Source organism: Methanosphaera sp. WGK6, from assembly GCF_001729965.1.
Classification (GTDB): domain Archaea; phylum Methanobacteriota; class Methanobacteria; order Methanobacteriales; family Methanobacteriaceae; genus Methanosphaera.
Map to the genome: position 1 here is coordinate 1 of NZ_JRWK01000008.1, position 57,671 is coordinate 57,671.

The 57,671-nt window shown below is 28.1% G+C and carries 66 protein-coding genes (1 of these 66 running past the window's edge); 23 read left to right on the forward strand and 43 right to left on the reverse strand.

What is annotated here, in order from left to right; genetic code table 11:
- The first annotated feature begins 581 nt into the window (after positions 1 to 581).
- On the forward strand, positions 582 to 1,307 hold the full coding sequence (locus NL43_RS05135) for a hypothetical protein (protein WP_069592972.1): 726 nt from the start codon (positions 582 to 584) through the stop codon (positions 1,305 to 1,307).
- Positions 1,308 to 1,316: 9 nt separating this feature from the next.
- On the opposite strand, the gene NL43_RS05140 is transcribed toward NL43_RS05135, so the two are convergent.
- From NL43_RS05140 to pssA, 3 genes are all read right to left on the reverse strand, one after another.
- Complete coding sequence (locus NL43_RS05140) at positions 1,317 to 1,676, reverse strand: dihydroneopterin aldolase family protein (RefSeq protein WP_069592973.1); 360 nt, start codon at positions 1,674 to 1,676, stop codon at positions 1,317 to 1,319.
- 42 nt (positions 1,677 to 1,718) lie between these two features.
- The gene (locus NL43_RS05145) at positions 1,719 to 2,855 is read right to left on the reverse strand and encodes a DUF515 domain-containing protein (protein WP_069592974.1); all 1,137 of its coding nucleotides are present in this window, start codon (positions 2,853 to 2,855) and stop codon (positions 1,719 to 1,721) included.
- A gap of 75 nt (positions 2,856 to 2,930) precedes the next feature.
- Positions 2,931 to 3,692 (reverse strand): CDP-diacylglycerol--serine O-phosphatidyltransferase, encoded by a 762-nt coding sequence (gene pssA, locus NL43_RS05150; protein ID WP_069592975.1) that lies wholly within the window; start codon positions 3,690 to 3,692, stop codon positions 2,931 to 2,933.
- A 282-nt stretch (positions 3,693 to 3,974) separates the two neighbouring features.
- Here pssA and rnhB point away from each other — a divergent pair, with 282 nt between their 5' ends.
- From rnhB to hjc, 18 genes are all read left to right on the forward strand, one after another.
- Positions 3,975 to 4,607 carry a ribonuclease HII gene (rnhB, locus tag NL43_RS05155; RefSeq protein WP_069593046.1) on the forward strand — a complete coding sequence of 211 codons (633 nt, stop codon included), beginning with the start codon at positions 3,975 to 3,977 and terminating at the stop codon, positions 4,605 to 4,607.
- Positions 4,608 to 4,748: 141 nt separating this feature from the next.
- On the forward strand, positions 4,749 to 5,591 hold the full coding sequence (locus tag NL43_RS05160) for a MotA/TolQ/ExbB proton channel family protein (protein ID WP_069592976.1): 843 nt from the start codon (positions 4,749 to 4,751) through the stop codon (positions 5,589 to 5,591).
- Between the two features lie 12 nt (positions 5,592 to 5,603).
- A complete protein-coding gene (locus NL43_RS05165; protein ID WP_069592977.1) occupies positions 5,604 to 6,029 on the forward strand; it encodes a biopolymer transporter ExbD in 426 nt (141 codons plus the stop codon).
- 36 nt (positions 6,030 to 6,065) lie between these two features.
- Entirely contained in the window at positions 6,066 to 6,674 is a 609-nt protein-coding gene (locus NL43_RS05170) for an IMP cyclohydrolase (RefSeq protein ID WP_069592978.1), read from the forward strand.
- Between the two features lie 143 nt (positions 6,675 to 6,817).
- Entirely contained in the window at positions 6,818 to 7,582 is a 765-nt protein-coding gene (locus NL43_RS05175; RefSeq protein WP_084790420.1) for a coenzyme F420-0:L-glutamate ligase, read from the forward strand.
- Positions 7,583 to 7,590: 8 nt separating this feature from the next.
- A complete protein-coding gene (gene cofD / locus NL43_RS05180; RefSeq protein WP_069592980.1) occupies positions 7,591 to 8,493 on the forward strand; it encodes a 2-phospho-L-lactate transferase in 903 nt (300 codons plus the stop codon).
- A gap of 51 nt (positions 8,494 to 8,544) precedes the next feature.
- Entirely contained in the window at positions 8,545 to 9,303 is a 759-nt protein-coding gene (locus NL43_RS05185) for a GTP cyclohydrolase III (RefSeq protein ID WP_069592981.1), read from the forward strand.
- Positions 9,304 to 9,412: 109 nt separating this feature from the next.
- Positions 9,413 to 10,150 (forward strand): tRNA-dihydrouridine synthase, encoded by a 738-nt coding sequence (locus NL43_RS05190; protein ID WP_084790421.1) that lies wholly within the window; start codon positions 9,413 to 9,415, stop codon positions 10,148 to 10,150.
- Between the two features lie 137 nt (positions 10,151 to 10,287).
- The gene (locus NL43_RS05195) at positions 10,288 to 10,770 is read left to right on the forward strand and encodes a methanogenesis marker 9 domain-containing protein (RefSeq protein WP_069592982.1); all 483 of its coding nucleotides are present in this window, start codon (positions 10,288 to 10,290) and stop codon (positions 10,768 to 10,770) included.
- A gap of 49 nt (positions 10,771 to 10,819) precedes the next feature.
- Positions 10,820 to 11,446 carry a bifunctional precorrin-2 dehydrogenase/sirohydrochlorin ferrochelatase gene (locus NL43_RS05200; RefSeq protein WP_069592983.1) on the forward strand — a complete coding sequence of 209 codons (627 nt, stop codon included), beginning with the start codon at positions 10,820 to 10,822 and terminating at the stop codon, positions 11,444 to 11,446.
- A 41-nt stretch (positions 11,447 to 11,487) separates the two neighbouring features.
- Entirely contained in the window at positions 11,488 to 12,678 is a 1,191-nt protein-coding gene (gene hemA, locus NL43_RS05205; RefSeq protein ID WP_069592984.1) for a glutamyl-tRNA reductase, read from the forward strand.
- A 194-nt stretch (positions 12,679 to 12,872) separates the two neighbouring features.
- Positions 12,873 to 13,331, forward strand: a complete 459-nt coding sequence (locus tag NL43_RS05210; RefSeq protein WP_069592985.1) for a universal stress protein — start codon at positions 12,873 to 12,875, stop codon at positions 13,329 to 13,331.
- A gap of 391 nt (positions 13,332 to 13,722) precedes the next feature.
- A complete protein-coding gene (gene gatD / locus NL43_RS05215; protein WP_069592986.1) occupies positions 13,723 to 15,039 on the forward strand; it encodes a Glu-tRNA(Gln) amidotransferase subunit GatD in 1,317 nt (438 codons plus the stop codon).
- Positions 15,040 to 15,054: 15 nt separating this feature from the next.
- The gene (gene gatE, locus NL43_RS05220) at positions 15,055 to 16,953 is read left to right on the forward strand and encodes a Glu-tRNA(Gln) amidotransferase subunit GatE (protein ID WP_084790422.1); all 1,899 of its coding nucleotides are present in this window, start codon (positions 15,055 to 15,057) and stop codon (positions 16,951 to 16,953) included.
- A 142-nt stretch (positions 16,954 to 17,095) separates the two neighbouring features.
- Positions 17,096 to 17,998, forward strand: a complete 903-nt coding sequence (locus tag NL43_RS05225; RefSeq protein ID WP_069592987.1) for an NAD(P)/FAD-dependent oxidoreductase — start codon at positions 17,096 to 17,098, stop codon at positions 17,996 to 17,998.
- Between the two features lie 79 nt (positions 17,999 to 18,077).
- On the forward strand, positions 18,078 to 19,193 hold the full coding sequence (locus tag NL43_RS05230) for an AAA family ATPase (protein WP_069592988.1): 1,116 nt from the start codon (positions 18,078 to 18,080) through the stop codon (positions 19,191 to 19,193).
- Positions 19,194 to 19,774: 581 nt separating this feature from the next.
- Entirely contained in the window at positions 19,775 to 21,109 is a 1,335-nt protein-coding gene (gene gdhA / locus NL43_RS05235; protein ID WP_069592989.1) for an NADP-specific glutamate dehydrogenase, read from the forward strand.
- 145 nt (positions 21,110 to 21,254) lie between these two features.
- A complete protein-coding gene (hjc, locus tag NL43_RS05240; RefSeq protein WP_069592990.1) occupies positions 21,255 to 21,665 on the forward strand; it encodes a Holliday junction resolvase Hjc in 411 nt (136 codons plus the stop codon).
- A 301-nt stretch (positions 21,666 to 21,966) separates the two neighbouring features.
- Here hjc and NL43_RS05245 read toward each other — a convergent pair whose 3' ends face one another.
- A complete protein-coding gene (locus tag NL43_RS05245) occupies positions 21,967 to 22,776 on the reverse strand; it encodes a dihydroorotate dehydrogenase electron transfer subunit (protein WP_069592991.1) in 810 nt (269 codons plus the stop codon).
- 9 nt (positions 22,777 to 22,785) lie between these two features.
- On the reverse strand, positions 22,786 to 23,703 hold the full coding sequence (locus tag NL43_RS05250) for a dihydroorotate dehydrogenase (RefSeq protein WP_069592992.1): 918 nt from the start codon (positions 23,701 to 23,703) through the stop codon (positions 22,786 to 22,788).
- A 185-nt stretch (positions 23,704 to 23,888) separates the two neighbouring features.
- On the opposite strand from NL43_RS05250, the gene NL43_RS05255 reads away from it, so the two are divergent.
- Together NL43_RS05255 and NL43_RS05260 are read left to right on the forward strand one after the other, a co-directional pair.
- The gene (locus NL43_RS05255) at positions 23,889 to 25,133 is read left to right on the forward strand and encodes an NOP5/NOP56 family protein (RefSeq protein ID WP_069592993.1); all 1,245 of its coding nucleotides are present in this window, start codon (positions 23,889 to 23,891) and stop codon (positions 25,131 to 25,133) included.
- Between the two features lie 12 nt (positions 25,134 to 25,145).
- Complete coding sequence (locus tag NL43_RS05260) at positions 25,146 to 25,811, forward strand: fibrillarin-like rRNA/tRNA 2'-O-methyltransferase (protein WP_069592994.1); 666 nt, start codon at positions 25,146 to 25,148, stop codon at positions 25,809 to 25,811.
- A 97-nt stretch (positions 25,812 to 25,908) separates the two neighbouring features.
- Here the strand turns inward: NL43_RS05260 and coaBC are convergent, their stop codons facing one another.
- From coaBC to NL43_RS05315, 11 genes are all read right to left on the reverse strand, one after another.
- Complete coding sequence (gene coaBC, locus NL43_RS05265; RefSeq protein ID WP_069593049.1) at positions 25,909 to 27,063, reverse strand: bifunctional phosphopantothenoylcysteine decarboxylase/phosphopantothenate--cysteine ligase CoaBC; 1,155 nt, start codon at positions 27,061 to 27,063, stop codon at positions 25,909 to 25,911.
- A gap of 17 nt (positions 27,064 to 27,080) precedes the next feature.
- Entirely contained in the window at positions 27,081 to 27,644 is a 564-nt protein-coding gene (locus NL43_RS05270) for a PsbP-related protein (protein ID WP_069592995.1), read from the reverse strand.
- 12 nt (positions 27,645 to 27,656) lie between these two features.
- Positions 27,657 to 28,172, reverse strand: a complete 516-nt coding sequence (locus tag NL43_RS05275) for a hypothetical protein (RefSeq protein WP_069592996.1) — start codon at positions 28,170 to 28,172, stop codon at positions 27,657 to 27,659.
- A gap of 119 nt (positions 28,173 to 28,291) precedes the next feature.
- Positions 28,292 to 29,134: a prephenate dehydratase gene (gene pheA, locus NL43_RS05280; protein ID WP_069592997.1), complete on the reverse strand. Its 843-nt coding sequence runs from the start codon at positions 29,132 to 29,134 to the stop codon at positions 28,292 to 28,294.
- 137 nt (positions 29,135 to 29,271) lie between these two features.
- Positions 29,272 to 30,099: an HPP family protein gene (locus tag NL43_RS05285; RefSeq protein WP_069592998.1), complete on the reverse strand. Its 828-nt coding sequence runs from the start codon at positions 30,097 to 30,099 to the stop codon at positions 29,272 to 29,274.
- Between the two features lie 113 nt (positions 30,100 to 30,212).
- Complete coding sequence (locus NL43_RS05290) at positions 30,213 to 31,148, reverse strand: CBS domain-containing protein (RefSeq protein ID WP_158005557.1); 936 nt, start codon at positions 31,146 to 31,148, stop codon at positions 30,213 to 30,215.
- Positions 31,149 to 31,211: 63 nt separating this feature from the next.
- Complete coding sequence (locus NL43_RS05295; RefSeq protein ID WP_069592999.1) at positions 31,212 to 31,787, reverse strand: CBS domain-containing protein; 576 nt, start codon at positions 31,785 to 31,787, stop codon at positions 31,212 to 31,214.
- A gap of 361 nt (positions 31,788 to 32,148) precedes the next feature.
- Positions 32,149 to 32,850: a 7-carboxy-7-deazaguanine synthase QueE gene (locus NL43_RS05300; RefSeq protein WP_084790425.1), complete on the reverse strand. Its 702-nt coding sequence runs from the start codon at positions 32,848 to 32,850 to the stop codon at positions 32,149 to 32,151.
- Positions 32,851 to 32,862: 12 nt separating this feature from the next.
- Entirely contained in the window at positions 32,863 to 33,348 is a 486-nt protein-coding gene (locus NL43_RS05305) for a 6-pyruvoyl tetrahydropterin synthase family protein (protein ID WP_069593001.1), read from the reverse strand.
- A 12-nt stretch (positions 33,349 to 33,360) separates the two neighbouring features.
- Positions 33,361 to 33,927: a DUF366 family protein gene (locus NL43_RS05310; RefSeq protein ID WP_069593002.1), complete on the reverse strand. Its 567-nt coding sequence runs from the start codon at positions 33,925 to 33,927 to the stop codon at positions 33,361 to 33,363.
- A 19-nt stretch (positions 33,928 to 33,946) separates the two neighbouring features.
- Positions 33,947 to 35,197, reverse strand: a complete 1,251-nt coding sequence (locus NL43_RS05315; protein ID WP_069593003.1) for a nucleotide sugar dehydrogenase — start codon at positions 35,195 to 35,197, stop codon at positions 33,947 to 33,949.
- Positions 35,198 to 35,507: 310 nt separating this feature from the next.
- On the opposite strand from NL43_RS05315, the gene NL43_RS05320 reads away from it, so the two are divergent.
- Positions 35,508 to 36,638: a hypothetical protein gene (locus NL43_RS05320; RefSeq protein WP_069593004.1), complete on the forward strand. Its 1,131-nt coding sequence runs from the start codon at positions 35,508 to 35,510 to the stop codon at positions 36,636 to 36,638.
- On the opposite strand, the gene NL43_RS05325 is transcribed toward NL43_RS05320, so the two are convergent.
- From NL43_RS05325 to NL43_RS05445, 25 genes are all read right to left on the reverse strand, one after another.
- Positions 36,560 to 37,207, reverse strand: a complete 648-nt coding sequence (locus NL43_RS05325) for a DUF5612 domain-containing protein (protein ID WP_069593005.1) — start codon at positions 37,205 to 37,207, stop codon at positions 36,560 to 36,562. The genes NL43_RS05320 and NL43_RS05325 overlap by 79 nt on opposite strands.
- Positions 37,208 to 37,843: 636 nt before the next feature.
- A complete protein-coding gene (locus NL43_RS05330; protein WP_069593006.1) occupies positions 37,844 to 38,056 on the reverse strand; it encodes a hypothetical protein in 213 nt (70 codons plus the stop codon).
- A 137-nt stretch (positions 38,057 to 38,193) separates the two neighbouring features.
- Positions 38,194 to 38,412: a hypothetical protein gene (locus NL43_RS05335; RefSeq protein ID WP_143741326.1), complete on the reverse strand. Its 219-nt coding sequence runs from the start codon at positions 38,410 to 38,412 to the stop codon at positions 38,194 to 38,196.
- 170 nt (positions 38,413 to 38,582) lie between these two features.
- Entirely contained in the window at positions 38,583 to 40,586 is a 2,004-nt protein-coding gene (gene feoB, locus NL43_RS05340; RefSeq protein WP_069593008.1) for a ferrous iron transport protein B, read from the reverse strand.
- Between the two features lie 160 nt (positions 40,587 to 40,746).
- Positions 40,747 to 40,971: a FeoA family protein gene (locus NL43_RS05345; protein WP_069593009.1), complete on the reverse strand. Its 225-nt coding sequence runs from the start codon at positions 40,969 to 40,971 to the stop codon at positions 40,747 to 40,749.
- A 551-nt stretch (positions 40,972 to 41,522) separates the two neighbouring features.
- A complete protein-coding gene (locus NL43_RS05350; protein ID WP_069593010.1) occupies positions 41,523 to 42,149 on the reverse strand; it encodes a hypothetical protein in 627 nt (208 codons plus the stop codon).
- Between the two features lie 12 nt (positions 42,150 to 42,161).
- The gene (locus NL43_RS05355) at positions 42,162 to 42,386 is read right to left on the reverse strand and encodes a hypothetical protein (RefSeq protein ID WP_069593011.1); all 225 of its coding nucleotides are present in this window, start codon (positions 42,384 to 42,386) and stop codon (positions 42,162 to 42,164) included.
- 890 nt (positions 42,387 to 43,276) lie between these two features.
- Complete coding sequence (locus NL43_RS05360) at positions 43,277 to 43,546, reverse strand: energy-converting hydrogenase B subunit P (protein ID WP_069593012.1); 270 nt, start codon at positions 43,544 to 43,546, stop codon at positions 43,277 to 43,279.
- A 34-nt stretch (positions 43,547 to 43,580) separates the two neighbouring features.
- Positions 43,581 to 44,567: a respiratory chain complex I subunit 1 family protein gene (locus tag NL43_RS05365; protein ID WP_069593013.1), complete on the reverse strand. Its 987-nt coding sequence runs from the start codon at positions 44,565 to 44,567 to the stop codon at positions 43,581 to 43,583.
- Positions 44,568 to 44,578: 11 nt separating this feature from the next.
- Complete coding sequence (locus NL43_RS05370) at positions 44,579 to 45,730, reverse strand: nickel-dependent hydrogenase large subunit (protein ID WP_069593014.1); 1,152 nt, start codon at positions 45,728 to 45,730, stop codon at positions 44,579 to 44,581.
- A gap of 17 nt (positions 45,731 to 45,747) precedes the next feature.
- On the reverse strand, positions 45,748 to 46,200 hold the full coding sequence (locus tag NL43_RS05375; protein ID WP_069593015.1) for an NADH-quinone oxidoreductase subunit B family protein: 453 nt from the start codon (positions 46,198 to 46,200) through the stop codon (positions 45,748 to 45,750).
- A 1-nt stretch (position 46,201) separates the two neighbouring features.
- A complete protein-coding gene (locus tag NL43_RS05380; protein ID WP_069593016.1) occupies positions 46,202 to 46,747 on the reverse strand; it encodes a 4Fe-4S dicluster domain-containing protein in 546 nt (181 codons plus the stop codon).
- Complete coding sequence (locus NL43_RS05385; protein ID WP_069593017.1) at positions 46,744 to 48,099, reverse strand: 4Fe-4S binding protein; 1,356 nt, start codon at positions 48,097 to 48,099, stop codon at positions 46,744 to 46,746. The genes NL43_RS05380 and NL43_RS05385 overlap by 4 nt, the downstream gene beginning before the upstream one ends.
- 14 nt (positions 48,100 to 48,113) lie before the next feature.
- On the reverse strand, positions 48,114 to 48,431 hold the full coding sequence (locus NL43_RS08165) for a hypothetical protein (protein ID WP_084790426.1): 318 nt from the start codon (positions 48,429 to 48,431) through the stop codon (positions 48,114 to 48,116).
- An 11-nt stretch (positions 48,432 to 48,442) separates the two neighbouring features.
- Complete coding sequence (locus NL43_RS05395) at positions 48,443 to 48,928, reverse strand: MnhB domain-containing protein (RefSeq protein ID WP_069593018.1); 486 nt, start codon at positions 48,926 to 48,928, stop codon at positions 48,443 to 48,445.
- Positions 48,921 to 49,208 (reverse strand): EhbH, encoded by a 288-nt coding sequence (locus NL43_RS05400; RefSeq protein WP_069593019.1) that lies wholly within the window; start codon positions 49,206 to 49,208, stop codon positions 48,921 to 48,923. Before NL43_RS05400 ends, NL43_RS05395 begins: the two co-directional genes overlap by 8 nt.
- Position 49,209: 1 nt before the next feature.
- Positions 49,210 to 49,536, reverse strand: coding sequence for an energy-converting hydrogenase B subunit G, EhbG (locus tag NL43_RS05405; protein WP_143741327.1), 327 nt, complete (start codon positions 49,534 to 49,536; stop codon positions 49,210 to 49,212).
- Between the two features lie 15 nt (positions 49,537 to 49,551).
- Positions 49,552 to 51,066: an energy conserving hydrogenase EhbF gene (gene ehbF / locus NL43_RS05410; protein ID WP_069593021.1), complete on the reverse strand. Its 1,515-nt coding sequence runs from the start codon at positions 51,064 to 51,066 to the stop codon at positions 49,552 to 49,554.
- A 33-nt stretch (positions 51,067 to 51,099) separates the two neighbouring features.
- Complete coding sequence (locus NL43_RS05415; protein ID WP_069593022.1) at positions 51,100 to 51,492, reverse strand: cation:proton antiporter subunit C; 393 nt, start codon at positions 51,490 to 51,492, stop codon at positions 51,100 to 51,102.
- A complete protein-coding gene (locus tag NL43_RS05420) occupies positions 51,492 to 51,776 on the reverse strand; it encodes a DUF4040 domain-containing protein (protein WP_069593023.1) in 285 nt (94 codons plus the stop codon). The genes NL43_RS05415 and NL43_RS05420 overlap by 1 nt, the downstream gene beginning before the upstream one ends.
- Before the next feature lies 1 nt (position 51,777).
- Entirely contained in the window at positions 51,778 to 52,089 is a 312-nt protein-coding gene (locus NL43_RS05425; protein ID WP_084790427.1) for a hypothetical protein, read from the reverse strand.
- On the reverse strand, positions 52,089 to 52,355 hold the full coding sequence (locus tag NL43_RS05430) for a hypothetical protein (RefSeq protein ID WP_069593024.1): 267 nt from the start codon (positions 52,353 to 52,355) through the stop codon (positions 52,089 to 52,091). The genes NL43_RS05425 and NL43_RS05430 overlap by 1 nt, the downstream gene beginning before the upstream one ends.
- A 15-nt stretch (positions 52,356 to 52,370) precedes the next feature.
- Positions 52,371 to 52,682, reverse strand: a complete 312-nt coding sequence (locus NL43_RS05435) for a monovalent cation/H+ antiporter subunit E (protein ID WP_069593025.1) — start codon at positions 52,680 to 52,682, stop codon at positions 52,371 to 52,373.
- Positions 52,683 to 52,825: 143 nt separating this feature from the next.
- Positions 52,826 to 53,557 carry a metal-dependent hydrolase gene (locus NL43_RS05440; protein WP_069593026.1) on the reverse strand — a complete coding sequence of 244 codons (732 nt, stop codon included), beginning with the start codon at positions 53,555 to 53,557 and terminating at the stop codon, positions 52,826 to 52,828.
- Position 53,558: 1 nt separating this feature from the next.
- Positions 53,559 to 54,311 (reverse strand): succinylglutamate desuccinylase/aspartoacylase family protein, encoded by a 753-nt coding sequence (locus tag NL43_RS05445; RefSeq protein WP_069593027.1) that lies wholly within the window; start codon positions 54,309 to 54,311, stop codon positions 53,559 to 53,561.
- A gap of 248 nt (positions 54,312 to 54,559) precedes the next feature.
- Between NL43_RS05445 and NL43_RS05450 the strand changes: the two genes are divergently transcribed.
- A complete protein-coding gene (locus NL43_RS05450; protein ID WP_069593028.1) occupies positions 54,560 to 55,744 on the forward strand; it encodes an argininosuccinate synthase in 1,185 nt (394 codons plus the stop codon).
- A 105-nt stretch (positions 55,745 to 55,849) separates the two neighbouring features.
- Here the strand turns inward: NL43_RS05450 and NL43_RS05455 are convergent, their stop codons facing one another.
- The gene (locus tag NL43_RS05455) at positions 55,850 to 57,346 is read right to left on the reverse strand and encodes an NAD(P)/FAD-dependent oxidoreductase (RefSeq protein ID WP_069593029.1); all 1,497 of its coding nucleotides are present in this window, start codon (positions 57,344 to 57,346) and stop codon (positions 55,850 to 55,852) included.
- 96 nt (positions 57,347 to 57,442) lie between these two features.
- Positions 57,443 to 57,671 carry the 3' portion of a Ni-sirohydrochlorin a,c-diamide reductive cyclase catalytic subunit gene (gene cfbD, locus NL43_RS05460; protein ID WP_069593053.1) on the reverse strand. The gene runs 833 nt beyond the window's last position, so only the last 229 of its 1,062 coding nucleotides appear in the window; its start codon lies beyond the right edge, outside the window — the gene reads right to left on this strand; its stop codon occupies positions 57,443 to 57,445.

Sequence of the window (57,671 nt, forward strand, 5' to 3'; positions counted from 1 at the left end):
AAGTGTTTATATTAATTCCATTCTAAAATAAATAAAATTTTACATGAACGAATTTATTTTTGGATGACATTTCAACTTAAAAAAAAAAGTAATTTAGACATGATAAATAATTACTGAAATTTTTACATCAAATTATCTCAAAAAATAGACTATTTTAACATAGTACATTATCAAAAAATAGAAAAATAAAAATAAAAAAATTAATCTATTATTAACTTAAAAGAACGTGATTTTATTAATAAGAATTATATGAATGTAAATTATATTAAAATACAATAATAACTAATTATATTTTAAAATAATCATTTAAAACTATCTAATTTAAAAATAAATAAAAACATAAAAACATAAAACAACATTTGAAAAACAGATATTATTCCACCTATTTTTCATGAAATATGATATTTGAAAATGAAAAACATTGAATAAAAATAATCTAAAAATAAAAAACTGAAATTTGAAAATCAAAATAAACATTGAAAAATTTTGAAATAATAATTTTAAAAGTCAACATTTGAAAAACAAAAATCATCAATTATAATAAGAAATAAGAATAGATTATAATAATAGGAAATGGTATTATGACAGAAGACACCGTGCGAAAAACTATTAAATTAAATGCTAAATTATGGGATGAATTTCAAAAGAAAATTGAAGAAGAATATGGTACAACATATAAACATACATCTGAAGAAATTGAAAAAGCAATTGAAAATTATAATAATAAAGACATTACTGAAATTGAAAAAACAAAGACAATTATTAAAGAATTAGAAGATGAAAATAAGAAACTAAAAAATCAAAATTCAGAATTAACTTCAGAAAGAAAAAAACTTGAAAAACAGCATACTAAAAATACTAATAAAATAACTGAAAATGGAAAGCTAATTGAAAAACAAGAAAAAACAATAGTTTCTTTAGAAAATAAAAATAAAGAATTAAATCAAAGTATTCAAGAAAAAATAAATGAAATTGAAAATTTAAAAAAAATAAATCAAACACAAGAAAAACAATTGAAAACACTAACTGAAAATAACACTACTCTCGAAGAAAAATACATACAACAAGTAGAAGAAACTAACAAACAAGTTCAAGAAAATACAAAAATAAAAAATAAGCGAGAACATGCACAAGAAAGACTTAATAAAACACAAGATGAACTAAATGATACATTAAAACGATTAGAAAAATACAGTTATGCCATAGGACAAGTCCAACATATGAATTTAATAGATAGAATCTTTAATAGATTACCAGAACAAATTAAAGAACTACAACCTGCACAAAATGAAAAAAAAGAAGAATAAATTAAAGAACTAATCTTTTATATACATTATAGGATAATTCAATTCTTCATCATATGATATACATGTACATGTACAAATTTCATTAACTTTAGTAGTTATCTCAACATAAAGCATATTCCCTTCAAGAGAAGTATAATTCATAGTACCAGATGCTTTTTTAATCAAATCTTTATTAAGAGAAACATGTACATCCACAATTGCAGGTTGTAATAATATACTTTCTTCTATTGCTTTTTCAAGACTATCACATGTATCAATATTAACAGGTGTTCCAATAAATTGATGATATAGTGCACCCATACTAATCCCACCTTCAAAAATTGCTCGTTCTCTATCAGATAAATTTTTAAAATAATTATCTTCATTCATATATAATCACTCATTTTAAAGTATAAACATAGTTTTTTTAAATCAACTTGATAAATTTACCCATGATGGTGCATCATAAGTAGGTATTGTTAGTATAATATTATCCATGTTTTTCAAAATATTTTCCACAGAATCACGGGGAACCTCTACCATAATAATATATTCAACATCCAAATCACCTAAATTAGCTAATCGTTCATAATCCGATAATCTCCACCCATAATTATTTAATAATAAACCAAGTTGAGAGTCATTTAAGGATCCTACAGATTTAGAAGATAATATTTGTTCAATATCCAAATTACTAGATTGTGATATATTAGTTAAGTTAGATTGAGCAAATTCAATATTTGAATCAATACTACCTGAATCTTTAGAGCGTAGTATCGAAACTATAATTGATCCACCAACTAATTTACTTGTTTGATTATTAGTAGATTGAAATAGATTTGTTGAATTAACAGAAGAATTATTAGATACATTTTCATTTTCAGACAGTTCAGAACTTTCCATATTATTCATATTATTCATATAAATATCCACAACATCACCTTCTCTTACTAAACCACTAGCTGCACGTTTTCTATTGATACTTATTGGAATTATCACTGAATCCACCTTATTAATCTTCATATCTGCAAGCTCATGAGTTGTTGATGAATTAATATATACTGTTGCATTACCCACAGACATAATATTACTTGTTCCATTAAAAGTTAATTCAACCCTATTATACTTATCCTTAACTTGATCTAATTGATCAAGTAATTGATTCTTTAAAACTGGATATGCCATATCTTCAACATCAATTTGTTCTAATTCTTCCATAGAACTTGCAGAATCTATTCTAGATAATAATGCTTGTTTTACAGAATTATCTGATAAATTATCTTCAAATATTGAATTTACTTCATTTATTTTGATACTTTTCTGAGTATTTAATTCAGCCATATTTGGACTAAATATTAGAAAATAATAACATATAGAAAACAGAATTGTTAAGATTAAAAAAACAACCACAATTCCAGTGAAAAGTTCCTTATTTTGATTAGTTAAATTTTCAAGATTTCGTTTACGAAGTGATTTTTTATTAAAATTATTTTCAACAAATAATAAATCATCTAACTGATTATATAATAATTTTAATTTTGATTTTATTTGTTCTACTGATTTTTTCATAACATATATTAAATAATGAATATTAAAATAAGAAATTAAAAAAAAAGAAATTAGAATAATAAAATATATTCCATATTATCGTTTAAATAGAGATTGTAATTTAGATGTATCATTTGATTTATTCCTAATTCTAGTTAAATCCAGAATATTAGTTAATCCAGTTAATTCATAAAGTAACGTTCCAAAAATATAAATTATCGTTAATACTACCAATAAATATGAAGGAATTAAATATAATACCTCATTAACCCCCGGAATTAAGCATAATATACATAATAATCCACAAATTATTATAAGTTTCATATCTTTAATTTTTGGATAAGGTATTTCTGAAATCATTAAGATTGAAACTATTATTATTAATACAGATATAATTAAACTATTCATTACGGAAGATAATAACAATCCAGATAATAAAAATGATGTTACAGGTATTGGTATTCCAACAAATGTTTTAGTAGGACCTACTTGCTCAACAAGCATTGTATTATATCGTGTAAGTCTTAATACTCCACATAATAATACAATTATACATGGCACAACTATCCAATAACTACTAGACAAGGTATATAATATAACAGCTGGAGCTACTCCAAAAGAAATTACATCTGCTAATGAATCTATATTTTCACCAAATATTGTATTTATAGGATTATGATTAAATTTTCTTGCTAATGTTCCATCAATACTATCAAATATTACTGCTAATATTAATAATTGAGCACATAATATTGAGTTACCCATAAAAATAGCAAATATGGCTAACAATCCACATACTGCATTAGCCATGGAAGCTACATCTGCTATAGTAATCATTTTTAAGATATTACTTTCCATCTAAATCCTCTCTCATAATATTATTTATTATGTTATTATTTTTGTTGTAAATAATAAATATTAATTTTTATAATAAAATTTCTTTTACAATTCTAAAACTTATAATATTTAAAATATTTTATTAATAAAATTACTTATAATATCCATTTAATTTAAAAATTGTAAAACATAGTATATATATTTTTAGAAACAAAATAATTTAAAAATAAATTAGATAACTACATGAACTTATTTAAACAAATACCATTTATAACTAAAAAAATAATTCAAGGAACAGGAAATATGGATATAAATGAGGATAGTTTAGTATTAGGAATTGATGAAGCAGGACGAGGATCTGTAATTGGACCTCTTGTTATTGGTGGTGTATTAATGCCTAAGAAAAAAACCAGATTTCTAGATAGAATCGGTGTTAAAGATTCGAAGAAGTTAAGTAGTAAAAAAAGAACAGTTTTATCTAGAAAAATAAAGAAAATAGCTAAATTTACAACATTCATAATTAATGCACAAGAAATAGATTATATGCGTAATAATGGAACTAATCTAAATCAAATAGAAACCAATGGAATGCAAAATATAATTAACCAAATGAATCCAGACATATGTTGTATTGATTGTATTGATGTTAATGAAACTCGTTTTCATGACAATATACAAAAAATAAATCAAGATATGAAAGTAATTACTAAACATAAAGCAGATGATATTTATAATATTGTTTCAGCTGCATCAATTATAGCTAAAGTAGAACGTGATAAACAATTAGCTATTATTAGAAGTGAATATGGTCCTGTTGGGTCAGGATACCCTAGTGATAAGAACACCATAGATTATCTTAAAACAATAAAAAACAATGAATTTCCACCAATTGTACGTCAAACATGGAGTACTATTGAAAATATGAAAAATAGATAAATACAAGCATGACTTCACTTAATAGTCAAAAAAGTTAAATTTAATAAATTTATATAATAAAAAAATTAGACTATATAATATATATTAACAAAATTTAAATCTGAATCTTAGTTTATATTTTCAGATAGAGGAGTTAATAACATGGACGTTATACAACCAATTATTTCCACATTGCATGATATTTTATCTATGTTCCAGAGTGGTGGAATTATAGTATATATACTTACAATAATAGGACTTTATGGTTTATTTCTTGCAATTGAAAAAATACTTTATTTACGTCAAGCATCCCAAGTTGACTTATCTGAAATAATGATTATTGTTAATGAATCGATGGCCCATGGAGGTTCTCTAGAAGCATTACGTGCTATTGGTAATTATAAAACTCCAAATTCACGTATTATTTCTGAAGCTCTTAAAATTGGATATAGAAGTAAATCAGAAGTAGAAGATAATATGGAACAAGTATTCATTGTTGAAATGAGTAAAATGATGAATGGTCTTTCAACAATACAAACTATAATTGAAGTTGCACCATTAATTGGATTAATAGGTACTGTTATAGGAATGTGGTATACTTTCAAAGAATTAGGTGTTAATAGTGATATGACACTTATGGCAAATGGTATTTACATTGCTATTATAACAACTATCTTTGGATTAGCAGTTGCAATTATACTATTACCATTATATACTTATATTAAAAGTAAAATAGAGACTCAACTAGATAATATCGAAATTGCTAAAAAAATGAGTAATTGGAGATATGCTGAAATGAAAGTTTGGATTGAATCTGATAAAGAAGAAGTCATATCAGCATTACAAGAATCTCCAGGTATAATTAGAGTTAAAGAAATTGATGATGGTCAAGCAAATCTTAAAATAGACATAAAACCAAACATGCTAGAAAAAGGTATTAAAACAATTATACGTGAACGTTCTGATACATCAAGTAGAATCGTAGAAAGTAAATTAAAACAATAAGGAGATAATTTCATGACTATTGATACTAAAAGGTTTAAGGATAGAATTGAACAACAAACCCCTAATATAAACCTAGTACCTCTTCTTGATGTTATATTTACAGTTATGATTTTTTTACTCGTACTATTAAGCCAACAACCTTTGAATGATATAGATAATTATACACAAGACCAGATATCTGCAAAACCTACAAGTCAAAGTGGTAATTCAGATTATTATTTATTACCATTGAATGGATTAAAAAAAGTTACAGTGAATGGCGTTGACTATTCTGATAATATTAGAAATGGTGCTATCGCAGTACATACAAGAGTAATGGATGAGGGTCAGATTATAATGGACTCCTCTACTGGAACAATATCGATTCAGTCGCCAGAGGACTTAGAAGATATTGCAGTTAAAGCACCAGCTAGCACCAGTAGTAGCTCGAGTACGTGATGAATAATTAAAAAAAATAAAAAGAGGAGATAAAAAATGTATCTTGGAAGAATAATTTCAATAGGAAGTAACGATGAAGGAGTTTATGCATCATATAGAGTATCTAGTAGATCATTTCCTAATCGTCAATCAATCGTAAATGAAGAAAAAGTAGCTATCATACCTACTGAAGGATCAGAAGACGATATCTATAAAAACCCATACATAAGTTATAATTGTATTGATATAATTGATGATATCTGTGTTGTGACCAATGGTTCTCATACTGATATAATAGCAGGAAAAATAAGAGAAGGTATGAATATGCGTGATGCTGTTGCATTATCATTACTTGCAATGGACTATGAAAAAGATGATTACCACACACCCCGTATAGGTGGAGCCATAAACATGAAAGGTGAAGGATATATTGGTATTATTACTGATAGTGGTATGGAAGTTAAAAAAGTAAACCCTGGTGAAGCATACTATGTATCTGTATATGAACATAACACACCTAAAGAAGTAGAGTATAATGTAAAAAATGCTACTGAAGCTACTGAATACATTTATGATAAAGGTATTTTTAGTGAATTCACCCATCCTGTAACCTCATGTGCCGCATTTGGTAAAGACAAATGGGAAATTGATGTTAAAAATCCTTAAATTCTTTTCCTCACTATTTTTTTATACTATTTTATTTGAATTATTTTGAAAATAATTGTTATATTTTTATTTAAAAAAAAATATAATTATAATAAAAAGTAATTATATTAAAATTATTTCTTATTTTATGGAAGTTTATGAAAATGAATTTAGAAATTATAGGAATTAAAGAATTTCCACTTATTAAAAAAAATGATAATTTAGCTGAAATTATATATGATACCCTCTGTAAAAACAATATTCGACTAAAAAAAGATGATGTGTTAGTACTTGCAGAAACAGTAGTTTCTAAAGCTGAATGTAATTATGTTAAGATAGAAGATGTTAAACCTTCCAAAGAAGCATATGATATATCTGATAAAAGTAATAAAGACCCAAAACAATGCCAAATTATTCTGGATCATACAAAGAAAATGATTAGATGCCAACCAGGTTTAATTATTACTGAAACAGAACATGGATTTATCTGTGCTAACTCAGGAATTGACAATAGTAATTGTGAAGAAGGTTATGTTACACCACTCCCAGTAAATCCGGATAAAAGTGCTAGAATAATAAAACAATACCTTGATAATAAATTTAATACTGAAATAGGAGTTATTATTTCAGATACACAAGGAAGAGCATGGCGTGTTGGTGCAATTGGTGTTGCTATAGGTATTAGTGGTTTACATCCAATTACTGATTTTAGAGGAAGCACTGATCTTTATGGGCAAGAACTAATGAGTACAATTGAAGGTACTGCTGATGAACTTGCAAGTGCAGCATCTCTTATTATGGGCCAGTCAAATAGTGGTATGTGTCTTGTTTTAATAAGAGGTTATGATTCCTCATTAATTAGATGTAAATCTGATGAATCAACAATTCAAGAAATTATCCGTGACGAAGAAAATGATGCTTTTAGATAGGTGATAATATGATTACTATTCTTTCAGGAGGTACAGGTACTCCCAAATTATTACAAGGTATTAAAGAAGTGGTTAATACTAGTGAACTAAATATTATTGTTAATACACTAGAAAATGATTATTTTTCGGGAGTGTATGTTTCTGCAGATATAGATACTGTTCTTTATACTATGAGTAATTTAATTAATGATAAATTATGGTATGGTCGTAGTGATGATACATTTTATACACATGATACTTTAGAAAAACTTGGTTTTCATGAAACCCTACGTATTGGTGATAAAGACCGTGCTTTAAAAATACAGAAAACAGAATTAATGAAAAAATATACACTACAAAAGGCAGTAGAAATACAAAAAAATGAACTAGGTATAAATGCAAATATACTTCCAATGAGTAACAACGAATCACAAGTTTCAATTAAAACACGTGAAGGTTTAATGAATTTTCATGATTTTCTAATAACCAACCAATCAAGCCCCGAAGTAGAAGACATCATATACTCTGAAGTTGAACCAGCAGAAGGTGTTATTGAGTCTATTGAAGAAAGTGACCATGTGATAATTGGACCCTCAAATCCTATAACATCAATAAATCCTATTATAAGTATGCCTGGCGTTAAAAAAGCATTAAAAAAAACATATGTTACTAGTGTATCTCCTTTTATAGGAGATGATGCTGTCAGTGGTCCTGCAAGTAAATTCATGAAAGCAAAAGGATATGATAGTAATTGTGTTGGTGTTTGCTTAGTGTATAAAGATTTTCTTAATCATTACATAATAAATAATACTGACAATAAATATAAAAATAACATAGAGAAAATGGTACCTGAAGTATCTGTAGAGAATATTATATTAAAAACTATGGAAGATAAAATAAATTTAGCTAAAAAGATACTTCAAATAGAATAAATTATTATACTAATAGGAAATTATTTTGAAAAAATTAATTAAAGTGATTGAATGATACAAATTACATTAATACAAATAGATAATTATGGACCTTGGACTGTTACACCAAATCCACGAACAGAACCCGATTTACAAGCTCTACAATCTAGATTATATGGAGATTTAGAAAGAGAATTTGGTGCACATGGAGGAATAGTTTTCTTCAACAGATTTGACAATTTAATAGCTGTAAGTAATGGTATGAATTATGAAGACCATGCTTTAATTCAAAGATCAATTAGAAACAGATACCCTATTACAATTAGTATGGGCATAGGTACTGCAGAAACTGCTATTGAAGCTCAAAAAATTGCTACAGAAATGATACAAAAAGGTGGAGGAGCACAATCATCAGAAAGATGTGAAGTATTAAATATTGATTCATTAGCTAATGATAATGATAGTGTACAAATTGCACATATTGATATTGATGATATTACAACAACATTAACTGATATTGAAACAGCTTATGATACATCAAAAATAGTATATAAAGTACTTTATGAACTAATGGAAGAATTATCAAATATTGGTGGAATGTGTTTCTTTATTGGTGGAGATAATTATATGTCACCATCTAATGGAATTTCAGAAGATCAAATAAGAGATGCTCTTAAACGTGTTGACAAAAAAACAGGTGTTACTCTAAAAGCAGGTATAGGTATTGCTAAAAAAGCTGCCCGTGCTGCTGACTTAGCAGACATTGGATTAGAAGATATTAGAGCAGATGTTACTGATGATTCCGTGCTTGTATTCAATGACTTAAATTAAAATTGAATTCCTTTAAACCCCTTTTTTAAAAATTTATTAATTTTGAACTTTTTTTTAAATAATATAACTATTAGAAGTAATAATAAATGAAATAATATGGTGTATTAAAATGAATGTATTATCTGCAATGGCTGGAATTACAGATGGTGAATTTTGTAAGAAATTTACAAAACAAAATATTAATATTATAACATTAGGTGGTTACAATACAGATATGGAAAGCTTTAAAGCAGGACTTGAAAATTCTGTTGAAAATAGACGAGAATTTTTAACATGTCCCCATCATTTATCTGTTGAAATATCCGAACAAATCGAACTAATAAAAGAATATAATCCATCATGGAATGGATTAATAAATGTTAATTTACGAGGAACTAGACCAGAATCATTTAAAATTCTTAAAGATAATAAAGATATAGATATTTTAGAAATTAATGCGCATTGCAGACAAAAAGCTACTGTTAATGCGGGTGCAGGACAAGCATTATTGCAAAATCCCGACATGTTAGCAGAAATCCTAGAAGAAGTTTCTAAACATTCCTATTATGATATTTGTGTTAAAATTCGTGCTAATGTATGTAATGTAGATACTTTGAAAATTATTGAACTAATAGAATCATATAATGTTAAATATTTACATGTAGATGCTACAAATCCCGGAATTATGGAAGCAGATTATGATATTCTTAATAAAATTACTAACATGACAAATATGCATATAATTGGAAATAATAGTGTAACCTGCCATGAGGATTATTTGAAAATGAAAGATACTGGTGTAGATAGTGTTTCTGTTGCACGTGCTGCTATGGATGGAGATGTAACTCATATATTTAATGAAAAGTAATATATATTTCATGATTTTATAAAAAGAATAATTACTATAAAAATCATATAATATAATATTAAAATATTTTATAAAAAAAATTATATCCAGATAATAATTAACATAATAATTTTATAATCAAATAAGGAGTGATTAGAATGGGATGGGATGATGCGCCAGCTCATGTATGTAGAGGAGGAGATGTAAGAGGTTTAGCTTTTTGCTGCCCACCTGTAAAACCATGTCCAGTACATACTAAAATAGCAGAAGTAGGTTTAAGTCCACAAGAATTTGTGAACATTAAAGAAGAATTTGGTAAAAGAACAGAACTTGGAAAAGGAACAGGAACCTGTTTCGGATCCTTAATTTGGTGTTGTAAAGGCTCAAAACCATGTCCTCTAAGAGATTCTGTACTTCAATCCATAGGTATGTCTATGGACACATATATGACATTAAAAAAAGAATTGGCAGAAGAAATTGTGAAACATTCTAATGTTAATAGCATAACCTATTCCGAAGAAGATGTTGCTACTCTTGCATCAACATTCGAAATTAGTGTTGAAGAAGCTAAATCAGCATTAAATGAATCAGGAAATGATTTAAAAACTGCAATTAAAAATCTTAGACTTAAAAGTTTATAACCTATTATAAACTTTTTTTACTATTTTTAAATAAAACTAGGGGAAATTTATGGGATTAACATCACTATTTTTAGATATGATTGATAAAAATGTATTAATTATAGGTACAGGTTCTGTTGGAATTAGAAGAACTAGACGCTTTTTAGATGCAGGAGCTAATGTTTCTATTATCACTAAAAATCTTGATGATAAAATAAGAAAAGAATTTCAAGATAAAGGTGCTAAATTCTATGAAGAAAAATATCTTGATGAATTAATTGATACCTGTGATTTAGTAGTTGTTGCTACTGATGATTTAAAACTTAATCAAGACATTTCCATTAAAGCTCAAGATAAACTAGTTAATTGTGCTAGTGATATTTCATTAAGTAATGTTATTGTTCCATCCACATTTAATATAGGTCCTGTGACTGTTTCTTTATATACTGGTTCTAAAAGTCCTCTTATGGCCAAAGAATTACGTAAAAAGATTCAAAAGATAATTACTGAAGAAGACATTATGAATATTGAATTACAAGAATATCTTAGAATATTACTTAAAGAACATATTCCTAGTCAAAAAGAAAGAAAACAATATATGATTAGTATAAATTCAAATAGTGAAATACAAGAATTACTTAAAAATGGTGAATTAGAAAAAGCTAAGACTTATGTTAAAAATATAATTTTAAATTAAATAAGATAAATACAATGTTATAATAAAAAGGGAGTCATTCAATGCTAGCAAATATTCGTATAGATTTTAAGATAGCTGATATAGAGACTATGGAAAATTCTTATACTAAATTAGATAGTATAATTAAAGAATTACATGAAAAAATTGAAATTAAAGAAGAAATAACTTTAAAAACATGTAATAGATACGAAGTTTACTTAATTGTAGATGAAGATATCAATATTCCAACAACCACATTTATTGTAGAAAAGGATGATGTTGCTATTAATCATTTATTAAGATTAGCATCAGGTTTAGAATCCATGATTATGGGTGAAGATCAAATTCTCGGACAAATAAAAACTGCACGTAAAAATGCTATAAAAAATAACACTATTGGACCTAAACTTGAAAAAGTATTTACAAAGGCAATACATGTTGGCCAATCCATACGTAAAAATACTCATATTAATGAAGGTGGTGTTTCAATTGGAAGTGGTGCTGTAGAATTAATTGAAGAAAAATATGGTTCACTTGAAGGAAAAAATGTTCTCATAGTTGGCGCAGGTGAAATGGGAACTGTTGTTTCAAAGGCATTACTTGAAAAAGGAACTAATGCTATTGTAGTGGCTAATAGAACCTATGATAAAGCTATAGAACTTGCTAAAGAACTAGATGGAATTGCTATTAAATTTAATGAAATGGATAAATCTCTTGATAAAATAGATGTTCTTATAAGTGCTACTGGAGCCCCTCATATTTTAATAAACAAGGAAAGATTATCCTTTTTACCAGAACATCATTTGTCAAATATGATTATGCTGGACTTGGCAAATCCTCGTGATATTGATGATAATGTGCGTGAGTTAAATATTAAATTATTTAATATAGATGATTTAAGATACATTACTGATAAAAATAAAGAACGTCGTGTTCAAGAAGCTATTAAAGCAGAAGCTATTATTGAAGAAGAAACCATTCTTCTTAAAGCAGCACTTAAAGAAATGGAAATAACACCAATTTTATCTTCACTTAATATTGAAGCTGAAAAAATAAGAACTCAAGAAATTGAGAAAACATTACACATGCTTGATTTAAATGAAAAAGAAACTAAAATTATTAATCAATTAACTAGAAGTATAACTGATAAATTATTATTTAACATAATTAAAAATTTAAAAGCAGCTGTTAATAATGATGATGATGAAGCAATTGATAATGCTAAAAAAATCCTTCTTAAATACCCTGAATAGATTAATATATTTTTCATTCCTTAAATTTTTTTAAAATATTTATTTAAAATTTACAATTGACTATCATTTATCTAAAACTCTTTTTATAAGAATACATTATATCATTAAAACTATTTAATTAAACAAAAGATAAATATATTATTAATTTAATAATAATTATTATAATAAAATCAATGATATAGAAGGTAACTTAAATGTTCGAAAAAATATTATTACCTACAGATGGTTCTAAAAATTCTGAAAAAGCTATTGAATATGCATTATCCATTATTGATAAAAAAGAATCTGAAATTATCATACTTAATGTTGTAGATAGTGTGTACTTAACAGGACTTCCAGAAGAAGATTTAATTACAAAATCAGAACTTATCTTAGAAGAAGAAAGTAAAAAAGTAACTAAACATGTTGAAGATATAATTAAAAATCTTGAAAAAGAAAAAGGTATCGATGCAAGTAAACTGACTCTCACACCTATGACCCTCGAAGGTAATGCTGCTGACGTTATTCTAAAAGTTTCTGAAAACGAAAATATAGATTTAATTGTTATTGCAAGTAGTGGAAAACATATGCTTGACAGATTCTTATTAGGTAGTGTGACTGAAAAAACAGTGCGCCATACTAAAGTACCTATACTTGTTATTCCTAACAAATAAATTTATTATACTCTATTATGAGTATCTTTTTTTCTATTTTTTATTTTATGAGTGTCCTCTAAAATTCAAAATCAACTTTTAATAATAGTGAATATTACTTCAATAGTAAAATAAAGAAAATTTTACAATGCATTTATTTTTGGTGAACACACTTATGATGAATTTTATAATAAACTTTCTCCTAAATATATATTTATTATAAGTTTTAAGTTAATAAGTATAACTTATAACTAATAAGTTTATAATTAAAAATAAAAACTATAAAAACTAAATAAATAAATATTGCTACTTAATTAAGAAAAAATAAAAAAATAATACTTAATAATTAGCTTAAAAAGCCAATAATTCTAAATTAACAACAATAAAAATCATTTTAGAAGGAGGAACAAATTTGGTATATGAAGGCTATCTGAAAGATTTTCTGGACATATCAAACATTACTGTAGGTGACATAGTAAAAATAACAAAAGCTAATGTAGAACACACAGGAATGCTTCTTGAAAAACCAGATTATACAAACAAAGACACCATTATAATAAAATTAAATAGTGGATATAATATTGGTGTAAACATAAAAGATGCTAAAATAGAAAAAATCAGTGAAGGATCAAAACCACAAATAGAACTTGATCCTGTTGACAAACAAATATCAAAAGATAAACAAAATCTATCTATACTTTCTACTGGTGGAACAGTCGCAAGTGTTATTGACTATAAAACAGGGGCAGTACACCCTGCATTCACAGCAGATGACCTACTGCGTGCAACACCAGAATTAGTAGACCATGCCAACATTACTGCAAAAGCAATATTCAATATTCTAAGTGAAAACATGAAACCAGAATATTGGAAAAAAACAGCAGAAGAAGTATATAATGAAATTAATAATGGTGCAGATGGAGTAGTTATTGCTCATGGAACAGATACCATGCATTATACTGCATCAGCATTAAGTTTCATGATAGATACCCCCGTACCTATTGTTTTAACAGGTGCACAAAGAAGTTCTGACAGACCATCCTCAGATGCATTTACAAATCTTATGGCTTCAGTTACTGCTGCAAAATCAGATGTTGCTGAAGTAACAATCTGTATGCATGGTACAGAAGATGATTCATACTGTGATTTACACAGAGGAACAAGAGCACGTAAAATGCATACATCCCGTAGAGATACATTCACAAGTATAAATATGAATCCTATCGCTAAAATAGAAGATAATACTGTAACAATTAATGATATAGAAGTCCCATATACAAAAAGAAATGAAGAAACACTTGCATTAAATAATGATATTTCTGAAAAAGTTGCATTAATTAAAATGTATCCCGGTATTGCACCAGAACTTATAGATATCTATGTAGATAAAGGATATGAGGGTCTTGTAATTGAAGGAACAGGACTAGGACATTGTTCTGATGAAGTAATTGAAAGTATTTCCCGTGCAACTAGTGAAAAAATTCCAGTTGTAATGACTTCACAATGTATATTTGGACGTACAAACATGAATGTATATAGTAGTGGTCGTAGATTATTACAAAATAATGTAATTTCTGTAAGTGATATGTTACCTGAAACAGCATATACTAAATTATCTTGGGTAACTGGACAAACAGAAAACTTAAATGAAATACAAAAATTAATGCAAACAAATCTTAAAGGAGAAATGGATACAACATTATCCCAAAATTACTTTATAAAAAACTAAGAGGAGTGCTATAAATTGTCCGAAGATAAATTTGATTATAAAGAATTAGGATTAATGATGGGATTAGAAATTCACCAACAATTAGACAGTAAAACAAAATTATTCTGCAGATGTCCAAATCATCTAACTGACAAAGAACCTGAAAGAAAAATATATAGAAGACTAAGACCCACACAAAGTGAACTTGGAGAAATTGATAGAGCAGCATATGAAGAATCACAAAGAAATCTTCAATTCGTATATGAAGCATACAATCACCATACATGCCTAGTTGAAGCAGATGAAGAACCACCATCTAAACTAAATCAAGAAGCAGTAGATATTTCAATAATTCTTGCATCATTAATGCATATGAACGTAGTTGATGAATTCCATACAATGAGAAAACAAGTAATTGATGGAAGTAATACTAGTGGATTCCAAAGAACAGGAATTCTTGCAACTGATGGTTATGTTGAAACAGAATTTGGTAATGTAACTATTGAAACATTAGGTTTAGAAGAAGATGCGGCAAGACGTATTGGTGAAGAAGAAGGTAAAATAGTATTCCGTTTAGATAGATTAGGAATTCCTCTAGCTGAAATAACAACATCACCTGATATGAACCATCCATTACAAGTTAAAGATGTAGCCTACCAATTAGGTCAAATTCTAAGAAGTACCAAAGTAAAAAGAGGATTAGGTACTATTAGACAAGATTTAAATATATCTATCCGTGAAGGTGCAAGAATAGAAGTTAAAGGAGTACAAGATCTTGAATTAATGCCAACAATGGTAGAAAATGAAGTTCAAAGACAACTAAAACTCATTGAAATTAGTAAAAAACTCCAAGAACGTGGTGCTAAAGTAGAAGAAAAAATTTATGATGTAACAGACTTATTCAAAAATACCGAATCTAAAATTGTTAAAACCATACTTGAGAAAGAAGATAGTCATGTTTTAGCAATTAAATTAAAACAATTCAAAGGATTAATTGGTGTAGAAATTCAACCAGGAAAAAGATTAGGTACTGAATTCTCAGAACATGGAAAAAAAATGGGGGTTACTGGATTATTCCATACTGATGAATTACCAAATTACGGTATAACCCAAGAAGAAGTAGAATCAGTGAATAAAAAATTAGAATTAGAAGAAGATGATGCATTTATACTTGTTGCTGAAGAAAGCCAAAAAGCATACAATGCACTTCATGAAGTTATTAAACGAGCAAAACAAGCACTCGAAGGAGTACCTGAAGAAACAAGACGTGCACAAGATAATGGAAATACCGAGTATTTAAGACCATTACCTACTGCTAGTAGAATGTATGTTGAAACTGATATTCCAACAGAAATAATTGATCCTGCCCGTGTTGAAAAAATTGCATCTAATCTTCCAGAATTACCTAATGTTAAAAAAGAACGTATACAAAGAGAATACGAACTTAGTGAAGATTTAGCAGAACAATTAGTACAACGTAATAATGCTGACTTATTTGAAGAAATCCAAAAAGAACTTCCAAATATGGATTCAGTGAAAATTGCATCAGATATTACATACACAATTAAAGATTTGAAAAGAGATAATTATGATATCACTTGTTTAACAAAAAATATCCTTATAGAAATATTCAAACTTGTTGATGATGATATTATATCTTCAGCAGAAACAGAAGTTATTTTAAAAGATGCATGTAATGGCATTTCACCACAAGATTCTGTTAAAAAGAACAATCTTGAAAAATTATCTGATGATATTGTAGAATCAGCTATTAAAGAGATAATAGAAGAAAATAAAAAGATGATTGAAGAAAGAAAAATGGGAGCAATGGGTCCTTTAATGGGTAAAGCTATGGCTAAATTTAAAGGAAAAGCAGATGGTCAAACTGTAAGTAATATTGTTAAAACTGAAATATTGAAAATTATAAATAAGTAAATATTTTATTTTTCTTACTCTTCTTTTTTTATACCTATCTTTTTTTGTGTTAATTATTTAATAATAAATAACATATACCTTTATTAAAGAAATAAATAATATTTAAAATAAAACCACTGATTAAAAAAAATAAGTGATAATTATGTATGATTTAGTAATTATTGGAGCTGGACCTGCAGGTCTTACAGCAGGAATTTATGCAGGAAGAGCGGGATTAAATACAATTATTTTAGATGCTGGTCAAAGTGGTGGAACAGTTAATACTGCACCATTAATCGAAAATTATCCTGGAATTGATAAAATATCGGGTACTGGATTAATGAAATCCATGACAGAGCAGACGAGACAATATGTTGAAATTAAAGAATTTACTAAAGTTGAAAGTATTGACTCCTCCAGTGCAAATTCCTTTGAAGTAAAAACTAATAATGGAAACATTAATACTAGATATATTATACTTGCTACAGGTACTCAATATAAAACTTTAGCTGTTGAAGGTGTTGACGAATTTAGTGGTAGAGGTGTATCTTATTGTGCTGTATGTGATGGTACATTCTTTATTGACCAAGAAGTTATAGTAGTTGGTGGTGGAAATTCTGCTGCAACAGAAGCATTATATTTAAATCGTATTGGTGTAAAATGTAGTATAGTTCATAGACGTGATAAATTACGATGTGATGCAAAGTTAGTATCTGATATTAAAGATGCAGGTATTAAAATATATTGGAATTCTGAATTAAAATCTGTGAAAGGTAATGGTAGAGTTGAAGAAGCTATTATTTATAATAACAAAACCAATAACGAAACTTGCATAAAAGTTAATGGTGTCTTTATTGCTATTGGCTATAATCCAAATAATAGTCTTGCTAAGAAAATTAATATAAAATGTGATGATTCAGGATATATTTATACTGATAAAAATATGAAAACAAGCATCAATGGCATTTATGCAGCAGGCAATGTGACAGGTGGTGTAAAACAAATAATTGTTTCTGCAGGTCAAGGAGCACAAGCAGCTACTGAAATACAAAATTTACTACTTTAAATTGATTCTCACTTAATAAAAAAGAGTATCTTTTAAAAAAAAAATTGTATGAATTAAAAAATAATTTAAGGGATTTTTTATGAATAATAGACTTGAAAATACATATATATCAGAAAATCAATTAAGACAAGAAATAAGTAAACAAATGATTGAAGCTAAAGTAATAGTATTAAAACCAGTAGGTTATCCAATTGAAAGTAATTTTATTGAAAGTCCAGAAATTGAAGTTACTAATAAAGAATTATTTGAAATTTATGCTAAAGATCAATGGAATGGTTATAAACTACATAAAAATCAATATATTTTTGACCAAAAATTAATACCTGATTTTGCATTTCAAGTTATGGATATTAGACCAAATGATTCATATATTACTAATAATACGTCTATATTAGTTCTTGCACAAGAAAACAAAGTTAAAACTACCTCTTCAAATAAAAATTATAAACTTAAAGATGTTATTGGTCAAGAAAAAGCAAAAAATAAAACTAAAATAATAACAAAGTATTTAGAAAATCCTGATAAATTTAAGGATTGGGCTCCTAAAAATATATTATTTTATGGAATGCCTGGAACTGGAAAAACTATGCTTGCACAAGCATTAGCTAATGAATTAAATATACCTATTAAAATGATTAAAGCTACTAGTTTAATTGGAGATCATGTGGGTAATGGTTCTAGACAAATTCATGAATTATATGAAGAAGCTAGACAATCAAAACCATGTGTAATTTTTATTGATGAGATTGATGCTATAGCATTAGAACGTAAATTTCAGTCATTACGTGGTGATGTAACAGAAATAGTAAATGCATTATTAACTGAACTTGATGGAATTGAAAATAATGATAGTATTATAACTATTTGTGCAACAAATACCCCTGAAATGTTAGATTATGCTATTAGAAGTAGATTTGAAGAAGAAATTGAATTTATATTACCTACACGTGAAGAAAGAGAAGTTATTATTAAAAATAATATTTCAACATTACCTTTGGAATGTGTATTTGATGTGAACAAAGTTGTTGAGAAAACTAAAAATTTATCTGGTCGAGATATTAAAGAAAAAGTTTTAAAAACTGCTCTTCATAAAGCGATATCCAATTCTAAAGATTTTATTGATGATGAAGATATTAATTATGCAATTCATGAAACTAAAAAAGAAGTTAGTGTCTCCGATACAATGTTTGTATAATTTTTATTATCATGAAAATTTTTTTTATCCTCCACTCTTTTTTTTTGAATTAGTATTTTATTATCCATTCCAACTAAATCTATTTTATTTGATAGATAATGCTATTTTAGAAAAAATGAATTTTTATATATAAATAAGTTTTTAATTCAAGTTATTAAGTATAAGTTTTTATTTTTAAGTTATAATGAGATAAGTTATAAGTTATAATTAATATCAAACAGATAACAATACCAAATAATCAATGCAAAATAATATACTTATCATAAGAATAATCTTTTATAATCTTATAAATAAGAAGTTATATTTAAAAATAGATATAAATAATAATTAAAATTAGTCATAAATAAAATAAATCTAATTAAAATAAAAATAAATTAAAATAAATAAAGAAAAAAATAATAAAAAAACCTTAACTTGACAACAATGTGTGAAAAGAAAAACATATATATACTAGTATTTTCAAATTATCATATAACGGAATACGGAATTTGTATGCCGACAATAGTATATGGATAAAAAGATAATTATCCAAAAAAAATTATAGTCATAAATTTATAAAACAAAAAAAGGAGATACAATACATGTCTTATGTAAATGAAGTAATTGAAAGAATTACAAAAGAAAACCCAGGTGAAGATGAATTTCACCAAACATTAAACGAAGTTTACAGCTCAATTGAAGTAGCAGTAGAACAAAATGAAGCACAATACAGAAAAGATGCACTCTTAGAAAGACTTGCAAATCCAGAAAGACAAATTAAATTCAGAGTTCCATGGGTAGACGATGAAGGACAAGTACAAGTAAACACAGGTTACCGTGTACAATTCAACAGTGCAATTGGACCATACAAAGGAGGATTACGTTTCCACCCATCCGTAAACATAGGTATTATTAAATTCTTAGGATTTGAACAAATTTTCAAAAACGCATTAACTGGACTTCCAATTGGTGGAGGTAAAGGTGGATCAAACTTCGACCCTAAAGGAAAATCAGACCGTGAAATTATGTCTTTCTGTCAAAGTTTCATGAATGAATTATACAGACACATTGGTCAAGATCAAGATGTACCTGCAGGAGATATCGGAGTAGGTGGTCGTGAAATCGGTTACTTATACGGACAATACAAAAGAATCACCAAACAATACGAAGGAGTATTAACAGGTAAAGGATTAACCTTTGGTGGATCATTAGCAAGAACAGAAGCAACAGGATACGGATTATTATACTTCGCTGATGAAATGTTAAAAGCAAACAACGAAACATTCGAAGGAAAAACAGTAACAGTATCTGGTTCAGGAAATGTAGCTATTTATGCAATTGAAAAAGCTCACCAATTAGGTGCAAAAGTAGTAACCGCTTCAGATTCAACTGGATGGGTATATGACCCAGAAGGTATTGATGTAGCATTACTCAAAGACATCAAAGAAGTAAGAAGATTAAGAATGAGTGATTACGCAGCAGAAAGACCTTCCGCAGAATACCATGAAGGTAGAGGAGTATGGTCTGTAGAAGCAGATATTGCTCTCCCATGTGCAACACAAAACGAAGTAACCATTGATGATGCAAAAGACATTGTAAGCAACAACTACATTGCATTAGCTGAAGGTGCAAACATGCCTACAACACTTGAAGCAACTAAATACTTACAAGACAACGGTATATTATTTGGTCCTGCAAAAGCAGCAAACGCTGGTGGAGTAGCTGTATCAGCTCTTGAAATGAGTCAAAACTCTGAAAGATTATCATGGACCTTCGAAGAAGTTGACAACAAATTACACGCAATTATGCAAAACATCTTCAAACAACTCGATGAAACATCCAAAAAATACGAACAAGACAAAGATTACGTTGCTGGAGCTAACATAGCTGGATTCGAAAAAGTTGTAGATGCAATGCAATCACAAGGAATTGTATAAATACATTGTAAATTATGATTAAATTCATAATTTTCTTTTTTTAAAAAAAATATCACATCCTCAAAAAGAACTATTTTTTATTAGATAAATTAATTATATTCATTAAAATAATAATATAATAATAACTAATTTAGGAATTATTATCATGAGTAAAACAGGATCAGTAGAAGAAAGAGACCTTGTTAATAAATTATGGGCTGCAGGTTATGCTGCAATGAGAGCTCCTGCTAGTGGTGGTGCAACAAAACGGCCTTTACCCGATGTACTTGCAGGTAATGGAAAAAAATATCTGGCTATTGAAGTCAAATCCACACGTCAAGATCATATTTATATTGATAATGAAAAAATTACTAATCTAATTAAATTTTCTGAAATATTTGGCGCTACACCATATGTTGGTGCAAAATTTATTAGAAAAGCTTGGCGTTTTATTAAACTGGAAGATTTACATGTTACTCGTAGTGAGAATTATCGTGTGAATACTGAATTAGCATTTAGTAAAGGACTTGATTTTGAGGAAATTATTGGTGAAAGTATTCAAACAAAATTATTATAATTTTTTTAAGTTTTTTCTATTTTTTGAGTGTTCGTCAAAATTCAAAAATTAACTTTTAATAAGTACTAATATTACTTAAATTGTAAAATAAAGAAAAGTTATGGGAATAAATTTATTTTTGGTGAATATTTATTTACAGTTTATGAAAAATTACTTTTTCATGTTCATTTCAAAAAAATTTTATTAATTATAAGTTATAAGTTAGTTAATTAAAAGTTATTAGTTTATAAGTTATTAAATATAACTTATTAAATTATAAGTTAAAATAAGATAAAAAAAAGAAAAAATAATTGAAAAAATACTATTTGACAATACTTCCTGATGCATCACGACGATATTTTCCAAATTCACTGAGTTGACTTAATTGTTCTTTATCAAAAACAGGTCCTTCAACACAAACACGTACTCCTGTATCATCCATACAACATTGTCCACAAATTCCTAATCCACATTTCATAAAACGATCTAATGCAAATTGACAATCAATATTATATTTTAAACTTAACTCATATAATTTATAGGACATTATTTCAGGACCACATCCAATTATAATATCATAATCACCTTTATTAATTAAATCTTCAGCTAATTCTGTACTAAATCCTTTGAATCCACAAGTTCCATCATCAGTACATTCATAAACATCTATGTCACTATTTTTAAATCTATCAACAAATACTAATTCATCTTTAGTACTTGCAGCTGAGATTAATTCTATATTATCATAAAAGGAAGTTAATGGTGCAAGAGATGCAATACCTGATCCTCCACCTACTGCTAATATTTTTTTATATTTTTTTAAGTCATATCCATGACCATAAGGTCCACGAATACCTATTTTATCACCTTTATTTATATTATCATATATATTTGTTGTGAAGGGACCTGCTTTACGTACTGTTATACCCATAAGATTGTTTTCTTTATCAATTATGGAAATAGTCATTGGTTTTTCTGTATTTAAATCCCAAACCATTATAAATTGTCCTGGATGAATATCATCCGTTATTTTCCAGGGAAATATAATAGTTTTAACAGTAGGTGTTTCTATAATTGTTTCTTTTATTGTTACAACTTGAGGAACTTCATCATCATAAATATTATTTATCATATAATCACCTTAAACTCTGTGAGATAAACCTATAATATCATTTATATTATCATATCCATTTTCTTCAAGGAATTTAGAAAGATCATCACTTATATGTTTAAATATTTCAGGTCCTTCATACATTATAGATGTTCCTATTTGTAATAAACTTGAACCAGCATACATGAATTCAAGTGCATCTTTATAATCTTTAATTCCTCCAACTCCAAATATTGGAATATCAACTACGGTATATGTTTGATATACACATTTTAGTGCTATTGGTTTTATCATTGGCCCTGCAATTCCTCCAAATACATTATTCAATATTGGTTTTCCAGTTTGATAATCAATTCTTAATCCAGGCCCTACACTATTTATAAGAGTTAATGCATCGGCTCCAGCATCTTGAGCGGCTTTTGCAATTTCTGTTATATCTGTTACATTAGGTGTTAATTTAACAATTATTGGTACATCTTTTATTGCATCTTTAACTGCACTTACGATACTATGAGTTAAATCAGGGTCTTCACCAATATTTGAACCAAACCCACATTGTGCATGTGGACAAGAAACATTTAATTCAAATGCATCCACATAATCTTTTGTTCTTTCTGCTACTTCACAGAAGACTTCTTCACTATTTCCATAAATTGATGCAATAACAGGAGTTTTATTTCTAATTTCATCTAATTCTTTTAATTCTTCTTTCTTAGCTTCTACTCCAGGACTAGCTAATCCCACCGAATTTATTACTCCACCTTCAATTTTAACAATTGTTGGATTTTCATAACCATCATTAGGTTCTATACTGAATGATTTTGTTACTATTCCTCCAGCACCAGCTCTTGCAACCATTTTCATTGAACTTGCTGTTGTTCCAAGAATTCCTGCTGCTAAAAATAGAGGATTTGATAATTTCATTCCAAGAATTTCTGTTTCTAACATTTTTAATCCCATAAAATCTATTTTATAATATAACACTGAAAAATATTATTTCACTTTTTCTTAAATTTATTTTTGTTTTTTCATGCTTAATAAATTATAGAAATATCCCTTTTAGAGTATATTTTATATTGTTGTTAAAATTTCTGTGAAATGTTATATTAATCTTAAAAATTAAAGTATTATACATGAAATGCTATATTACAACTACAAGTTTTGGATTTATAGCTACGAGTCAAGATAATACAATTATTGAATACCAATTGTTTGGAAAAAAACAAGTTGAAAAACTACGAGAAATCCAAAAAAAACAGTTATTACCTGAAGAAAAAGAACTTATCAAAATAGTTGCAAAAAACTATAATGAAATTATAATTGAAACTAGTAATAGTAAACAACTATATTCTGATTTAAAGGATTATGATAAATTAATTTTTGAAAAAACAACTACTAATGGAAAATATATCAGAGCAAATTTAGATCAAATTATCCATGATATTTCAGAATTAAAAAACATAGATATACGCAGAAATTTAAATGAAACATATAATGAAATTACAAAAGAAAAAATTAGAGAATCTATTAAAACAAATGATGTGATGATTGTAGAAACAATAAATTCACTTGAAGAAATTGAAGAAACAACTGGTAAATTAATAGAAAGACTACGAGAATGGTGTACACCCTATGTTCCAGAACTAGAAAAATTACATAATCATGAACTATATACTAAACTTATTGCTACTGAAACCAGTCGTGAAAATATCAGAAATAGTTCATTATTAGAAAATACACACATCCAATTACTAGATGTTTATGATGTTGACATGATTCAAGAGGATTTAGAAATTATTAAAGAATTTGCAACATCACTTAGTAGATTATATGAAACAAAAAATAATCTTGAGAACTATATTCAGGAAAAAATCAAGGAAATTGCACCAAATTTAAATGATGTAGCAGGTTCCAATCTTAGTGCAAAATTAATTGCACACATGAATGGATTAGAAAACCTTGCTAAATTACCTTCAAGTACAATACAAATTATTGGTGCTGAAAAAGCAACATTTAGACATTTAAAAACAGGAGAAAATCCACCAAAACATGGACTTATATTCCAACATCCAAGTATACGTGGTTCTAATTGGTGGATTCGTGGAAAACTTGCAAGAGCAGTTGCAAGTAAAATAACAATTGCTGCACGAAAAGATGCATTTAGTAATGAATATGATCCTAATATTAAAATTCAACTTGACGAAAAAATTGAAAAAATTAAAAAAGACAATCCATTTCCATCACGTAAAACTAAAAGTAATGATAAACAGGATAAAAAAGATAAGAAAAACAAGAAAAGTAAAAAAAACCGTAAAGAACGTGGGAAAAAAAATAAACGTAATAAGAGAAAATTACGTAAAGGAGAATATACATACTAGGAGTTGAATTATATGCAAGTAAATAAGATAGGTGAAAATGTATACCAAATAGATAATCAAATTGCAACAATTAATTTAATTCCAGGTAAACAAGTATATCAGGAAAAACTCATAGTTCATGAAGATAAAGAATTTAGATTATGGAACCCACGAAGATCAAAATTAGCTGCAGCAATCATTAAAGGCCTTACAATATTCCCATTTAAAAAAGACTCAAATGTATTATATTTAGGTGCTTCAGCAGGAACAACACCTTCACATATTTCAGATATATGTACTGAAGGAAAAATATATTCAGTAGAATTTGCACCAACAATGATGAGAGAATTTTTAGATGTTTCACAAGATAGAGAAAATCTACTTCCACTACTAGAAGATGCAACACATCCCCTTAATTATCAACATTTAGTAGAATCAGTAGATATAATATATAGTGATGTTGCACAAGCTCAACAAACAAAATTATTCATAGATAATTTCAAACTATTTGCAAAAGAAAATACAATTGGAATTATAATGATTAAAGCTAGAAGTATTGATGTAACTATGAACCCAAATGATATTTTTAAACAAGAAAAACTACGTTTAAAACAAGGAGGTCTAAAAATTTTAGAAGAAATAAAATTAGACCCATATGAGAAAGACCATATTGCATTTATCTGTGAAAAATCATTTTAAATTTGAAAAAATTAAGTTAATAAACTAACCCCCACTTTACTATTTCTAATAAAATTTCTAAAAAAAAGAGTAATTGTTAAAAATAAAAAAATAGTGTTTATAATGAATTATAAACTTTATCAATAATTTTCTGAGCTATATGCCATTTTGAATCTAATTCAATTTTTTCATAACTATCTTTATCAATTAAATAAACTTCATTATTATTAGATCCAGGACCTCCATCTTCAACAAGAATATCATTAGCCACCATGATATCCGTATTATATTTATTCATACGGTTAGTAGCTTTCTTAATTAATTCTTCTTCAGATACACCAGCTTCTGCCTTAAATCCAACAACAAATGTAGAAGGACTAATTTCTTTTATTTGTTGTAAAATTTTAGGTAATTTAGTGAATTTAACTGTTATATCATTCTCCGATGGATATTTTGATTCTTCAACATGATCAATTTCAAAATCAGAAATAGCTGCTGCAGAAACATAAATATCTGTTTCTAAAATTTCATTTTTTACAACAGACATCATTTCACTAGTTGATTCGACATTAATCCTTTTTAAATTTTTAGGAATATGCGTATGAGTTAATCCACATAGTAATGTAACATTAGCTCCCTGACGATAAGCTTCTTTTGCTATTTCAACACCCATTTTTCCAGAACTTCGATTAGTTATTCCTCTCATAGCATCCATAGCTTCAAAAGTTCCACCTGTTCCTACAAGTACATTCATACCTTGAAGTTTATGATCAGAAAGCATTCTTTCAACTTCCAATACTATTTCATGTTTACTTGGGAATTTTGCTTTTCTTTCTGCTTCATTTGGTTCCATGAAGCAAACTTCTGGATGGTCTTTTTTAATCTTATTAATATTATTCTCAATCGCACGATACATTGAAATATGCATTGATGGAACAAATAATATAGGTGTTTTATATCCACTAGCTGTTAATAATAATGTTGTAACAGAAGTATCTGCTATTTTATGAGCAAATTTACTTATAGTATTTGCAGTTGCTGGTGCTACTAATATTAAATCAGCCTGTGCATTTCTTACATGTTCTACTTTTCCTGTTATTTTAGTTACTACTGGATTTTCTGTTGCAAATTCCATAGACATTGGCGTAATTATTTCTGCTGCACTTTCTGTCATGAAACATTCTACTTCAAATCCATGCCGTCTTAGTTGATGTACTAATTTTAAATCTTCAGTTGCAGCAATACTTCCCGTGACACAAAGAATTATTTTCATATAACATACTCCTTCCATTAATTAAATAAATCCAATATAGCATTGTTTGAATTATTTTTTATTTTAAATGTTCCAACAACTAAATCATACCCTGAACGTACATGTTCATATGATTCTACCGGAGTAGATAATAATAACACGTACATTTTATTATCCATTTTCATCCATGTTGCAACATGTTCTTTTTGTGAACCATCAGCTTCATTTATTATATATCTATGAATAATAGCAGTGTTATTATTTACTGTTGTTTTTATTTCCTGAATGCTAATGTAATTTCCATATTGTGCTAATAGTTTATTATTATTTGAACATGCAACTTGTATATCATCACCATACTCTGAGGGTACTTGTTGTATAACAATAGATGTCTTTGGATCATTAGGGTCAGCTACTGCTGCTACAGATCCTTCAGCTACACTTTTTGCTTCTTGCCAATCATCAGGATACTGGAAAGTAACACTATTTTGATCATATGTTTGTCCTGATGCAGTAATAAAAGCAAAAATTCCAGAATAATATAATGCAAATATGAGAACTATTAAAATAACTATTGTTAAAATGTTTTTACCTAGTTTCATAATTTTACTCCTTTATCGTGAACTATTATGTTTATTTGAACTAGTGGAACCACTAGAACTACTGGAACTTGAACCACTAGTTGAGTTCTTATTACTACTTGAACCACTATTCTTTTTAGTAGCACTATTTGAATATGTTTTCTTAGTGGTTGTAGTTTTAGTTATATTTTGTGTAGTATTATTATTTGCAGTTAAATTTGATGCATTCATTACAGTTCCATTAGGACTGAACGCTGAATCAGATACTGTTATATTTGAGGATGAACTATCATTTATCGTATTTAATGCAGAGATTCCTGCAACTATTCCCACTGCAAATGCTAAAATAATTACTACTATTAGTATTCTTCGCGTAGTTTTTCTACTAACACTACTATCCACTTTAGTATAATCATTTGATTCTATTTTAGTATATTTATCTACAAAATCATCATATAATTCTTCACGTTTAGCTTTTCTATCCTTAATATTTGACGGCTTAAATCCTTTAGATTCTTGAAGTTTAGTTACTGCTTCTTTATTACCCAATTTTCGTTCATAACGAATTCTTAGAGTATCATATTCTTCAAGAGTAATATTACCATTATTTTTCTGTTCTTCTAATTCCCTTAGTTTCTTTTCAATATAATGCCGAGAGTTACCCCTTGCTATTTTAATTCCCCCTCAACAGTAATAGTTTTATAAGAACCCAATATTTTAAACATTGCTACTTTTGATTCAATAATAGTTAATGCTTTTTTAATTGAAGGTTCTTTTTGATGTCCTTCTATATCTATGAAAAATATATATTTTCCCATACCTTGTTTAGAAGGTCGTGACTCTATTTTTGTAAGATTTATATTTTCATTTACGAAAATACCTAGAATTTCATATAAACCACCAGGTTTATCTCCTTTTAAAGATAATAAAATAGATGTTTTATCATTACCTGAAAGTTCTTTTTGATCATCTTTACCAATAATTATAAAACGTGTGACATTATTTGAATAATCTTGAATATTATACTCTAATATTTCTAAATCATATTTTTTAGCCAATATTTTATTACCTATTACTGCAGCTGTCGATAATTCTGTCACATATCTCGCAGCATTAGCAGTACTTGGCATAGTATGTACTGGTTTTTTAAGATTATGAATATAATTTCTACATTGTGCTATTGCTTGTTGATGAGAACATATTACTTGAATATCATCTATTGTTTTACCTTTTTGTACTAAAAGATTATGTTTAATTGGTAATTCTAGTTCTGCTTTGATTTTTAGGTTGAAAAATGTTAAAGCATCTAATGTTATAACTACTGAACCTTCCGTGGAATTTTCAATAGGTACTACTGCTTCATCAATTTCATCATTTGCTAAAGATTCAAAGATATTTAGAATATTTGGATAAGGGACAATATTTGTATTTTCATCAACCACTTTTAGAACAGCTTCATGTGAGAATGTTCCTTCAGGTCCTAGATATCCTACTCGTTTATTTTCATTCATTAGTTACTATTTATATATAACATAATTTATTAATTCTTTGATTATATTATAAAAAATAGTTTTTGATAATAAAAATATTTTAGAAAAAATAGTTTGAATATTAAGTAAATTATAAAAAAAAAGTATGGATGAGAAAATTAGTAATTTCCTCTTTTCCGGTTATGGTCATATACATATTTTAGTATATCTGTTTTTGAAACTATACCTTGTACTTTATTTTTATCATCAGATACAGGCATTCCACTGAATTCATTTGTAACCATTATTTCAGCTACATCTGCAATAGTTGCATCTTTTGTGGTTGTTTCAATTGTCTGTGACATTACTTCTTGTACAAATAAATTCCTTATTTGAGAATGTTGATACTTTTCAGGTACACGTTTTTTAAAATCAATGACTGTTCTTGCTACATCTTTAGATGTTATTACCCCCATTATTAATCCAGAACTAACTACTACTAATCTTGAAATATCATTATCTATCATTAATCTTCTTGCATGTACTAATCTTTCATCAGGACCTACTGTAACTACTCTGTTAGTCATGATTTCTTTTATAGGAGTTTCTTTATATTGTTCAGCATCCATATCATTTAAGAAGTCTGTTTTTGTTACCATTCCAACTACATTATCCTCATCATCAAGAATAGGTATACCTCCAATATGTTTATCAACCATTGTTTTAAGAACTTTTACTTTTGAATCAGATGTTTTTGCAGTTATTACATCAGGTGTCATTATTGTTGAAATTCTCATATGAGATAGTGGAACATTTTCATATTTAGCTGAAGCTATTTTTATAGCCATGTCTTTTTCAGTTATGATTCCTACTAATTCACCATTTTTTGGAGAGATGGCTACTAGCCTTGATATTTTATGTTTACTCATTAGTTTTAAAGCATCAGAGACTGTTTGATCTTTATGTATTGTTATGATATCTTTAGCCATTACTTTTTCTATTGTCATTATAATCAACTCCATAGTTTTTTTAGAATATATTTAATAATATTATACTTAAAATATAAAAACATATTCATATTTTAAGATTAATTAAATAAAATTAATCTTTTTATATTTATCTATTGAACAATTGCTTTTAGTAAATCACGAATTGTTATGATTCCAATTATTTTTCCAGAGTCATCATCAACTACTGGTATTCCTCTAATATTTGATTCAAACATTGTATTTGCAATATCACCTAATTTATCATATTTTGAGGCTGTAATAATATCCGTAATCATTAATTCATCTACGGTGATATCTACAACATCATTTCCATCATTTGAAAATAATTTTGTGAATAATTTATGTTGTCCTATGTATTTTAGTATATCAGATGCTGTTACAAATCCTAGAAGTTCTTCTTTTGATGATGGTAATTGTGGATTTTCACCAACAATTGGTACTCTTCTAAGAGAGTTTCTTACCATTATTTTTGCTATACCTTCTATTCTTGTTCCAGGTGTTGTTGTGATTATATCTGTAGCCATTATGTTCTGTACTTCTAAGTCAGATATTAGTTTATCAAATTTTGATACTACATCTCCTTCAGTTACCATACCTACTATTTCATCAGCACTATTTACTATAGGACATCCTCCTATATGTTCTTCAAGCATTAAAGTTGCTGCATCAATAATTGTATCCTTGTTAGTCATTGTTTTTACATTACTCGTCATAATTTCCCGTATTGGTGCATTTATTGCTGATAAAAAGTTCCCTTTATGTTTTTCTGTAATGAGATTATATTTTTTCCCACCACCAAAGAAGTCAAGAATATCCATTGTTGTTACAATTCCAAGTAATTTTCCAGAACCTGGATCTGTTATAGGTACTCTTCTAATATCTTTTTCAACCATTAAATTTGCGATTTCAATTATTGTTGCACTTTGAGATGCTGTTATAATATCTTTAAATGCTATACTCATTATGTCTCCATCATTTTCAGATTTTTTTGTTTGTAAATTAAAATCATCAAAGTTATTGATTTTATTCATTATTTTATTTTTCATGTTTTTCATCTCCATTTAATTGGTTAACTTGTTATTTTTTTTCTAATATTGGATTTTATTTTTTTATTCTTCTGATAATTCTTCAATACATTCTGAACATAAATATTGTCCATCATTATCTTCTAATTCTCCATAAACACCACATTTTTCACATACACCCTCATCTAAACTTTCATCACTTGTTTTGTATTGTTTATCTTCTGAGAATGATTCTTCAAGAATATTTTCTTCGACGAATAATTCAATTAATTCAGGAGATACTCTTACAATATCTGTTAAGGTGAGTAATCCTTTTAAATCATTGTTATCATCAATTACTAAAACTACTTTACAATTATTTTTAATCATTACTGATGATGCTTCTACCAATGAAGTACTAGGATTTATTTCTACAAACTTATCCATAACCATGTCTGCAGTTATATCTTGTGGAGATATGTTTTTAGATACAACTTTTGAAATAATATTATTACTTGTAACTATTCCTTCTACACATTCATCTTCTATAACCACGGAACTAATGTCATTCTTAGTCATTATAGTTGCTATATCCGATATTTTTGTATCACTTGTAGCTGTTATGACATTGTATGTCATTGCATCTTTAATACCAATATTATTTTTTGTTTTTAATTCCATGTTTATCACTCCGGGTTATTAAAAAAATAATAACATAATTAATAATTTAATTCTTATTATATAATATTTTTTATTCAATTTTCTAATATTATAACAATAAAATAGTAAATTTTCATAAATGAATAATTATCTTAAGAAAATATGGAAAAATATTCTTCAAAAAGTAAAAAGAATAAATAGTATAACTTACAAATATTAGATTAATAAAACTCTTTTTAGAATAACTTTTATTAGAAAAGTAATTAAATTACTCTATTTATCATTAAATGAAGATTATAAAAATTATTTAAAAAAAATAATTGAAGAATAAGTTAATTTATTTAAATTTATAAAAATAGTAAATGATAAAATTATTATTATTTTATTCTACACCAAGATACTTGTGTATTTGTGGAATTACAGATACATTATATTGTGTTCCTATTAATTCTGATATTTTAAAGAGATTTTCTTTACTATTCCATAATGACATGGGACTTACTGGTTGAATTATAATTTCAATATCATTGGATGTTATTGTTTTTAGATCACCAAGTAGTTTATTCATGATATTGAGTGGTGTGGTTGGTGAGATAACTATTTTGATATAGTATTTTTGATTTTTTGATTCCATTACTTTTATTGTTTCTAGTTCTTGTTGATATATTTGCTTCCATTCATCCTGTGAATTAAAATGTTCAGGTAATTTTATATCCATAGATACTATGTCAATTACATCAGTTAGTAATTTCATATTATCAGGTAATGTAGCATTTGTTTCAAGCATTGCTTTGTAGGGATATTTTTTTAGAAAATCATGAATGTATTTTGAGTGTAGAAGTGGTTCTCCACCAGTTATTTCTAGTGAATCAAAGTCAGGCGTCATTAATTCCTGTATTTTGTTATTTAGTTCTTCGAAGGAGTACTCTTTTCCTAAATCTGTTGTTTTACTGTTTTCTGTATCACAGTATACACAGTTTATATTACATCCAGAGAACCTTATGAATATTTGACGTTTACCTATAAGTAGTCCTTCTCCTTGAATACTTGAGAATATCTCTATTATTTTAGAAGTGATGGTTATATACCTCCCTACTTAGTTTAATTTTTTATGATAGGATGCACCTTGACCTATTCCTTCATTAACTTGTAATTCTATGTATTCAAGAGTTGTTGTATCTTCTAGTTCATCAACTATTGCTTCTGTTATATATTCAGATAGACATTCTGCAGTTGTAGCTACTACTGGTAATAATACTACATCTGAACGTGGTAGTTTATATTCTAAATCACCAAGTACTTTGAATTCTACTGTTTTATCATCTTCATATGTTATTTCAAGGTCTGGACTATTTACAGGTATTAATACTCTATGATCTAATTGTTTACATATTTTCCTAGTAATTCCTTTTAATATTTTAAAGTCTATTACAAAGCCAAATTGTCCTGATTTTTCACCACTTATTTCCACATCCACTATGTAACTATGTCCATGTATTTTTCCACATGACTCATGTCCTATTACCATGTGCGCTGCTGAAAATCTTAAATTTGTATGAATTCCATCTAAATTTACTTTCATTATTTATTTCCCCTAAAATACTTTTGTTTTTACTATATCTTTTTCTATGGTTTCTATAGTTTCAATATATGTTTTTGCAATTGAATCTTGTAATTGATGTATTTGTTCTATTGTCATTCCATTATCTTCTAGTGCTGATGTTTCTACATCACCAGGTGTTCCATCTACTGTGATATTTAATGCAAAATGCATTTTCATTGAACTTATTGATGCTGTTGCTATAGATACTGATAGTTTTTTATTGTTTATGAATATGTCATCCCCATCTTGTGTTGTATTAATACCATAATCTAATAATTTATCTCTTGTTATCATGACCAACATTCTTTGTCTGTGGTATGCTAATCTTAAACTTCCTGGTTGTTCATCAAAATGTTCTACTATGAAATTTAGCATCATATTCCCTTTAATATCTAAACCTACATCTTCATAGTCTATCAGGTTTTTTCCAAGTATATTCATTGGCCCTAACCATGAAACTATTGTTGAATCTTTCACTCCAAATTCTTGGAAAGCCCATGAAGGATTTATTTGACTTCCATCATATTCATTTCCATCTTCCCATTTTAAGTATTGCATTTTTAATCACTCCAAATTATTATTTAGGTAAATTACCAAAGTTAAATAAGGTAATTTCTTCTAGAATATCATTTTTATCTATAATATTTTTTGTATCAAATATTATTGGTTGTTTCATATTTTCTTTTAATTTATTGAAATCGAGTTCTTTGAATTCATCATGATTAGTTAGAATTAATAGTAGTGATGAATCTTGTATTGCTTCTTCAAAGCTTAGATTTGTAAATTTAATATGTGGATCATATATCTTTAAATCAAAATCTTTTTCTAGGCCTCTTATTATATCATAGGATGGACTTTCTCTGTCATCATCTGAATTTCCCTTATATGCTAAACCAAATATGGATATTATGTGTTTATTTTCTTTATAATCATTTAATATATTTTTCACATTTTTAACTACAAAGTCAGGCATACTTTTATTAGTATCACGAGCCATCTTTATTATTTTAGCTTCTTCTTGTGCTAATGAATATACAAAGTAGGGATCTATAGCTATACAATGTCCACCCACTCCAGGTCCTGGTGAGAGTATATTAACTCTTGGATGTTTATTTGCTATTTCAATTACTTCTAATACATTAATATCTAACTTAGCACCTATTTTAACCAATTCATTAGCCAGCGCTATGTTCACATCCCGATATGTGTTTTCCATACACTTAGATAACTCAGCTATTTTTGCTTCTGTTTCTATAATTTCTCCTTCAACAAAGATTTTATATACTTCAGTAGCTTTTCTAGTACATTGAGGAGTTATTCCACCTATAATTCTACTATTATGAACTAATTCTTCTAAAATATTTCCAGGTAATACTCTTTCAGGACAATGAGCTAGATATAAATCTTCACCAATAACATATCCTTCTTTTTCAAAGAGTGGTTTAATTACAGTTTCTGTAGATAATGGTGCAATAGTTGATTCAATTATAATTATATCTTCTTTTTTTATGTAGGGTATTATTGATTCACATGCACTTATAACATGTTTTAAATCACATTCAAAACTATTTTCCTTAAAAGGTGTAGGTACTGTTATTATATAAACATTAGATTCTTCAGGGTGTGTTTTTACCATATATGTTCCATTTTCTAGGCATGTTTTTAGAATTTCTTTAATTTTTGGTTCTTCAATAGTTATATTTCCTTTATTTAAATTTGAAACTATTGTTTCATTTATATCTACACCTATTACTTGACAATTATTTTTTGCAAATAATACTGCGGTAGGTATTCCAATATAACCTTGACCTATAACACAGATTTTCATTATTCTACCCTTTAATGCATTTCTTTATGATACTAGAATTAAAAATTTAAAAAAAAGAATACCTATATAACAAATACTAGAAAAATCAGTATAAATCATTTTATTAAAAGAAAAAATTATTTTAATAAGTTTGATTTGAAATTAAGAAGTATATACTTTATTTAAATGATTAATTATTAATATATTATATGAATTTCATATAATATAAAACCATGTGATTAAATTAAAACCATAATAAGAGCTCTTAACCTATTAATATTATTTTATTCATAAACAGTAATAGATAAAATAAATAATAGGTTATTTAGATATGATAGTTCAGCCAAGGGATTATATAGAAACAAAAGATCATTTATTTTTTGCAGTAAATACTTATACTCATCCTGAAAATGCATATATTGCCTTTTTAAGATATGTTCCATGTGATGAGGGAGATCGTGAAATTAATGGTATTAAGTATAAAAAAGTAGATAGTATTGAAGCATATGAATATCTTAGAAAAAATCATCCTAACTACTTATTTACATGGAATATTGAAAATAAGAAAATGATGGGTGTTCCAAGAGAAGATATTTTAGAAATTAGAAGTCCTATTACTAGATTAAATGAAATTATTAATAGTAAAACCACAGATGAATATTATAGAAAAGTTTCATTACTTGCAAATACATTTCATGAAGAGGCTGGAATTAGTTATGAGGACATGGGAATTACAGGATCTACTTTACTACATCTTCAAAAACCTACAGAATCAGATATTGATTTTATTATCTATGGACTAGAAAATCATAAAAAAGCTATTACATTATATGGTAAATTAAAAAATGATGAAAATAGTGTTCTTGATAAAATAGATGATGAATACTGGAATCAAATTTATAAAAAAAGAATTAAAGATAATTCTTTAACATTAGATGAATATAAATGGTATGAGAATAGACGAAACAATAGAGGTCTTATTCAAGATACATTATTTGATATTACATTGACTTTGAAACCAGAAGAAGTAATTTCTGAAGAAATTATTAATATAAAACAAGAAGGTCGAATGAAAATTAAGTGTAAAATTAGTGATGATAGTCAATCATATAATGTTCCAGCTACATATATTATAGAAGATGTTGAAGTTTTAGAAGGACCTATTGTAAATATTGAAAAAATATTATCATATACCCATACTTATACAGGAATTGTACAAAATAATGAGAGAGTTATTGCATCTGGTATGTGTGAAAAAATAATTACTAAAGACTATGAAAATCCTAAATATAATTTAATTATAGGAACAACACGCGAATCATTAAATGAATATATAAAGTTAGAAAAAAATCCAATAAAAAAAAATAAGATGATGAATATTGATTATAATACTTCATTAACACGGTCAATATCAAATTTAGCAGTATTTGCTACAGTCATTACAGCCATGACTCCTGCTTGAACTGGATCAGTTACTACCAAATCAGCATGATCCCTTACAGAACCAACCATATTTAAACTAATAACTTTAATTCCACTCTTTTTTACTTCATCAATTGCATTAACAATAGATCCACCCATTAATGAGCCTGCAAGTACTAGTACACCAACACGAGATAATGAACATACTGCACGTACTGCTTCTTCTAATTTTTGTTCCCCCGCTAAAGGTAAAGTATCTACACTAATTCGTTCCCCTCTAATATTATGACGGTCTGCTTCTGTAATTGCACCAAGTGCTACTTGAGATACCTGTGCTCCACCACCAATAATTATAATTCTTTTACCCCATACTTTATCCATTGACGCAGATAATTCAACATTTACCACTTCAGGAAATGATTCAAGTCCTGTGATGAGTTCATTCATATCTTTAACATGATCCAATTCAAGATATGTAGATGCATATCCTTTAGATTCAACATGCATGTATGTATAAACTATATTAATCTTCTTTTTTGCAATATAATCAGATAATTTTTTTAGAACTCCTGGTTTATCTAACATATACAGTGTTATTGCATCTACCATTACCATTACCTACCTTTATTTATCAAATAATTTATTAATTTTACTAATATAATAGTTTGTACTAACTAGTAAAAAAGTATTTTTAATTATAATTGCTGTTTTAGTTTCTTATAATATGAAAGAATATATTTAGATTAATTCAAATAAATAAAAAATTATTTAAAAAAATAAAGTAATATTTATATAGTATGATTATAAAATAAATGTAATAGTGGAAAAATAAGATAAAATTAAATTCCACAATAAATGCATATATTCTAAAAAAAGGGTATTGTAATAAAAACATAGAAATTTAAATTTTAACCCCTAAATAAATTTAAATAAAGAAAATGTAATATCCATAATATTCATTTCATCATTAATCATGTAATTATACTCTTTAACTGATACAATACCCTTAAATATCCCATAAGATATGTATTAAAATGACAATAATTTCCTAAATAATAAACACATCCTTTTTATTCTTTTTAGGAAAAAAACTCTTTTTGAAGAAAATTAATTTTAATATATTAAAAAGAAGATTATATTTTTTTAGTTAATAAAATTGAGAAAAATTAGCTATTTTTTTAAATACTTAATTAAAAAGTAAAAATAAAATTTATTTTAAATTAAAAATGAATAGAAAGTATATACTTAATTTCCCATACGTAATTTACTTGCCATTCTTCCAAAGAATCCTTGTTCTTCTTCTTTTTTAACTTTTTTAGGAATACTTGAACGTGGTAATCTTACTTCATAACCACAATTTGGACAAAATACATTATCTCCACCACAACCACAGTTGCAGTCTATTAGTTCTTCTTTTGTTTCATCAAATTCAAATCCACATAATTTACATTTAATCATAATTATCTTCTCCTATAACATTTATTATTTTTTTACAATATTTTTAGTCTTACCTTAATTTATATAATTAAAGTTTATGTTATAAATAGTTATTGAAAAATAAGTTAAACAGAATAAAATAAAATTTATAAAAAAAGTTAATTTTCAGATTTAAGTGAATTTATAATTCGTGTTAACAGGGATTTTTGTTGATCTTCTGTTAAATCTTTTCTAAGTTCTTTTGGTATATGCATATCATGTCCACAATTAGGACATCGTACATTTTCACCATTACACCCACCGAATGCACAGTTACATCCACATGGTTTTACTTTTGTTTCATCAAATTTACATCCACATAACATACATTGCATCAATTTTTATTCCTCCATAATAATTAATACTAATATATTATAATAGTATAAAAGTTTTTCTTAAATTAATTGTTGAAAATTTTTTTATTTTTTGGATTTATTCTTAGTTCTTATTCCAATAATCACAAGAAACACCTCCTTAAAAAATAATAAAAAAAAAGTATTATTAGGAATTATGTAAATCCTAACAATAATCCTCCTTGGTAAACTATGAATGATGCTATATATGCTACGACTAGACACAGTACTACACATACACCCATCCATTTCCATGAATTTGTTTCCTCTTTGATTGCACCAAGACATGCGAAACATGGAACATATAGTAATGTAAATACCATGTAGGAAAGTGAAGTTAATGGTGTGAATAATCCAGGAAGTACTTCACTTATACCATCTTCACCTACACCAAATAGTGTACCGAAAGTTGATACAACAATTTCTTTTGCCATGATACCAAATACAAGAGCTACTGCTGCTTGCCAGAATCCAAATCCTAATGGAGCAAATATAGGTGCAATTGCATTACCAAACATACCAATTACACTTTCAATAGTACCTTCTTCTACACCTGGTGGCAAGTTTCCAAGTAACCATACAAGTATGGATGTACCTAAAATGATTGTTCCTGCTTTTTTAATAAAGAGAGATCCTCTTTCCCACATGTGTAGTGTTGCACTTTTCATGGTTGGTAACCTGTATGGTGGTAATTCCATGATAAATGGTGCAGATTCTTCAGAGAATACTGTTCCTTTAAGTAATCTTGCTACTATAACTGCTACAATCATACCTAAAATGTATAATCCAAATGTTACTTCTGTTTGGTTTTGTGTAAAGAATACTGCTGTGAATAATGCATAGATAGGTATTCTTGCACTGCATGAAATAAATGGTAATGCTAACATTGTGGAGATTCTATCACTTTCATTTGCAAGTGTTCTTGTTGCCATTACCCCTGTTACGTCACATCCAAATCCTAGAATCATTGGTATAAATGCTTTACCTGATAATCCCATGATTTTATACATTGCTCTATCAATTACAAATGCTGCTCTTGCTAAATATCCAACATCTTCTATCAAACTTAATAAGAAGAATAATATGAATATAATTGGAATAAATGTGAGTATTGAACCTACTCCACCTATTACACCATTAAGTACAAATGATGATAATAATCCATCACCGAGCATTGGAGTTAAATAATCTATTAATGCTGTGAATCCAGCATCAATTAAATCCTGGTAAGGACCTCCTATTGTATATGTGAGATAGAATACTAAATATATTACTACTAAGAATATTGGTATTCCTAGGAATCTATTTGTAACTATTTTATCAATTTTATCAGTTAATGTTTCTTTGTTTCCAGAAGGTTTTTTAACACATTTATTCATTATACCTGCAATCTCTCCATATCTTGCATCAATAAATGCGTCATCAACATTATCATTTAATATTTTTTCTAGATGTTTTCTTATTTCATTTACTTTACGTAAATTTTCTTTATCAGGTGATTCTTCGGCAAGATCCATTACTTCATCATCACCTTCTAAAAGTTTTACTGCTACCCATGAATCTGGTGCAGAACCTACTTTTAAGTTAGGGAACATTGATTTTACTTCATTAATATGATCATCTAATTCAAAACCATATGTTAATGAGTCTGCCCTATTGGTAGGATTTTTTGCTGCTTTGATTGCTGTTCTTACTAGTTCATTAAGTCCTGTTCCTTCCCTAGCATCTACTACTACTATTGGAATTCCTAGTGTTTTTTCTAGTTTTTTAAGATCTATTTCAAAACCTGCTTCTTCAGCATAATTTAACAAGTTCACTGCTAATACTGTATTAGCCCCTGTTTCTAGGATTTGTAATGTTAAGTATAAGTTTCTTTGAATATTTTCTGCATCAATAATATTTATTACTGCATCATTTTCTTCATGAATTATTGCATCACGTGAAACTTGTTCTTCTACTGAATAAGGGGTTAAACTATAATTACCTGGAAGATCTATCATTTCGATTTCATAGTTATCAAATTCGAAACTACCAGATTTTTGTTCTACTGTTTTACCAGGCCAGTTTCCAACGTGTTGTTTCATACCAGTAAGATGGTTGAATACTGAACTTTTACCTACATTTGGATTACCTGCTAGTAAAAATTTTAGTTTCTCCATATCATTCCTCTTATGTGTCCTATACCAATTTAGGTTCACCTAAATTGAATTATAATAAAGTTTTATATATTAAAATATAATTTTTTAAAAAAATATTTTTAAATGATTCAATATTATAAATAAATAAAAAAAATACAATTAAATTAAAAAAAAATAGATATTATTCTAATTCAATTGATTCTGCTTCCTCTTTTCTTAAAGCTAAAGAAAATCCCTGAATTCTTACTTCAACAGGATAACCTAATGGTGCTTTTCTTTCAAGTTTAATAGGAGTACCACTGATAAGACCCATTTCCCTTAAATGTTTACCAAGAGATCCTTTAACTTTATGTGATTTGACTACACCTGATTCTCCAGGTTGTAAATCATCAACTGTTCTTGCCATAATATCCTCCTTGAGACTAATTTTTGATTGTTATCTAATATTATTAGTTTAATAAGATTCAACTAATAATTAAATTTATTCAGATTAATATTAACACATAATTAGTTATACCTAATTAGGTATACCTAAGTTCATTATAATATATAAATATTACTATAATATAATACCAAGTAAAATAAACAATGCATAAAAGAACAAGACAGTAACTAAATAAAAAATCATTAAAGAATAATTAAAATTATACAATATACATAAATTTTACTAAAACTAAATTCATAAAAATATTTAAGAAAAAACAGAAAAAAAATACATGAGCAAAAAATATTCTAAAAAAATGACCTTGTAGAAATTCCAATTTATATAATTCAAATTAATCTATAATATAATTAAAATAAAATTATATTTCTTAAAAATAAGGGATATATGAATAATATCCCTCTAAAACCTATTATAAATAAAATCACACTTGTTTAAATAAAATATCACACCTAACTGTAAATCAAAGTTCTGTAACATATGTTCACTAACTAATCTATTATAGAAAGTTTATTTTATAGCAAATTAATAAGTATCATAACAATTATATAAGGAATAAGAAAAGTTAGTACTGCTGATATAATCACTATATTTTCATATTCCTTTTTTTTCGTTGCATTGTATCCTGTTATTAGTTCAATTTTATTTATAAATTGTCTGGGGAAAAACATGACCAATGTTATCATTATAAATTCATAAATATAATATATACTCCAAAGAATCATGAGTTCATATTCTGAAAGAGTTATACTAGGAAAGATTACTCTTAAATAGTAAATATAAAATAATAACCATATACCCAATACCATATTAAGATTTATTGATAGAAATGAATATTCATTATCATCCGCACTTGTTTTTTTTATTACTATTTTTTCATTCAGCAATTCCCGGTTCCATATTAAACCTAGGATAATATAAACTAAAATAATAAACATTTTATTAAACAAATCATAATCAATAAAGAAAGTACCTATTAAAATAACAACCATGAAAAAACTCATTATTTCTGCACGAAAATCCCTATTTGATTGTTTATTTATACCTATACTCCTATAAAAATCATCCATATCGTTTTTTAAAAAAATAATAATGAATACTACCAATATTAAACTATTATGATAAATAACATCTAAATACATGATATTCTCTCTTTATAAATTATTTTTAGGAAAATAGATATATGTTTCTTCAACTGTCATTTTTCGTGCTCCTGTTTCATAATCAATATATACTGCATTTTCTCGATCATAACCATTTTTAGTATAAGGTATTTCTACAATATCTCTGTAATTAGGACTTGAAGTATTAAAAATTTCAATATAATCATAATTGTCTAAATAATTCTTATGTGTCCAAAATTTACCCCAATCTGTCATGTTTATATAGAAATCCCTACCATAAACAAATACTCTATGATATGTGGCCATTTTATGTTGTACTTGTTATTAATGAAGTATCATTAGTTACAAGTTCATTTGCTGAAGCTATACTTAATCCATATATTATTAAGAGTATTATGAACAAAAGATAAAACTATAATTTTTCATAATTTCAACTCGTTAAATAGAAATTGAGATTTATTTTAAAATATAGCTACATCATTTCTATTTAAATATTTATAAATTCTATGTTCCCCTTATTATATAACTATTATGTATTAATATGAATTCAGAATAATCTGTTAATTTTTTTAAAACTCCCCAATTACCTTAAATAAAAGGTATAATTAATAAATTATCCACATAATATAATCATATTAATCATAATTATTTATTTAATCACATATATAAACTTATTATTTTCCATACAAAGCAGAATGTGTTCATCAAAATTCAAAAAAATTAATTTTTGAAAAGACAGACATTGAACCAATTCCAATAAAAAAAAACTTTTACAGAAGATATTTATGATATACAACCCACCTCTTGATTTATAAAAAGAATACTAATAACCCAAAATAACATTTTTTTTACCAAATACTCATTAAAACAAGCCATTCTTTGAATTTGTAGAAATAAAAGTAAAATTATATTAAAAATAGATTGTTCAAATATAAAAATCAAATTGAAGAGTAAAAAAAAGATATGAAAATAAAATTTAGTATAAACTGGTAGATTTATAAAATTATAATAAAATAAACAAAACTAAAAATGTGTTTTATAAAATATTCCTATATTTAATTCAGATTATATAAAACTAAGATTTATATGTATTTGAAAATCAAAAAATTCTAAAAAAAGTAAAAAAAATAAATGAGAAGGTAAAATTAATTACCTTCTAATGCTTTTCTTTCTGCATCTAATTTATGTTTAGCTATTTGATACATTACTAAGAAGTCGTCATCATCATTAACAGGAATTACTTCTAATCCTAATGCTTCATGTTCTTCAATCCATTGATCATCAAGAACAGGAACTTCTAATTTAATTGGTTCATCTTGATGATTTACCACAATTAAATTTCTGAAAGATGTTCTTAGTTCTACAATATAACCAGCTAAACTTATTATATGATGTGGTCTTAATACTATTTTCATTTAATCACCTATTAAATCATGTATTACCTTATCATTATAAGAATGCTACTATAACTGCTATTACAGATATTACACTGGTTGCTATAACTGTAGGATAGAATTCACGGTTTGTGAATAATGGTGCAAATGCACTTGTTACAGCTGCTGCCATTGTTAATATTATAGAACATATTATAGGTACTATGATTGATACACTAAATGCTGGAGGTACTCCTAAGAATAATGTGGAGTATACACATCCACCAACAAATATTAAAAATGCATGTGCCATTGTATATACAGCTCTTGATTTAGACATGTATTCCATGAGAGGACCTTGAATTACATCAGAGTGTCCTTCCATATATGCAAAAGGATTTGAATTGAGAACAATTAAGAATCCTACAAAGAATACAATTGTACCAATGATACCTGGTAAACTTAATACTACTGGTCCACAAACCATTTGATATTTTACAATATCAAGTAAGTTTATACTTCCAGCCATTATAGCAGGTATGAATAAAGCTATATAAAATGGTAAACTACCATATGATATAAGTTTTAATGATCTATTTGCACTTATTTGTTCAAAGAATGATTGTTTAGCACCTACGTGTTTTGCACCTTTAATTTGATCAGGGAATGGCATATTTTTAGATAAAAGTGATTGTGAGAATGAACACATGAATAAGTATAATACTTCTTCCACTTTTAATAATCCTACAAGTGCTACTAAACTAGCAAATGGTCCCCATGCTACCATTACTTGAGGTAGTAATATTAAATATATTGCTGCTACTACAATCAAAGTTACTATTGGTAATGCATTATATACTCTAGGTAGTATAGCAGATGGTTTTAATCCTTGTTTAAAGAAGAATTTTAATGTTGTGTATACACCAGGACTTGTAAGTTGAGGTCCGAGTCTTTGTTGTACTCTTGCTTCTGATTTCTTTTCAATTCCAGGTAACCATAAACATACAATACTTCCAATTATAAAAGCACCTATTACATAACCTATTGATGTTATTATATCCATTATTGGGTCTCCTATAATTTAATTACTTGTATAGCTCTATCAGTACAAGTGAAACATGGATCACATGATACAATTGCAAGTTGTGCATCTTGTAAAGGATGACCAATACAAGATTCTTGCATTGCTGCAATGTTAGACATAGATGGTGTTCTTACAATACTGTGTCTTACTTTTCCATCTTCTAAACCATATGAGTGGTAACATACTCCACGAGGTACTTCTATGTAACTTTTGTATACTGGAGCATCAGTCATTTCCCAATCTCTTGTTACTACAGGACCTTTAGGTAAGTTTTTAATTACTTGTCTAATGATTCTTGTTGATTGGAATATTTCAGTTGCTCTCATAAGAATATTTGCTCTTACATCTCCACCATCTTGAGTTATAATATCATATTCAAATGGTTCATATTCAAACATTTCTGTTCTGTAATCATATTCGTAACCAGTAGCTCTTAATGATGGTCCAGTTACATGTAAATCTAAAGCTTGTTTCTGTGATAATTCACCAGTACCAGTTATACGGCTCATTACCATTGGATCAGATACAAATCTTTCAGCAAAAGCTCCTACTTTATCATCAATGTAATCCATTGTTTCGAGAACTCTTTGTTGTTCTTTAAGATTTAAATCTGCTCTAGGTCTTACTCCACCAAGTACAGATACACCATATTGTACTCTATTTCCACCCATCATATATAATAGGTCCATTACAGATTCTCTTATGTAAAATATTCTCATAGCAAATGTTTCATGACATAATACTTCTGAACCGTGACCTAAATATAACATGTGACTGTGTAATCTTTCAAGTTCTTCTGCAAGAACTCTTAAGTAAACTGCTCTTTCTGGTATTTCTATACCCATAGCACCTTCTGCTACACGACATGAATTGTATATGTGTCCGTTTGAACAGATACCACATACTTTTTCAGTTAAAGCATTTGCTTTTTCTACAGGTAAACCTTCCATGATTCTTTCGATTCCTCTGTGATTTAAACCTACTGTAATTTCAGCATCTTTAACTATTTCATCTTCTACAAATAGTCTTACTCTGTAAGGTTCTAAAGCTGCTGGATGTACGGTACCCATATCAATTTCTGTTTCAAAAACTTGTCTTTCAGTTTCATTACAAGTTGTTGCTCCATCTATTTTTGTAACCATGTAAATACTCCTTTTAATTATTTATCTTCTTTTTCCAGTAGTATTGGTATTACTGATACTACTCCAGCTACAATATCTTCTGGTCTTACTGCACATCCTGGGATTTTAGCATCAACAGGTATGACATTTTCTACAGGTCCTTCAATTTCTTCAGATGGAATATCTCCATGAATATTTTTGTATACTCCACCAGTTAAAGCACATGCTCCTGCTGCAACTACCAATTTAGGTTTTGGTATTGATTCATATATTTTGAGGAGTGGTTCTTTTGTCCAGTGAGTTACAGGACCAGATACAACTAAAACATCAGCTTCTCTTGGATTCCATGTTAGATACACATTATATTGTTCTATATCGAATTTAGGAGATAAAACTGTGTTAACTATTTCTATATCGCAACCATTACATCCACCAGTATAAACTAGCATTACATGTATTGATTTTTTACGAGATTGTGATTTAAGTCCCATATTATCCCTCTAATTCATTATTTTGAGCTGCTTCTGCTTCAGCTTCTTTTTGTGCTTTTTCTTTTAATTCCCTATTTTTCTGAATGATTGAATCATCAGTTAAATATTGTGCGATGTATTGAATTTTTTTCTCAGATACTTCACTTGGATCTAAAAGCATACTGTTTACATCTTTATCACATTTAATACCAACATCATTAGGATGTATGGTTGCTGCTACTCCAAATAAAGCATATATTGGACAGAAATCATGACAGTGGTAACAGTGTACACAGTTAATTTCATCAATTTCAGGTACTGCTGTTTTTACAATTCCATCAGCAATTTCAACTGGTTCTACAGGAACCATTACAATAGCTTTTGTAGGACATACATTTGAACATCCACCGCATCCAATACATTCAATTTCTGCAACTTTAGGTGATGGTTTAACATTACCATTTAATGCATCTTGGCGTAATTGTAAGTCAGTTCTACAGTCACTACCAAAGATTAATCTTTTGAGGTTAACGTATATACCGTTAATAAAAATTTTTCCTAAACTCATATTGTTGCCTCGAAGTCTCTTTGTATTTTAATTGCTCTAGCTGGACATGCAGTTTTACAAGCTCCACAGTAAATACATCTTTCATTGTTAATTTGTAAGTTACCGTCTTCATCAGGAGTTATAGCTTTAAATACACATGCATCTACACATAAATTACAACCTATACATAAGTTGTTGTTTAACATGGAATATCCACTTGTGATTTTCATTTTAAGTGGTGTGGTTTTTGGTATTGCATTTACTGGACAGTATATTGCACATTTTTCACAAAGAACACATTTATCAAAGTTAACTTTTACTTGGCCATCTTCAATAGTTAATGCTTCTTTTGGACAAACTTCTACACAAATTCCACATTTAAGACATCTTGAACCGATTTCTCCATCCCATGTGTTGTTTCCGAATTTACGTGCTCCATATTTACATTCTTTTACACATAAACCACATTCTACACATAGTCCTTCAAGTGTGATTTTTGAATCTGGAACAAATTCTAATATTCCTTGTGGACATGCTGTTACACATGGTGCATGACTGAAGTCATCTGCACAGTGTTTTTCACCATTTACATTATTTCCTAATGAACAGTAATCAACATCATATCTAAGTCTTTTATTGATTACTTGTAAACCATCTGTTGGACATGCATCAGCACATAATTTACATTCTATACATGCAATCATTTTTGTATCGTTTTCAACATCATATTCTGGATGTTTGATTTCAAGTTCTAAGTGACTTGCTACAATTGCATCATTTGGACATTCAATTAAACATTTGTAACATACTGCACATCTTTGCATGTTAATTTCGTATTCTCCACCTTCTTCAATTGGTCCAATTGCATTTCTTGGACATACATCTATACATAAATCACATTTTGTACAGACACCTGGTTCTATGTATGAGAACTTAATTGAGTTGGATGGACAGAAGTATGCACATCTTCCACATTCTATACAATCTTCATGGTTTGTTCCAATGTTAATTCTATTGACCATTTCATTTTCCATTTGTACTGGTCTTTTTGGTGGTGCCATTCTTGCATTATTTTCACAAGGAGGTACACATACACCACACATGGAACATAATCCCATTATTTTTCCATCTTTTACTGTGATAACTTCTACTGGGCATACGTTCATACACATGCCACATAAGTTACATTTTGTTCTATCTACTACATAACCACCATATTTATTTTTAAATATAGCTTTGTTAGGACAAACTCTTTCACATTTACCACAGGTTATACAACTTACCGCTTTTCCATTAACTAATTTTATAGCATCAGTAGGGCAAGCTTCTACACAATTTCCTGAGCCATTACAATTTTTTGTTGTCATAAACATTTTATATTACCCCACTAAGCTTTACTTTTAGTTCCTAATAATCCTCGTCCAATAATTGCACCAAGTATAGCCATTACAAATCCTGGTCCTAATGGTAAACCACCATAGTATGGGAAGTTTCCTAACCAGTATGCTATAAGTATACCACCAATTATTATTGCAATCCATGAGGAAGTATTTAGGCGTATTCCTTTTGTTGGTGTTTTATGCATGATACATCCTACTAAGAATCCTATAATAAAAGCACAGATTGTAGGTCCTGTATATAATACTCCAAATAAATTAGGAGCTACTGATTCTAAGAAAGGTACTGCTGTTGTTTCTACAACCATAATTAATCCTCCTAGTCTATTTCCTCATCATCAACATAATCTCCTTGGTATTTGGTAACACCATAGAAGAGAATTACTAATGTTGTTAATCCAATAAATACTTTTAAACCTATTACTATGTTTAAGTATGGTATAATTCCTGCATGTAATGCATCAGGATAATTAAACATAGATGAAAGGCCAGCAGGTACTAATCCATATAAGTTAGTTCCTACATTGTAAAGGAATGAACCACTGTATAATAATCCACATAATCCTAATAAAACGTAGACTAATGCTCCACAACTTTCTATTAAGGACATTCTTTCATGTGAAAGATTAAATGGATTGTCTTTTAATCCATATGCAAGAATACATAATATTGCTCCAGCAGCCATTATTGCTCCACCTTGGAAACCTCCTCCTGGTGTAATATGTCCACCAAGAATTGTCATAGCCCCATAACCTATCATTATGAAAGATAAAGGATATGAAATTAATTTAAGAAGATCACTCATCGTCGTCGCCTCCAAGGTTTACTTTTCCTCTACCAAATACAAGCATTGTTGTTACTACAGCACTTACTAAAATTAATGCTTCTCCTAATGTATCGAATCCTCTGAAATCAAATACAATATTAGTTACTAAGTTAGGTGCTATAGATACTCCTAATCCTTGATAAATGTAATTTATACCAGGGAATATTAGGTAACTGAATTGGTACATTGAATTTAAAAATATACCTGCAAAAGCAAATAAGGATAATGCTAATGCTACATCTCTTATAGAAGATTTCATCTTATATTACCCCCCAGTAAAATACTATTGCAATTATTGCTAATGCTATGATAGCATAAAACATCATATTGTTAAAGTCATCATTGTGTTCTTTGTACAATTTAGGCATTATTGGTGTAGTATACATGAATAATAATATTAATGCTACTTCCACAACAATCATCAATGCAGGACTTACTAATCTAATAGTTAAAGCTGCGATTAAAACTGATGCTATTAAGACTAATTCAGCAGACATGACTGATGAAGCTTGTGAACCTGGTACTAATGTTTTCTCAGGGTCTGCACCAAATGTACTTTTTAATGTTTCTATAAGTTTATCGTACATATTCATTTTATCACCTTATAATATTAGAGCAGATAAAGCCATAACACTTAATTTTGATGTGACTAATCCAGGACATAAACCAATTACTAAACAAATAATTAAGAATAAAACCATTACAGCCATTGTTGTTTTTGGAACTTTAGCTGAGGATATTTCTAAATCATCTGGTTTTGGTCTGAGGAATACTGCATAAGTAATTTTTAAGAATGCTAAGAATGTTACAATACTTAATATAATCATAATTATTGCAAGTTCTGGTATTCCTGCAGCCATTGCAGCTTGACATAACATGTATTTACTTTGGAATACATTGAATGGAGGTACTCCAGCCATTGTAAATCCTGCAAGTACTATTAATAATGCTGCTACAGGCATATGTTCTAATAATCCACCAAGTTTACTAATTTTACTAGTTTTGGTTTTGTATAATACTAATCCAAATCCTATGAATAGGAATGAAGTTACTACTAATTCGTTTACTGCTTGGAATAATCCAGCTGTTATACTGTATGGAGTTGCTAAACCTAATCCTACACCAATATAACCTAATTCTCCTACTGCTAAGTATGCGATGATACGTTTGTAATCATCTTGTACCATTGCCATACTGATACCTAAAATCATTGCAAGTACTGATACTGCAAGAATTACCATTTGTACAGTTGGTAAGTATCCGAATATTCTAATTATTACTAAACCAATGGTGATACAACCAATTACTGAGAATGATTGTAAAATCATTGCTCCACTAGGTAAACCTTTACTGTAAATTTCTGATTTAATTGCATTGAATGGAGGTAATCCTGTTGCATATAACCAACCATATAATAACATACCTGCTGCAAATAATACTACTGGGTTTGTAGGGTCTACTGCACCACTGTGTATCATTAATACTATATCTGATATGTTTACGTTACCTGTTAAACCGAGTAATAGACCGATACCTAATAACATGAAGGATCCACCTACTTCTCCAAGTAACATGTATTTTAAACCAGTTACATAGTTTCCTCTTACTCTTGATACAAGTATTAAACCTACTTGAACTAGAGCTGCGATTTCAAAGAATACGTATAAGTTGAATATATCATCTGTTAATACAAATGCCATTAATGCTGCTGAAAGCATGAATAATAAGTATAAATATACTCCAGATGTTTTTTTAGTTTCTGCGATTGATATAAATACAGCACACATTGCAACTATACCTAATATGAATAAGATCATTTGTTGACCTGGTCCAAATGTGTATGTGATTGCTGGGTGGAAAAGTTCTAAAACTGATCCGGATATTATGGATTGTGCTGCTTGAGGTAGTGTTACGTTTAAACCACCATTAATTAGAGGTTGATATCCACCGAAGAAATGATTTCCATATGTTGCTACTATAGGTACTAAAGGTAAACAAATTGCACCAATAGCTGCTAGTACTTTAGTTGTTTTTTGAGCACCATGTATTAAGTTTACTAATATAGCACATATTATTGGTATGATAACCATTAGAGGTATAAATACTGTTCCATCCATTATAAGCTACCCCCTACAATTGTATAGATAGTACTATTCATTGTTATCATCTCCAAATCTTTCATCACTTAAAAGAGTGGATGCATCAAGTGTACCATGTCTTTTGTATAATACTACTGTAAGAGCTAACATTACTGCTAATGTACTTGCACCAATTACAATACTAGTTAATACTAATGCAAATGGTAATGGATATGATGCTTGACCTAAGAAACTATTTATTTCCATATTTTGTAATAAAATATAAGTTATTCCATTAGCTTTGTAACCTAATGAAATTAATAAAAGGTTTACACCATCACCTATAAATGCTGCTCCAATAATTTTCTTAACAACATTGTCTAAGTAAACTAATGCTACTGTTCCAATTATCATTAAAAGTGCTGCAGTAACTAAAGATCCAAATTGAACTGCGTTAAATACCATTAGGAATCACCTTCCTCTCCAGATACAGGTTCTTCTCTTGTTTTGAGTATTGTAAGAGCTACTAATGTTGGTACAATTGCTGCTCCTACTACAGCTTGTGTTAAAGCTACATCCGGTGCTAATAACACTTGATATATTGCTGCAATTACGAAACCTGTTATACTGGTTAATACAGCCATTCTAAGTAAATCTTTCTGCATTAAACAAACGATAGCTCCTAATATTGCAAAGATATATAAAACCCAAGGTATTGCACTTTGTATTAATAAATTTATATCTGCCATATTATTGCTCCCCCTGTTCTCCACGGAAATGTCCACTTGCTATTGCATGAGTAGCAAATGGTGCTAAGATAAAGTATACTATTCCTAATGCTGCTTGTCCAATAAGAATTAAAACTAATACACCAATCATATCTACAATTCCTAATATTTCTAATCTACCAAATACTGCGTATTTTAAATCATCATCAGTATTACATAATAATCCTTTAGATGCTACTAATACTAGAATACCACAGATTATAAATATTACACCTAGGATAATGCCTACTGGATCACCCATTGTTATAGAAAATTCAAATCCTGTGCTTACCATTATAAATCGCCTCCACCTAATACGTGGGATGCAGCTATTGTTCCTACAGGACTTAATATGAGTATTGCAAATGCTATGTCTCTACAGAATTCTATTCCTGTTACACAATATATCATGGCTAATACAATTGCAAGTGCAATTGTGAAACCTGCTACTCCAGCTAATGCTGAACCAGTTGTTTTTCTAGCTGCAATTCTTACATTTGCTAGCATGTATATTATTAGACATAACATGAGGAACAATTCAGATATTGTTAAAAAATCCATCTCATCACCCTATGTTTATTCTAACATTTTTTTAATGTATGGCTCAAGAGGGATGATATCCTCAGTTGCACGAGGTGTTATAGCTGATACTGTTAAAACACGTTCATCTTGGTCCATATCTACTGTAATAGTACCAGGTGTTAATGTGATAGTATTACTGAGAATTGCAAGAGATACTGGTCTTTTTAGATCAGGTCTAATCTCAACAACAACAGGATCAACATCGCCCTTGAGACAGCAAGCACTTGTATCAAGTACTGCTTTAATTATTTCGACTACTAATACTACGAAAAATTCGATTCCGTAGATTATTCTAGTTAAAAACATAAATTAAACTCCGTTTTTATTATAAAATTTAAATCAATTAGCTATAAAAACTTCATACTTAAAAAAGAAAAACTTCAAAATTCAAGTATATAGTATAATACTATATTATTAAAACAACATATTTAATAGTTATGAATTATTTTTTAGGTATACATAAAAAGAGGGTTTAAATTTGAAATAAAAGAACCATACGTAAATAATACGAATATTGAAGACAATACCCATATTAAAACTAAAAATATTGCTAAACCTTTATGAAATTTAAAATCAGTAAATGGTTTAAGTACTTTTAATCCAGCAGGAGTCCATAAATCAAGAACTATGTGACTTAAAGCCCCTACAAACATTGTTAATAAAACTTTACTCCATTGAATAGAAGTATAATCCACTGGAAAAACAACAAGATAAATTGCTAAAATTAAAAGATAAATATACAAATATCTTTTACTAATTACAAAATAACCTATAATTGCAAGAATTACTAATAATATTAAACTACTGGAAATATCAAATCCTAATGATAAAAAAATTCTACTTAAAATAGGAATAAAACCCATTACAAGTAACATGAATAGAAATGACAATATACTAATACCTAGCAATGAATGTGTAAATCCCCTATGTTTAGACATGTAAAATATCACAGCAAGTGATACAATTATTAAAGCAGATATTGACAATCCATCATAAAAGAAAAGTAATATAGATAATATTACACCTATAACAAACATAGAATATACTTTATCATTATTAGTATGATGATCCATATCAGGAATAGATGCACCAATTAATGCAAAGAAAAGATAGAAAACACTTGGAATAAATGGTAATGCAAATATTAATCCTGCAATTGCATGAGGTTTATATGAAGACATATTATTTCCTCCTATTTATAGCATGAAAATATTTTAAAAAAGAAATAACTTGTTCATAAGATTCTTCTACAGAACCCTGTGCAATCTCACATACTGGTGAAACACATTCACATGTAACAGAAGCAATCCCTCTAATATTAGATTCATCTTCTACAGAACCTTTTATAACAGACCCCGCAGTATTAATTGAAATAATTCTAGAGTTAGTATTCATACAAATATATCGTGCAATTAAAGTACTTTCAATCATAGGCTGCATTGAACAAAATACACTAGTAAAACCAGGTTTTTTACTAGGATCCGTAGAATGACAATCACATAATGCATTAATACTATTTTTATTAGCAAAATCAACTAGTTTTCTAGTAATTCCACTTTTTCCAGCATATCTATTCATATCCCTAAAATTGAAATATCTAGAATTTTCCATAGTAGCTTGTGGAATAAGAAATGGAACTATGTATAACTTACAATTTAAATTCCATTTATTCTCAATAAGCTCCCCCATAAATTTAGTTAAAGCTAGTTGAGGAGCTAATTCATCACCATGAACTCCTGCTACCAACATTAAATTAAACATACCAGCACCAGTTACATAAACAATAGATCCATTTGATGTTTCAGAAATATATTTCATTAAACTATTATTTTCATGTATACCCTCATCTATAAAATAAGCTTTTAAAACAGAATTATTAAATATGTTTGCTTTAGTTTCAGGACCAATATTATATAACTTAAATACATTAGACATGATATCATTTCTCTTATATAATACTACTATATGTGAAAAGGTATATAATTTTTACAAACCATACAAAAACAAGGATAAACGAAAACTGTCCTAGAACATACAAATTATTATTAGAAATGAAAGAAATATATTAATATATACTGAATTAAAATTCGGAAAAAAAAACATTTACCAAAAATTAATAATTATACAGTGATGTTCTTAAACAGAATTTCCAATGATAATAAAAAAAAATAAAAGGTGAAAAAATGGAAAAAGTTGTATTAGCATTCAGTGGTGGACTAGATACATCAGTATGTGTAAAATTATTACAAGAAAAATACGACATGGAAGTAATAACAGCATGTGTAGATGTAGGTCAACCAGAAGATGAAATAAAAAGACCACAAGAAGCAGCAGATAAAATTGGATCATCCAAACATTATACAATAGATGCAAAAGATGAATTTGCAAAAGACTATGCATTTAGATGTATAAAAACAAACTCATTATACGAAGGATACCCATTAAGTACAGCATATGCAAGACCATTAATTGCAAAAAAAATTGTTGAAATAGCTAAAAAAGAAGGAGCTACAACCATTGCACATGGATGTACTGGAAAAGGAAATGACCAATTTAGATTTGAAGCAACAATTAGATCAGAATCTGATTTAAACATAGTTGCACCAGTAAGAGACTACAACCTTACAAGAACAGAAGAACAAAACTATGCAAGAGAACATGGAATACCACTCCCTTCAGAAAAAATATACAGTATAGATGAAAACCTCTGGGGAAGATCTATTGAAGGAGGATTACTAGAAAATCCGGCAACAGCTGGTCCTGAAGAAATATATGCATGGACAAAATCCACAATTGATGCACCAGACACACCACAAATTGTAAAAATAGAATTTGTAAATGGAGAACCAGTTAAAATAGATGATGAAGAACTAGAACCAGTAGCACTTATCAGAAAAGCAAATGAAATTGCTGGAAACCATGGAATTGGTAGAATAGATATGATTGAAGATAGAATTATTGGTCTTAAATCAAGAGAAAACTATGAAACACCAGGTGCAGTTCTTCTTATAACCGCACATGCAGCTCTTGAAAAACTAATATTCAGTAGAGAAGAGATTAAATTTGCTGCTAGTTTAAGTGAAAAATATGCTGAACTAGTTTATGATGGACTTTGGAATGAACCATTAAGAGAAGACCTAGATGCAGTAAATGATTTCATGCAAAAAAGAGTAACTGGTACTGTAGAAGTAAGATTACATAAAGGTTCAATGAAAGTAATCACAAAAGAATCACCATTTGCACTATACAATGAAGAAAATGTATCCTTTGATGATAAAGGTATTGATCAAAGAGAAATGATTGGTATGGTAAAATACCATGACATTCAAGGTGCTGAATATATAAGAGTAAAAAAAGAGAATAAATAAACACTATTTTCTTTTTCTTATTTTAATTTAAACTCCCTAAAAAATAAGTCTTATTCTAAAAAAAAATAATTAAATATAAAAAAAATAGTTATAGATTAAGAGAATCTATTTTTGAATTAAACCTTGGCTTCTTAAGTATTGTGTGAATGATTGTCCTTGTTCAGGTTTATTTTCACTAGCTTCAGTTTCTACTGCATCATCTATTTGAGTATCATCTACTTTTTCTTCTACTTTTTCTTCAGTAGTTTCTTCAACTTCTTGAGGTACTAATGCTTCAATTTGTTCAAGACAATCCTCTGCTGCTTTAGCTATTGGATCAACTACTGTTGATACAGGAGGTGCGTATGAGAATTCCATTGAAACTACTTCACTACATTTGAGTTTTTGTGAGATTATTGCAGTCATTGTGTCAACTCTTTCAGCAACTGCTTCTCTACCAAACATTTGACATCCAATAATTGTTCCATCCATTTTTGCAACAAGTTTAATGTATAATGGTTTACTTCCAGGATAATATCTTGCTCTTGATGATGATTCAAGATTACTTACTACTACATCAATTCCCTGATTTTCTGCAGCTTGTTGAGTTAATCCTACAGCTCCCATTTCCATATCTCCAATTTGAGATACTGTTGCATTAAGTACTGGTTTGAATTCGATGTTATGTCCAGTTAAGTATTTAGCTAGAATTATACCTTGTCTTACTGCTGTTGTTCCTAATGGAGAAAGAGTTATGTCACCAGTTATTGCATCTACTACTTGAACACAGTCCCCTACTGCATATACATTTTCTACTGAAGTTTCCATATGACTGTTTACTTCTATTGCAAATTTACCAAGTTTACATCCGATACTTTCTGCTAAGTCTGTTTGTGGTCTTACACCTGTGGATAATATTACCATGTCTGCTGGTCTTTCTTCACCATCTATTGTTACAGATTCTACTTTTGTTTCACCATTAATTGATTCTACTGCTGAACCTGTGAGTATGGTTATGTTACTATCTTGAAGATGGCTTTGGAATTTATCAGACATTTCTTGATCAAAAGATCTTGGGAATAATTGCGGCATCATTTCAGCTATTGTTACTTCAAGTCCTTTGTTTGCTAATTCAGAACCTAGTTCTAAACCTATAGCTCCCCCACCTACTAGCACTACTCTTTTAGAGTTTTCTGCATATGCTAGTATTTCTTCTCCATCTTCAACTGTTCTTACTTTAAATACTCCTTGAAGGTCTTTTCCAGGAATTGGAGGAATTAATGGTTTTCCACCTGTAGCTATGACTAATTTATCATATTTAAGGTTTTGTTTATTTCCATCTTTATCTTCGTAGACTATTTCTGTAATATCATTGTCTATTGAGGTTACTGTTGTTTCACTCATTACTCTGATATTTTTCTGCATATAGTCTCCTGGTTTATGCATGATGATATCTTCGAATTTTTCTATGTGTCCACCAATTACATATGGTATTGCACATGGAGAATATGCTACATTTTTTTGTGTTGTGAACACTATTATTTGAGATTCTTCATCATATTTTCTTATATTTGATGCAGTGGTTAACCCTGCTGCTCCTGCACCTATAATTACTATATTCAATTATGTCACCTGAAAAAAATTATCTTATTTATATATATGAATTTTATATCTTTTATATTTTAATCTTTTTTTTAGAAATTTTTTAAAAACTTCTATTTATTCTAGCAATCCTCTTAATGTTTCTGCAAATTCGGATTCAACTATTGTTTTTGCACCTAGTGTCTTAGAATGAGCATCCAATTCTGTTACAACATTATCAAAGCCCATATCCCTTAATGGTTTTACTAGTCTTGGACCATCAGTAACAGCGATTGTTTTTCCAGGTATTTTAGTTACATCTATTGCATGAGGTACACCCAGTATTATTGTTAAATCAGAGTTTATA

Bases quoted from the DNA above. Each gene is read 5' to 3' on its own strand.
- feoB (WP_069593008.1), bottom strand. From the start codon at position 40,586: ATGGAGAAACTAAAATTTTTACTAGCAGGTAATCCAAATGTAGGTAAA.
- NL43_RS05385 (WP_069593017.1), bottom strand. From the start codon at position 48,099: ATGTTTATGACAACAAAAAATTGTAATGGCTCAGGAAATTGTGTAGAA.
- hemA (WP_069592984.1), top strand. From the start codon at position 11,488: ATGCTAGCAAATATTCGTATAGATTTTAAGATAGCTGATATAGAGACT.
- NL43_RS05320 (WP_069593004.1), top strand. From the start codon at position 35,508: ATGATAGTTCAGCCAAGGGATTATATAGAAACAAAAGATCATTTATTT.
- NL43_RS05165 (WP_069592977.1), top strand. From the start codon at position 5,604: ATGACTATTGATACTAAAAGGTTTAAGGATAGAATTGAACAACAAACC.
- NL43_RS05195 (WP_069592982.1), top strand. From the start codon at position 10,288: ATGGGATGGGATGATGCGCCAGCTCATGTATGTAGAGGAGGAGATGTA.
- NL43_RS05290 (WP_158005557.1), bottom strand. From the start codon at position 31,148: ATGAAAAATAAAATAATGAATAAAATCAATAACTTTGATGATTTTAAT.
- NL43_RS05415 (WP_069593022.1), bottom strand. From the start codon at position 51,492: ATGGTATTTAACGCAGTTCAATTTGGATCTTTAGTTACTGCAGCACTT.
- NL43_RS05330 (WP_069593006.1), bottom strand. From the start codon at position 38,056: ATGATTAAATGTAAATTATGTGGATTTGAATTTGATGAAACAAAAGAA.
- gdhA (WP_069592989.1), top strand. From the start codon at position 19,775: ATGTCTTATGTAAATGAAGTAATTGAAAGAATTACAAAAGAAAACCCA.
- hjc (WP_069592990.1), top strand. From the start codon at position 21,255: ATGAGTAAAACAGGATCAGTAGAAGAAAGAGACCTTGTTAATAAATTA.
- NL43_RS05145 (WP_069592974.1), bottom strand. From the start codon at position 2,855: ATGAAAAAATCAGTAGAACAAATAAAATCAAAATTAAAATTATTATAT.
- NL43_RS05270 (WP_069592995.1), bottom strand. From the start codon at position 27,644: ATGAAACTAGGTAAAAACATTTTAACAATAGTTATTTTAATAGTTCTC.
- NL43_RS05420 (WP_069593023.1), bottom strand. From the start codon at position 51,776: ATGGCAGATATAAATTTATTAATACAAAGTGCAATACCTTGGGTTTTA.
- NL43_RS05435 (WP_069593025.1), bottom strand. From the start codon at position 52,682: ATGTTTTTAACTAGAATAATCTACGGAATCGAATTTTTCGTAGTATTA.
- NL43_RS05305 (WP_069593001.1), bottom strand. From the start codon at position 33,348: ATGAAAGTAAATTTAGATGGAATTCATACAAATTTAAGATTTTCAGCA.
- NL43_RS05380 (WP_069593016.1), bottom strand. From the start codon at position 46,747: ATGAGTTTAGGAAAAATTTTTATTAACGGTATATACGTTAACCTCAAA.
- NL43_RS05375 (WP_069593015.1), bottom strand. From the start codon at position 46,200: ATGGGACTTAAATCACAATCTCGTAAAAAATCAATACATGTAATGCTA.
- NL43_RS05230 (WP_069592988.1), top strand. From the start codon at position 18,078: ATGAATAATAGACTTGAAAATACATATATATCAGAAAATCAATTAAGA.
- NL43_RS05445 (WP_069593027.1), bottom strand. From the start codon at position 54,311: ATGTCTAATGTATTTAAGTTATATAATATTGGTCCTGAAACTAAAGCA.
- NL43_RS05225 (WP_069592987.1), top strand. From the start codon at position 17,096: ATGTATGATTTAGTAATTATTGGAGCTGGACCTGCAGGTCTTACAGCA.
- NL43_RS05350 (WP_069593010.1), bottom strand. From the start codon at position 42,149: ATGTATTTAGATGTTATTTATCATAATAGTTTAATATTGGTAGTATTC.
- pssA (WP_069592975.1), bottom strand. From the start codon at position 3,692: ATGGAAAGTAATATCTTAAAAATGATTACTATAGCAGATGTAGCTTCC.
- NL43_RS05425 (WP_084790427.1), bottom strand. From the start codon at position 52,089: ATGGTAAGCACAGGATTTGAATTTTCTATAACAATGGGTGATCCAGTA.
- NL43_RS05135 (WP_069592972.1), top strand. From the start codon at position 582: ATGACAGAAGACACCGTGCGAAAAACTATTAAATTAAATGCTAAATTA.
- NL43_RS05170 (WP_069592978.1), top strand. From the start codon at position 6,066: ATGTATCTTGGAAGAATAATTTCAATAGGAAGTAACGATGAAGGAGTT.
- NL43_RS05255 (WP_069592993.1), top strand. From the start codon at position 23,889: ATGAAATGCTATATTACAACTACAAGTTTTGGATTTATAGCTACGAGT.
- NL43_RS05295 (WP_069592999.1), bottom strand. From the start codon at position 31,787: ATGGAATTAAAAACAAAAAATAATATTGGTATTAAAGATGCAATGACA.
- NL43_RS05285 (WP_069592998.1), bottom strand. From the start codon at position 30,099: ATGACAATAGAAAAAGTAATGGCTAAAGATATCATAACAATACATAAA.
- NL43_RS05450 (WP_069593028.1), top strand. From the start codon at position 54,560: ATGGAAAAAGTTGTATTAGCATTCAGTGGTGGACTAGATACATCAGTA.
- NL43_RS05345 (WP_069593009.1), bottom strand. From the start codon at position 40,971: ATGGCAAGAACAGTTGATGATTTACAACCTGGAGAATCAGGTGTAGTC.
- NL43_RS05310 (WP_069593002.1), bottom strand. From the start codon at position 33,927: ATGCAATACTTAAAATGGGAAGATGGAAATGAATATGATGGAAGTCAA.
- NL43_RS05245 (WP_069592991.1), bottom strand. From the start codon at position 22,776: ATGATAAATAATATTTATGATGATGAAGTTCCTCAAGTTGTAACAATA.
- NL43_RS05405 (WP_143741327.1), bottom strand. From the start codon at position 49,536: ATGTACGATAAACTTATAGAAACATTAAAAAGTACATTTGGTGCAGAC.
- NL43_RS05190 (WP_084790421.1), top strand. From the start codon at position 9,413: ATGAATGTATTATCTGCAATGGCTGGAATTACAGATGGTGAATTTTGT.
- NL43_RS05175 (WP_084790420.1), top strand. From the start codon at position 6,818: ATGAATTTAGAAATTATAGGAATTAAAGAATTTCCACTTATTAAAAAA.
- NL43_RS05210 (WP_069592985.1), top strand. From the start codon at position 12,873: ATGTTCGAAAAAATATTATTACCTACAGATGGTTCTAAAAATTCTGAA.
- NL43_RS05325 (WP_069593005.1), bottom strand. From the start codon at position 37,207: ATGGTAGATGCAATAACACTGTATATGTTAGATAAACCAGGAGTTCTA.
- coaBC (WP_069593049.1), bottom strand. From the start codon at position 27,063: ATGAAAATAATTCTTTGTGTCACGGGAAGTATTGCTGCAACTGAAGAT.
- pheA (WP_069592997.1), bottom strand. From the start codon at position 29,134: ATGAATGAAAATAAACGAGTAGGATATCTAGGACCTGAAGGAACATTC.
- NL43_RS05140 (WP_069592973.1), bottom strand. From the start codon at position 1,676: ATGAATGAAGATAATTATTTTAAAAATTTATCTGATAGAGAACGAGCA.
- NL43_RS05430 (WP_069593024.1), bottom strand. From the start codon at position 52,355: ATGGATTTTTTAACAATATCTGAATTGTTCCTCATGTTATGTCTAATA.
- NL43_RS05160 (WP_069592976.1), top strand. From the start codon at position 4,749: ATGGACGTTATACAACCAATTATTTCCACATTGCATGATATTTTATCT.
- NL43_RS05315 (WP_069593003.1), bottom strand. From the start codon at position 35,197: ATGAAAATCTGTGTTATAGGTCAAGGTTATATTGGAATACCTACCGCA.
- NL43_RS05250 (WP_069592992.1), bottom strand. From the start codon at position 23,703: ATGTTAGAAACAGAAATTCTTGGAATGAAATTATCAAATCCTCTATTT.
- rnhB (WP_069593046.1), top strand. From the start codon at position 3,975: ATGGATATAAATGAGGATAGTTTAGTATTAGGAATTGATGAAGCAGGA.
- NL43_RS05365 (WP_069593013.1), bottom strand. From the start codon at position 44,567: ATGGATATAATAACATCAATAGGTTATGTAATAGGTGCTTTTATAATT.
- NL43_RS05360 (WP_069593012.1), bottom strand. From the start codon at position 43,546: ATGAAAATAGTATTAAGACCACATCATATAATAAGTTTAGCTGGTTAT.
- NL43_RS05440 (WP_069593026.1), bottom strand. From the start codon at position 53,557: ATGTCTTCATATAAACCTCATGCAATTGCAGGATTAATATTTGCATTA.
- NL43_RS05395 (WP_069593018.1), bottom strand. From the start codon at position 48,928: ATGAGTGATCTTCTTAAATTAATTTCATATCCTTTATCTTTCATAATG.
- NL43_RS05355 (WP_069593011.1), bottom strand. From the start codon at position 42,386: ATGACAGATTGGGGTAAATTTTGGACACATAAGAATTATTTAGACAAT.
- NL43_RS08165 (WP_084790426.1), bottom strand. From the start codon at position 48,431: ATGGTTGTAGAAACAACAGCAGTACCTTTCTTAGAATCAGTAGCTCCT.
- NL43_RS05200 (WP_069592983.1), top strand. From the start codon at position 10,820: ATGGGATTAACATCACTATTTTTAGATATGATTGATAAAAATGTATTA.
- ehbF (WP_069593021.1), bottom strand. From the start codon at position 51,066: ATGGATGGAACAGTATTTATACCTCTAATGGTTATCATACCAATAATA.
- NL43_RS05370 (WP_069593014.1), bottom strand. From the start codon at position 45,730: ATGGTTACAAAAATAGATGGAGCAACAACTTGTAATGAAACTGAAAGA.
- NL43_RS05260 (WP_069592994.1), top strand. From the start codon at position 25,146: ATGCAAGTAAATAAGATAGGTGAAAATGTATACCAAATAGATAATCAA.
- cofD (WP_069592980.1), top strand. From the start codon at position 7,591: ATGATTACTATTCTTTCAGGAGGTACAGGTACTCCCAAATTATTACAA.
- NL43_RS05185 (WP_069592981.1), top strand. From the start codon at position 8,545: ATGATACAAATTACATTAATACAAATAGATAATTATGGACCTTGGACT.
- NL43_RS05400 (WP_069593019.1), bottom strand. From the start codon at position 49,208: ATGAAATCTTCTATAAGAGATGTAGCATTAGCATTATCCTTATTTGCT.